45 protein-coding genes (2 of these 45 cut by a window edge) are annotated in these 57,671 nt (G+C 69.4%); 30 read left to right on the plus strand and 15 right to left on the minus strand.

From position 1 onward, the window contains the following. Positions 1–729 carry the 5' portion of a hypothetical protein gene (locus IHE47_RS07675; RefSeq protein ID WP_192105305.1) on the minus strand. The gene continues 762 nt to the left of window position 1, outside the view, so only the first 729 of its 1,491 coding nucleotides appear in the window; it begins with the start codon at positions 727–729; the stop codon falls past the left edge of the window. A gap of 188 nt (positions 730–917) precedes the next feature. Here IHE47_RS07675 and IHE47_RS07680 point away from each other — a divergent pair, with 188 nt between their 5' ends. The 3 genes from IHE47_RS07680 to IHE47_RS07690 all read left to right on the plus strand — a co-directional run bounded on the left by IHE47_RS07680 (position 918) and on the right by IHE47_RS07690 (position 4,280). Beyond that, a complete protein-coding gene (locus IHE47_RS07680) occupies positions 918–1,937 on the plus strand; it encodes a TraB/GumN family protein (RefSeq protein ID WP_192105306.1) in 1,020 nt (339 codons plus the stop codon). Between the two features lie 122 nt (positions 1,938–2,059). Then, complete coding sequence (locus IHE47_RS07685; RefSeq protein ID WP_192105307.1) at positions 2,060–3,154, plus strand: TraB/GumN family protein; 1,095 nt, start codon at positions 2,060–2,062, stop codon at positions 3,152–3,154. 112 nt (positions 3,155–3,266) lie between these two features. Beyond that, on the plus strand, positions 3,267–4,280 hold the full coding sequence (locus IHE47_RS07690; RefSeq protein ID WP_192105308.1) for a TraB/GumN family protein: 1,014 nt from the start codon (positions 3,267–3,269) through the stop codon (positions 4,278–4,280). A 400-nt stretch (positions 4,281–4,680) separates the two neighbouring features. Here IHE47_RS07690 and IHE47_RS07695 read toward each other — a convergent pair whose 3' ends face one another. Beyond that, a complete protein-coding gene (locus IHE47_RS07695; protein WP_192105309.1) occupies positions 4,681–5,628 on the minus strand; it encodes an aldo/keto reductase in 948 nt (315 codons plus the stop codon). Positions 5,629–5,776: 148 nt separating this feature from the next. Continuing rightward, on the minus strand, positions 5,777–5,986 hold the full coding sequence (locus IHE47_RS07700; RefSeq protein WP_192105310.1) for a hypothetical protein: 210 nt from the start codon (positions 5,984–5,986) through the stop codon (positions 5,777–5,779). Between the two features lie 103 nt (positions 5,987–6,089). Here IHE47_RS07700 and IHE47_RS07705 point away from each other — a divergent pair, with 103 nt between their 5' ends. From IHE47_RS07705 to IHE47_RS07720, 4 genes are all read left to right on the plus strand, one after another. Then, complete coding sequence (locus tag IHE47_RS07705) at positions 6,090–7,010, plus strand: LysR substrate-binding domain-containing protein (protein WP_192105311.1); 921 nt, start codon at positions 6,090–6,092, stop codon at positions 7,008–7,010. Between the two features lie 91 nt (positions 7,011–7,101). Beyond that, entirely contained in the window at positions 7,102–7,764 is a 663-nt protein-coding gene (locus tag IHE47_RS07710; protein ID WP_192105312.1) for an NYN domain-containing protein, read from the plus strand. A gap of 320 nt (positions 7,765–8,084) precedes the next feature. Next, positions 8,085–8,879, plus strand: a complete 795-nt coding sequence (locus IHE47_RS07715; protein WP_225561707.1) for a methyltransferase — start codon at positions 8,085–8,087, stop codon at positions 8,877–8,879. A 23-nt stretch (positions 8,880–8,902) separates the two neighbouring features. Beyond that, positions 8,903–9,436, plus strand: a complete 534-nt coding sequence (locus IHE47_RS07720) for a pseudouridine synthase (RefSeq protein WP_192105314.1) — start codon at positions 8,903–8,905, stop codon at positions 9,434–9,436. A 178-nt stretch (positions 9,437–9,614) separates the two neighbouring features. Here IHE47_RS07720 and IHE47_RS07725 read toward each other — a convergent pair whose 3' ends face one another. Further along, positions 9,615–10,307 (minus strand): helix-turn-helix transcriptional regulator, encoded by a 693-nt coding sequence (locus IHE47_RS07725; RefSeq protein WP_192105315.1) that lies wholly within the window; start codon positions 10,305–10,307, stop codon positions 9,615–9,617. 87 nt (positions 10,308–10,394) lie between these two features. Here IHE47_RS07725 and IHE47_RS07730 point away from each other — a divergent pair, with 87 nt between their 5' ends. Then, positions 10,395–11,021, plus strand: coding sequence for a flavin reductase family protein (locus IHE47_RS07730; RefSeq protein WP_192105316.1), 627 nt, complete (start codon positions 10,395–10,397; stop codon positions 11,019–11,021). 134 nt (positions 11,022–11,155) lie between these two features. On the opposite strand, the gene IHE47_RS07735 is transcribed toward IHE47_RS07730, so the two are convergent. Further along, complete coding sequence (locus tag IHE47_RS07735; protein ID WP_192105317.1) at positions 11,156–11,956, minus strand: TatD family hydrolase; 801 nt, start codon at positions 11,954–11,956, stop codon at positions 11,156–11,158. 197 nt (positions 11,957–12,153) lie between these two features. Here IHE47_RS07735 and gspE point away from each other — a divergent pair, with 197 nt between their 5' ends. From gspE to IHE47_RS07800, 13 genes are all read left to right on the plus strand, one after another. Next, on the plus strand, positions 12,154–13,887 hold the full coding sequence (gene gspE / locus IHE47_RS07740) for a type II secretion system ATPase GspE (RefSeq protein WP_192105318.1): 1,734 nt from the start codon (positions 12,154–12,156) through the stop codon (positions 13,885–13,887). Positions 13,888–14,019: 132 nt separating this feature from the next. Further along, positions 14,020–15,237, plus strand: a complete 1,218-nt coding sequence (gspF, locus tag IHE47_RS07745) for a type II secretion system inner membrane protein GspF (RefSeq protein ID WP_192105319.1) — start codon at positions 14,020–14,022, stop codon at positions 15,235–15,237. Positions 15,238–15,399: 162 nt separating this feature from the next. Continuing rightward, complete coding sequence (gspG, locus tag IHE47_RS07750) at positions 15,400–15,798, plus strand: type II secretion system major pseudopilin GspG (RefSeq protein ID WP_192105320.1); 399 nt, start codon at positions 15,400–15,402, stop codon at positions 15,796–15,798. Between the two features lie 83 nt (positions 15,799–15,881). Next, positions 15,882–16,331 (plus strand): GspH/FimT family pseudopilin, encoded by a 450-nt coding sequence (locus tag IHE47_RS07755; RefSeq protein WP_343227461.1) that lies wholly within the window; start codon positions 15,882–15,884, stop codon positions 16,329–16,331. A gap of 116 nt (positions 16,332–16,447) precedes the next feature. Continuing rightward, positions 16,448–16,825, plus strand: a complete 378-nt coding sequence (locus tag IHE47_RS07760) for a type II secretion system protein (RefSeq protein WP_343227462.1) — start codon at positions 16,448–16,450, stop codon at positions 16,823–16,825. Further along, positions 16,822–17,490: a prepilin-type N-terminal cleavage/methylation domain-containing protein gene (locus IHE47_RS07765; protein ID WP_192105323.1), complete on the plus strand. Its 669-nt coding sequence runs from the start codon at positions 16,822–16,824 to the stop codon at positions 17,488–17,490. The genes IHE47_RS07760 and IHE47_RS07765 overlap by 4 nt, the downstream gene beginning before the upstream one ends. After that, positions 17,487–18,347: a type II secretion system protein GspK gene (locus tag IHE47_RS07770; protein ID WP_192105324.1), complete on the plus strand. Its 861-nt coding sequence runs from the start codon at positions 17,487–17,489 to the stop codon at positions 18,345–18,347. Before IHE47_RS07765 ends, IHE47_RS07770 begins: the two co-directional genes overlap by 4 nt. A gap of 70 nt (positions 18,348–18,417) precedes the next feature. Next, positions 18,418–19,581 carry a PilN domain-containing protein gene (locus IHE47_RS07775; RefSeq protein ID WP_192105325.1) on the plus strand — a complete coding sequence of 388 codons (1,164 nt, stop codon included), beginning with the start codon at positions 18,418–18,420 and terminating at the stop codon, positions 19,579–19,581. After that, positions 19,578–20,231 carry a type II secretion system protein GspM gene (gspM, locus tag IHE47_RS07780; RefSeq protein WP_192105326.1) on the plus strand — a complete coding sequence of 218 codons (654 nt, stop codon included), beginning with the start codon at positions 19,578–19,580 and terminating at the stop codon, positions 20,229–20,231. The genes IHE47_RS07775 and gspM overlap by 4 nt, the downstream gene beginning before the upstream one ends. Next, positions 20,228–20,920: a general secretion pathway protein GspN gene (locus IHE47_RS07785; RefSeq protein ID WP_192105327.1), complete on the plus strand. Its 693-nt coding sequence runs from the start codon at positions 20,228–20,230 to the stop codon at positions 20,918–20,920. The genes gspM and IHE47_RS07785 overlap by 4 nt, the downstream gene beginning before the upstream one ends. After that, a complete protein-coding gene (gene gspD / locus IHE47_RS07790; RefSeq protein ID WP_225561694.1) occupies positions 20,920–23,352 on the plus strand; it encodes a type II secretion system secretin GspD in 2,433 nt (810 codons plus the stop codon). The genes IHE47_RS07785 and gspD overlap by 1 nt, the downstream gene beginning before the upstream one ends. Before the next feature lie 38 nt (positions 23,353–23,390). After that, the gene (hrpB, locus tag IHE47_RS07795) at positions 23,391–26,033 is read left to right on the plus strand and encodes an ATP-dependent helicase HrpB (RefSeq protein ID WP_192105328.1); all 2,643 of its coding nucleotides are present in this window, start codon (positions 23,391–23,393) and stop codon (positions 26,031–26,033) included. A 95-nt stretch (positions 26,034–26,128) separates the two neighbouring features. Then, positions 26,129–28,801, plus strand: coding sequence for an EAL domain-containing protein (locus tag IHE47_RS07800; protein ID WP_225561695.1), 2,673 nt, complete (start codon positions 26,129–26,131; stop codon positions 28,799–28,801). 103 nt (positions 28,802–28,904) lie between these two features. Here IHE47_RS07800 and IHE47_RS07805 read toward each other — a convergent pair whose 3' ends face one another. Next, the gene (locus tag IHE47_RS07805; RefSeq protein WP_192105329.1) at positions 28,905–29,840 is read right to left on the minus strand and encodes a DUF2167 domain-containing protein; all 936 of its coding nucleotides are present in this window, start codon (positions 29,838–29,840) and stop codon (positions 28,905–28,907) included. A 791-nt stretch (positions 29,841–30,631) separates the two neighbouring features. Here IHE47_RS07805 and IHE47_RS07810 point away from each other — a divergent pair. Next, complete coding sequence (locus IHE47_RS07810) at positions 30,632–33,019, plus strand: protease pro-enzyme activation domain-containing protein (protein WP_192105330.1); 2,388 nt, start codon at positions 30,632–30,634, stop codon at positions 33,017–33,019. A gap of 188 nt (positions 33,020–33,207) precedes the next feature. Next, positions 33,208–34,443: a TIGR03862 family flavoprotein gene (locus IHE47_RS07815; RefSeq protein ID WP_192105331.1), complete on the plus strand. Its 1,236-nt coding sequence runs from the start codon at positions 33,208–33,210 to the stop codon at positions 34,441–34,443. Between the two features lie 381 nt (positions 34,444–34,824). Here the strand turns inward: IHE47_RS07815 and IHE47_RS07820 are convergent, their stop codons facing one another. Genes IHE47_RS07820 through IHE47_RS07830 form a run of 3 tightly spaced genes read right to left on the minus strand, consistent with a single transcriptional unit; the run spans position 34,825 to position 38,483 of the window. Beyond that, positions 34,825–36,636, minus strand: coding sequence for a sulfotransferase (locus IHE47_RS07820; RefSeq protein ID WP_343227456.1), 1,812 nt, complete (start codon positions 36,634–36,636; stop codon positions 34,825–34,827). A gap of 24 nt (positions 36,637–36,660) precedes the next feature. After that, entirely contained in the window at positions 36,661–38,040 is a 1,380-nt protein-coding gene (gene dbpA / locus IHE47_RS07825; RefSeq protein WP_192105333.1) for an ATP-dependent RNA helicase DbpA, read from the minus strand. Between the two features lie 32 nt (positions 38,041–38,072). Further along, positions 38,073–38,483, minus strand: a complete 411-nt coding sequence (locus IHE47_RS07830; protein WP_192105334.1) for an OsmC family protein — start codon at positions 38,481–38,483, stop codon at positions 38,073–38,075. A 118-nt stretch (positions 38,484–38,601) separates the two neighbouring features. Here IHE47_RS07830 and folB point away from each other — a divergent pair, with 118 nt between their 5' ends. Both folB and folK read left to right on the plus strand, forming a co-directional pair. Continuing rightward, positions 38,602–38,961, plus strand: a complete 360-nt coding sequence (gene folB, locus IHE47_RS07835) for a dihydroneopterin aldolase (RefSeq protein WP_192105335.1) — start codon at positions 38,602–38,604, stop codon at positions 38,959–38,961. A gap of 2 nt (positions 38,962–38,963) precedes the next feature. Then, positions 38,964–39,452: a 2-amino-4-hydroxy-6-hydroxymethyldihydropteridine diphosphokinase gene (folK, locus tag IHE47_RS07840; RefSeq protein ID WP_192105336.1), complete on the plus strand. Its 489-nt coding sequence runs from the start codon at positions 38,964–38,966 to the stop codon at positions 39,450–39,452. Here the strand turns inward: folK and IHE47_RS07845 are convergent. Further along, a complete protein-coding gene (locus IHE47_RS07845) occupies positions 39,442–40,188 on the minus strand; it encodes a pteridine reductase (RefSeq protein WP_192105337.1) in 747 nt (248 codons plus the stop codon). The genes folK and IHE47_RS07845 overlap by 11 nt on opposite strands. A 62-nt stretch (positions 40,189–40,250) precedes the next feature. Continuing rightward, on the minus strand, positions 40,251–40,991 hold the full coding sequence (locus IHE47_RS07850) for a hypothetical protein (protein ID WP_192105338.1): 741 nt from the start codon (positions 40,989–40,991) through the stop codon (positions 40,251–40,253). Positions 40,992–41,195: 204 nt separating this feature from the next. On the opposite strand from IHE47_RS07850, the gene IHE47_RS07855 reads away from it, so the two are divergent. Together IHE47_RS07855 and IHE47_RS07860 are read left to right on the plus strand one after the other, a co-directional pair. After that, positions 41,196–43,403 (plus strand): TonB-dependent receptor, encoded by a 2,208-nt coding sequence (locus tag IHE47_RS07855; RefSeq protein ID WP_192105339.1) that lies wholly within the window; start codon positions 41,196–41,198, stop codon positions 43,401–43,403. 160 nt (positions 43,404–43,563) lie between these two features. Next, the gene (locus IHE47_RS07860) at positions 43,564–44,757 is read left to right on the plus strand and encodes an SAM-dependent methyltransferase (RefSeq protein ID WP_192105340.1); all 1,194 of its coding nucleotides are present in this window, start codon (positions 43,564–43,566) and stop codon (positions 44,755–44,757) included. A gap of 71 nt (positions 44,758–44,828) precedes the next feature. On the opposite strand, the gene IHE47_RS07865 is transcribed toward IHE47_RS07860, so the two are convergent. From IHE47_RS07865 to IHE47_RS07880, 4 genes are all read right to left on the minus strand, one after another. Beyond that, positions 44,829–46,199, minus strand: coding sequence for a S41 family peptidase (locus tag IHE47_RS07865; protein WP_192105341.1), 1,371 nt, complete (start codon positions 46,197–46,199; stop codon positions 44,829–44,831). A gap of 107 nt (positions 46,200–46,306) precedes the next feature. Beyond that, a complete protein-coding gene (locus tag IHE47_RS07870) occupies positions 46,307–47,512 on the minus strand; it encodes a peptidoglycan DD-metalloendopeptidase family protein (RefSeq protein ID WP_192105342.1) in 1,206 nt (401 codons plus the stop codon). A gap of 55 nt (positions 47,513–47,567) precedes the next feature. Further along, the gene (locus IHE47_RS07875) at positions 47,568–48,269 is read right to left on the minus strand and encodes a phosphatase PAP2 family protein (protein WP_192105343.1); all 702 of its coding nucleotides are present in this window, start codon (positions 48,267–48,269) and stop codon (positions 47,568–47,570) included. After that, positions 48,269–50,521 (minus strand): TonB-dependent receptor, encoded by a 2,253-nt coding sequence (locus IHE47_RS07880; RefSeq protein ID WP_192105344.1) that lies wholly within the window; start codon positions 50,519–50,521, stop codon positions 48,269–48,271. The genes IHE47_RS07875 and IHE47_RS07880 overlap by 1 nt, the downstream gene beginning before the upstream one ends. A 770-nt stretch (positions 50,522–51,291) precedes the next feature. Here IHE47_RS07880 and gltB point away from each other — a divergent pair. The 3 genes from gltB to IHE47_RS07895 form a co-directional block, all read left to right on the plus strand. Beyond that, positions 51,292–55,737 carry a glutamate synthase large subunit gene (gene gltB / locus IHE47_RS07885; protein ID WP_192105345.1) on the plus strand — a complete coding sequence of 1,482 codons (4,446 nt, stop codon included), beginning with the start codon at positions 51,292–51,294 and terminating at the stop codon, positions 55,735–55,737. Next, on the plus strand, positions 55,734–57,170 hold the full coding sequence (locus tag IHE47_RS07890) for an FAD-dependent oxidoreductase (protein ID WP_192105346.1): 1,437 nt from the start codon (positions 55,734–55,736) through the stop codon (positions 57,168–57,170). The genes gltB and IHE47_RS07890 overlap by 4 nt, the downstream gene beginning before the upstream one ends. Positions 57,171–57,364: 194 nt before the next feature. Next, positions 57,365–57,671 carry the 5' portion of a methylglyoxal synthase gene (locus tag IHE47_RS07895; protein WP_192105347.1) on the plus strand. 578 nt of this gene lie beyond the right edge of the window, so 307 of the gene's 885 nt are visible here — the first part of the coding sequence; its start codon is at positions 57,365–57,367; its stop codon lies off the right edge, out of view.

Below are 57,671 nucleotides of genomic sequence, written 5' to 3' on the forward strand. Positions count from 1 at the left end.
GGAAAGATCGTCGGGCCAGATTTGCAAGTAATCGGATGGACAAGAGCCACCATCTTCAATGGGAAAAACTTTCATCGCGTGGCCGTCAATCTTGATTCGCGCTAAGCCATCGATATTGCCATCGTCGCCATTGGCAGCTTGGGAAATCTTGTCTTGCATGCCATCGGGTGTTGCTGCCAAAGGTAGGTACGGCAAGTTGGAAAAACCGCTTCCATCACGATTGATGATGTTGGCTGCCGCTGCGCAAACCTGCGCCACCGTATCCGACGGACGTGCATGCGGCGCTCCCGTGGCATGAAGCCGTGCCTTTTCTACCCAACCCGCAGAAATCAGCTTGGAGCCTTGGTAGCGGACATAGGCGTAGTTATCGCATGTGGCAATCACCTCCACGGTGTTCCCCGTGAGCAAGTACATGTCGGGTGACGGCGGAGCCTCGAATCTCGGGTCGTAATAAGGATAGGCGTCGTACAGAGACAGGTGTTCGCCGGAAGAACCGGCCACTTGTGCAGAGGTGCTTGTGCTTGCTTGCAATAGTGTCGTATCGGTGGCGCATGAAGGTGCGTCTGCCTGACATGCCATCGAACACAAACTGCCGGTCAGCAGTAGCAGAAGCAAAAGCACGATCCGTTGCATGATGGTGGCTCCCGGTCCAGTTGCGACAGGTTCAAGTTGCAGTACAGCCAGAATGACACGCCCAATCAAGTACCGTTGCTGCGTTTCGACGAACATCGCGCACTTGGCGTGGTCACGACGCCGATGATGGAATCTGCGGTGTACTGTCTTCTACCGGGAACGGGCAATGAGGATGGACCAGACTCGCCCCTGGCCATGCCGTCGTACCTTGCGCCCGCCATGCAGGTACGGTGCTCGCAACACCCGTCAGGAGCCTTGGAGATTCCAGAGATGAAGTGGAGCGCATGATCAGGGCGTCCTGGCTGCCGTTGCTTTGTGCCCTTGCCGGGCCGGTGCATGCGCAGGCAGCCGCCACGCCAGCACATGCGTCCACGGCCGCCGTCACGCTGGACCCGGTCACGGTCACCGGCGTGCAGCCCGGTCCAGGCCTGTGGAAGGTGAGCAGGGGCGGGCACGTGCTGTGGGTGCTTGGCACGCTGACGCCGCTGCCCGGGCACATGCAGTGGCGCTCGGCGCAGGTGGAGCGCGTGCTGGCGCAATCGCAGGAACTGCTCGACGTGCCGACGGCCACCCTCAAGCTGGATACCAGCGCCGCAGGCAAGCTGCTGCTGTTGCCTTCCGCGTACGGTGCGCGCTGGAACCCCGACGATGCCACCTTGCAGCAGTTGCTGCCGCCGGAGGCCTATGCGCGCTGGCAGGCGCTGCGGAGCCGGTATGGCGTGGGCGGCTGGGGCAGCGCGCATTGGCGTCCGGTCGTGGCCGCGCTCGAGCTCTACAAGGCGCTGTTGGCGCGCGACGGACTGACCGATTCGGACGACGTGGCACATGCCGTCGAGAAGCTGGCCAGGCGGCACGGCGTGAAACGCATGCCGGTCGAATACCAGGTGGTGGTCGCGCATCCGCACGACGCGGACGAGACCATGCGCGAAACCCGATCGCAGGACATCGCCTGCCTGCGGCAGACCATGGACGCCGCGGCGCGCGACACGGACATGCTGGCGACGCGCGCCAACGCCTGGTCCGCCGGCGACGTCGCCACCCTGCGCAGCACCGCAAGGGAGGCTGGCGGCGAGGCCTGCGTGGTCGCGGCGATGAACGCCGACTTCGCGTGGCAACTGGGCATGCGCGACCTCCCCGCGCGGATCGACGCCGCCTGGCTCGATGCCGCACGGCAGGCGTTGATGCGCAATGCGGCCACCTTCGCCCTGCTGCCCATGGACAGACTGCTGTCGCCCGATGGCCCGCTGGCGCAACTCGAGGCGCTGGGTTACGCCGTGCAGCCGCCCGACGGAGCCGACCCGTAGGGCCCGTTCAAGCGACGTTGCCTCCTTTTGCAGGAACATCGCCGATTCGCTGCGGTCGCAGCACCGACGCCGGGCCCGGCAAAGCGCCCGGGAACCTGCTTTCGCCGATAAGGATGAACCCGATGCGCCCGTGGATCATGCTGCTTGGCTTTGCGTTGGCCGCGCCGGCCGCATTCGGTGCGCAGGCGCAGGTGCCGCCATCCGCAGGCACCACGGCCACGCCACCGGTGCCCGCCGAGGTGCCCTTGCTGGCGCCGGTGGTGGTCAGTGGCGTGGTGTCGGGGCCGGGCCTGTGGAAGGTGAGCAGGGACGGCCACGTGCTGTGGGTGCTGGGCACACTGTCGCCGCTGCCGGGCAACATGCAGTGGGAATCGCACGAGGTGGAGCAGGTGCTCGCACAGTCGAAGCAGGTGCTGCTGCAGCCCAAGATCGAGTTGAAGGCGGACGTCGGCTTCTTCGGCAAGCTGTTCCTGCTGCCCAGTGCCTACGGTGCGCGCAAGAACCCCGACGGCAAATCGCTGGACCAGGTGATGGACGCGTCCACCTACGCGCGCTGGCTGGTGCTGAAGCGGAAGTACATCGGCAACGACGGCGGCATCGAGCGCTGGCGCCCGCTGTTCGCGGCGGAGGAGCTGTACAACAAGGCGCTGAAGGGGAACGGCCTGAATCGCGATGGCGGCGTGCCGGGCAAGGTGGCCGCGCTGGCGAAGCAGGACGGCGTGGTGGAGACGCCGGTGCGCTACCGCGTGGAGATCCGGCACCCGCGCGACGCGATCAAGGCCTTCAAGGCCGCGGCGCCCAGCGACATGGAGTGTTTCGACCGCACGCTGGACGCCATCGAGCACGACCTGCCGGCGATGACCGCGCGCGCCAACGCCTGGGCCACCGGCGACCTGGAAGCCTTGCGCGCGCTGCCCGACAGCCACCGCCACGACACCTGCGTCGCCGCGGTCACCGGCGCCGGCTTCGCGCGGCAGTTCGGCATGGCCGACATTCCCGCGCAACTGGAGGCGGCATGGCTGGCCGCCGCGCGCGACGCGCTGGCGAAGAACGACACCAGTTTCGCCATGCTGCCGATGGACGAGCTGCTGTCGCCCGATGGTTACCTGGCCCGGCTCAAGGCGCAGGGCTACGCGGTGGAGGCGCCGCTGGGGCTGGATGATGCACCGGCGGCGGGCGGCAGTGTCGCGGCGCCCGTTTCGGCCGCTGCCCATTGAGGCGGCGGGATCGGCCGGGCATCCTGTCGCGACCGAACTTCGCCGGCACACGCCGGTCCGTGCGGAGTCCTGCCGCGATCGGCGCGGCCGGGATGGATCAAGGGAGTGAGCGATGCGCATCGGCTGCTGGATGATGGCTGTGCTGGGCCTGGCGACCCTGCCGGTGTTCGCGCAGGTGGCGCCCGCACCGGCCGCCACGACGGCGAAGGACCTGCCTGCCGTGGTAGTGAGCGGCGAGTTGCCGGGGCCGGGCCTGTGGAAGGTCAGCAAGGGCGACCACGTGCTGTGGATACTCGGCACGCTCGCGCCGCTGCCGAAGAAGATGCAGTGGCAGTCGCGCCAGGTGGGCGACACCGAACTGGAGGCGCAGGCGGTGCTGCTGCCGCCCGGCATCGAGGTGAACGCCAAAGTGGGTTTCTTCGGTTCCCTGCTGCTGTTGCCGCGGCTGGTCGGCATCCGCAACAACCCCGACGGCCGCAAGCTCGTGGACGTGCTGCCGCCGCCCGTGTATGCGCGCTGGCTGGGGCTGAAGGCGCGCTACCTCGGCCATGACGGCGGCGTGGAGAAATACCGCCCGATGTTCGCCGCGATCAAGCTCTACGAGGCGGCGGTGAAGGAGGCCGGCCTCAGCGACGACGACATCGCGGGGAAGCTGGTGCGCAAGCTGGCCAAGGCGCACGACATCCCGCTGGTCGACACCAGCTACAAGTTCACCCTGGCCGATCCGAAGGCGGCGCTCACCGAGTTCCGCCACGGCGGCATGGACGACACCGCCTGCTTCGAGCAGACGCTGGACCGTGTCGAACACGGCGTGCCGCAGATGCAGGCGCAGGCCAATGCCTGGGCCACCGGCGACATCGACGCGCTGGCGCGCATGCCGCGCGACCATGCCGACCGCAGCTGCGCCGATGCGTTCGACGGCGCCGACTTCGCCCGCCAGCAGGGCCTGCAGGACCTCCCGGAAAAGGTGGCGCAAAGCTGGATGGACGCCGCCGGCAAGGCGCTGGCGCAGCACGGCAGCAGCCTGGCCCTGCTGCCGATGGAGGACCTGCTGGCGGCGGACGGCTACCTGGCCAGGCTCAAGGCGCAGGGCTACACGGTGGAATCGCCCGACGAGCAGGACTAGGAGCCCGAACGGCTTCTGCCGCCCAGACTCCTCGCGACCCATGGCGGTGGGCGCCCCTCAGGGCGCCGCCGCGGCCGTCAGTTCCTGCCGCAGCAACGCCAGCGTCAGCACCGAGGGCAGCACCTTGCCGTGCCGACATTGGCGAACACCACGTGGAGCGGCACGCCGGGCGAGCGGACCTCCTGCCTGCGCACATGGGACTCGAGGCGGACGACGTGCCCCACGTCGTCCGCGTCCTGTGCGGTCACGCCACTGCGCAGGACGACGACGCGCAACATGGCCGATAGCCCATCCAGGGGTTGTTGCCTCGCACCCGGGGCGTTCAGCCCAGTAGACGTGCCAGCGGGCGAATCCGGACATTCCCGGATTTCCCTGCGCCTGCCAGCATCCGGCCGGCGCGTCAGGCCGCGCTGGCGCGATCCAGCGCGGCGATCTCGTCGGCAGCCAGGGTGAGCTGCAGCGCTCCCAGCAACTCCTGCAATTGCGGCACGCTGGTGGCGCTGGCGATCGGCGCCGTGACGGACGGACGGGCGACCAGCCAGGCCAGCGCCACCTGCGCCGGCGTGGCGCCGTGCGCGGCGGCCACCGCGTCCAGCGCGGCGAGCACGCCCAGGCCGTGCGGGTTGAGGAAGCGCTTCGCCGCACCGCCGCGCGCGATGCTCTTGGCGAGGTCGTCCGCGCTGCGGTACTTGCCGGAGAGGAAGCCGCTGGCCAGCGCGTAGTAGCAGACCACGCCCAGGCCCTCCTCGCGCACCAGCGGTTCGAGTTCCGCCTCGTAGCCGGCGCGCGCGACCAGGTTGTATTCCGGCTGCAGGCACTCGTAGCGCGGCAGGCCGTGCTGCTGCGCCAGCGCCAGCGCGTCGGCGACGCGGTCGGCCTTGAAGTTGGAGGCGCCGATCGCGCGCACCTTGCCCTGTTCGATCAGGCGGCCGAATTCGCCCAGCGTCTCGTGCATCGGCACGCTGGCGTCGTCCTCGTGCGCGAAGTAGAGGTCGATGCGGTCGGTCTGCAGGCGCTTGAGCGAGCCCTCCACCGCGGCATGGATGTTCATCGGCGACAGGCCGGGGTGCTCGGCCCATTTCGCCACCTTGGTGGCGATCAGCACCTTGTCGCGCTTGCCGCTCTTTTTCAGCCACTTGCCGATGATGGTTTCCGACTCGCCGCCGGCATTGCCCGGCACCCAGGCCGAATAGACGTCGGCGGTGTCGACCAGGTTGCCGCCACCGTCGACGAAGGCGTCGAGCAGTTCGAACGAGCGCGCCTCGTCGGCGCTCCAGCCGAACACGTTGCCGCCGAACACCAGCGGGGCGATGGAAAGCGGCGAGCGGCCGAGCGGACGGGTTTGCATGAGGGGCTCCGGTGGCGGGGAGCGCCGGGATGCCAGTGGCCACGCATGCACCCGCATGCGCGGCCCATCCCGACGGGGGGGCTCCGTCGATGATGGGCGCGCGCGGGCAGTCGATCAAGGCGGGGCGGTGCGCCTCACGGCGAGTTGATCAGGGCGAGTTGATCAGGAACAGGTAGCGTGCGCCGCCGACCACGCCGCGCCACGAGCTGCGCCGTGCGGCGGCCTCCGGTGCGGTCAGTTGCCTGGCCGCGTCGCGCAGGGGCAGCGTGCGCTGGTCGTCGCGGTCCAGCTGGCGGACGAGTTCGGGGGAATGCACATGGCCGTGCTGCAGCAGCAGGCCGAGGAAGGGCGAGCGCATGGTGAATTCCTTGCAAGTGGGGACGGGGACGGATGCAAGGTAAGCCGTGGCACGACGGCGAAAAAGCGATATCTTCGCAAGCCTGCCTTGAAGGAAATTCAAGATGACGCGACTCTCGCTGGACCTGCTGCAGCAGTTCGTGCTGGTCGCCCGCAGCGGCAAGCTGTCGCGTGCCGCCGAGCAGGCGCACCTCACGGTGAGCGCGCTCAGCCACCAGATGCGCCAGCTGGAGGAACGGCTGGACCGGCGCCTGCTCGAACGCGGCCCACGCGGCGTGACGCTGACCGCGGAAGGCTGCAGCCTGCTTGAAGCGGTGGGTGACCATTTCGACGGCATCGAGCACGCGCTGTCGCGCTATCGCGAGCGTCGCCACGACGCGCTCACGCTCAGCGCCAGCGCCGGCATCATCTCCAGCTGGCTGGTGCCGCGGCTGCCCCGCCTGGTGGCGGAGCATCCAGAGCTGGAACTCAACCTGCAATCGAGTTCGGCGCTGGTGCAGTTCGATCGCGAGCCGGTGGATGCCGCCGTGCGCTACGGCCGTGGCGACTGGCCGGGCCTGCAGAGTGAACGTCTGTTCGGCGAATGGGTCGCGCCGGTCGCGGCGCCTGCCCTGCTGGCGCGGATGGGCGATGCCGACCCGCACGACCTCGCGCAGTGGCCGCTGCTGGGCGAGCCCGATCCGCCGAATCGCTGGCGCAGCTGGTTCGCGCACTTCGGCGGCGCGCCGCCGCGCCGCTACGTGGCGCACTTCGACAACCTCGAAGCGTTGCGGCACGCGGCGCTGGAAGGGCTGGGCGTGGCGATGGGGCGCATGGTCATGTCCAAGTCGCTGATCGACGCCGGTCGGCTGGTCGTGCTGGGCGAGCGCTACCTGCCGGTGACCGATGCCTACTGGCTGGTATACCCGCCGCGCTCGCAGGAACACCGCGGTCTGCAGACCTTCCGCGCCTGGTTGTTGGCCGAGGCGGACGATTACTGCCGAAGGCTGCCGATGAAGGCGCCTGCGGGTGCCATGGAGGATTGACGCGCCCCGTATCGCGTAAAATCGCCGCCGCCGGCCGCTATGGGCCGGTGTGTCGCCATCCCGTCCAATGCAGCATCCATGAGGATTTCCTATGCAACGCACCGCCATCCTGGTCGACGGCGCCTACTTCCTTGCCCGCTACCGCAAGGTCTGGGGCGAGCGCGATGCCGGCGACGCCCGCACCGTGGCCAAGACCCTGTTCGGCATGGCGCTGGAACACCTGAAGGCGCTGGATCGCCCGCGCGAATCGCTGTACCGCATCTTCTTCTACGACTGCCCGCCGCTGGAAAAGAACTTCGTGCGCCCGGTGAGCGGCGACACCGTGGACTTCGGCCGCAGCGGCGCCGCCGCGTTCCGCCGCGAGCTGCATGACCAGTTGCGCCGCCAGCGCAAGATGGCGCTGCGGCTGGGCCGGCTCGCCGAGCGCGGCGAATGGAAGCTCAAGTACCAGGCCCTGCAGCAACTGCGCGACGGCGGCCTGCGCTGGGACGACGTCGGCGACGAGCACTTCGAGCCGGAGATGCGCCAGACCCAGGTGGACATGAAGATCGGCATCGACATCGCCGCGCTGGCCTACAAGCGGCTGGTGGACCAGATCGTGCTGGTGGCGGGCGACGCGGATTTCATCCCCGCCGCGAAACTCGCGCGCCGCGAAGGCATCGACTTCATCCTGGACCCGATGTGGCAGGGCATCGCGCCGGACCTGCACGAGCACATCGACGGCCTGCAGTCGGTGTGCCCGCGGCCGTTCTGAACCGGCAGGGCATCCCGAATAACCGCCTTTTGCTCGTCATTCCCGCGAGGCGCTTTTCAACAGCCGAAGGCTGGTCAAGCGGGAGTCCATTTCGACTTTGCGGAACATCCACCTGGATGACCAGCCTTCGGCTGTTGTGAAGCACCTCCCGCTTTTGCGGGAACGACGTCAGTGGGAGTTTTTGAGGCTCCCGACAAGGCCGTCGCTGATTCTGCGCGCGTCATCGCGCATACTCGATGGACCACTTCCATCATCAGGAGCCGTCCATGAAACACCCACTGATCTTCGGGGCCGGCGCAGCACTGCTGCTGACCGTGGGCATGGCGGCCAGCGCGATCGGCCAGGCGCAACAGGCAAAGCCCATGCCGTCGGGCAGCACCAGCCAGCTCGACACCGTCATCGCCGGCAGCTGGCGCGAGCCGGCCAACCGCGCGCGCGACGTCTATCGCCATCCCAAGGCCACCCTGCAATTCTTCGGCATCGAATCGGACCAGACGGTGGTCGAAATCAACCCGTCCGCCGGCTGGTACAGCGAGCTGCTTGCACCGCTGCTGCGCGACAACGGCCACTACATCGCCGCCGAGCCCGCACCATCGGGCGGCGGCGAGGCGAAGCGTGACGACAGCAAGCTGCACAAGAAATTCGCCGCCGACCCGATCGAGTACGGCAAGGCGAAAGTGATCGGCTACGACCCGAAGGCGCCGGTGTTCGGTGCGCCGGGTTCGGCCGATGCGGTGCTGACCTTCCGCAACGTGCACAACTGGGCGGAAGCCGGCACCGCGCCGGCCATGTTCAAGGCGTTCTTCGCCGTGCTCCGGTCGGGCGGCACGCTTGGCGTGGTCGACCATCGCGCCGCGCCGGGCGCCAAGCTGGACGCGGTGAAAGCCAGCGGCTACCTGCCCACCGACTACGTGATCAAGCTCGCCACCGACGCCGGCTTCAAGCTGGTCGGCCAGAGCGAGATCAATGCGAACCCGAAGGACGACAGGGATCATCCCAAGGGCGTGTGGACCCTGCCGCCCACGCTGGCGCTGGGCGACCAGGACCGGGCGAAGTACCTGGCCATCGGCGAGTCGGACCGCATGACGCTGCGCTTCGTGAAGCCTGCGCACTGAGCCGGGGCGCGCATGCAACCGCCATGCTGATCGCGCTCAACAAGCCGTACGGCGTGTTGTGCCAGTTCACCAGCGACGACGGCCGGCCCACGCTGGCCGACTACGTGCGGCAGAAGGGCGTCTACGCCGCGGGCCGGCTGGACCACGACAGCGAGGGCCTGCTGCTGCTCACCGACGACGGCCGGTTGCAACACCGGCTGGCCGATCCGCGCCACAAGCAGCCCAAGACCTACCTGGTGCAGGTGGACGGTGCGATCGACGACAAGGCCATCGCGGCCCTGCGTCGCGGCGTGGTGCTGAACGACGGCCCCACCTTGCCCGCGCCGGCCGAGCACGCCGACGAGCCGGAGTGGCTGTGGCCGCGCGATCCGCCGGTGCGCTTCCGCAAGGCCATCCCCACCAGCTGGCTCACCATCACCCTGCGCGAAGGACGCAACCGCCAGGTGCGCCGCATGACCGCGGCGGTGGGTTTCCCCACGTTGCGGCTGATCCGCGTGCGCATCGGCGGGCATGGCCTCGACGGCCTCCTGCCGGGCGAGTGGCGGCGACTCGACTGAGCGTCGCCGGCCTTGCCGCCCGCCATCTCTCCCGCAGTGGCGTGGGCCGGCAAGGACGTAGCGACCCGGGTGCCGGCAGGCAACCGGAATCGTCCTGTCGCCTGCGAAGCGCGGGACGTCCGCGCTGCAGGTTGAAAAGGGGCGGCGGAAATTCCGGGCAGGCCCAGTTAAAGCCCGCTCAATCGTCGAGGACGATGCCGAGCCGACGCAGCCCGCTGCGCCCGGGCGGTGTCAGCAGCAGCGCGCGCGAACCGTCATGGCGCCGCAGCCAGTCGCGTCGCACCAGTTGCTCGGTAACCGCCACACCCAGCGCGCCACCGAGGTGGAAGCGGCGCTCGGTCCAGTCCAGGCAGCCGCGGCCCGCCAGCACCTGCCCGGCGGTTCCGTGCGGCAGCAGGCCCGCCGCCTGCAGTGCCTCGGCACCGGTGGTGCTGAGCCGCACTGCCTGTTCGCCCAGTTCGATCCAGGCCTGCCGGCGCAACCCCTCGTAGAACGCCACGCCCAGCCGCCCGGCGAGATGGCGGTAGCAGGTGCGCGCGAAAGCCAGCGGCCGCGTGTCGACCGCCGGCTCCGGCGCGCACGCATGCGGCACGCGCAACAGGGGAAGCGCTTCGAGCACCTGCGCCACGTGGTCGCTGGCCACGCGGAAATAGCGATGCCGCCCCTGCTCCAGCACCTGCAGCAGGCCGCCTTCGAGCAAGCGGCCCAGGTGCGCACTGGCAGTGCTGGGCGCGATGCCGGCCATGCGCGCCAGTTCACCGGCGGGCCGCGCCCGTCCATCCACCAGGGCCAGCAGGATCGCCGCGCGCGACGGATCGGCGAGCAGGCTGCCGATCTCGGCAAGCTGGTAGCGGGTGGGGGCGGCGTGCATGATGGATGCATGCTAGCGCGCCATCGCCGGCGACACTTCGCCGGCCGCCGAAACATGGCAGGGGCCGCTGCCGCGACGATGGCAGCCATGCCGACGCCCATCCCCATCCGCGCCATCCAGCCGCGCATCCTCTATTTCGGCACGCCGGTGCTGCTGATCGCCACGCGCAACGAGGACGGCAGCGCCAACCTGACGCCGATGTCCTCGGCCTGGGCGTTGGCCGACCGCGTCGTGCTGGGCCTGGCCGAAGGCGGCCAGGGCCTGGCCAACCTGCGGCGCGAGCGCGAGTGCACGCTCAACGTGGCGGGGCCGGAACAATGGCGCGCGGTGGAGGCGCTGGCGCCGACCACCGGCCGCGACCCGGTGCCGGACTGGAAGGCCGGCTATCGCCACGTGGCCGACAAGTTCGCCTTGGCCGGGTTGACGCCCTTGCCTTCGGAACGGGTGGCGCCGCCGCGCGTGGCGGAATGCCCGTTGCAGATGGAAGCACGCGTGGTGGCGTGGCACGCGCGTTCCGTCGATGGCTGGAAAGCCGACGCCGGCGGCTTCGTCACGCTGGAGACGGAAGTGCTGCGGGTGCACGCGCACGAGGAGATGGTCCTCGATGGCGGCAACCACATCGACCCGCAGCGTTTCCGCCCCCTGCTGTACGTGTTCCGCCACTACGTCGGCGGCGGGCCGACGCTGGGGCGCACCTTCAAGGCCGAGGTGTAGCCCGGCCACGAACGGGCACGCGAGTCCACGCGGTGCCCGGAGCACACCCTGTGCGCGAATGCCCTGATGCCTCGATCAGAGCCAAGAGCATTCGCGCACAGGGTGCGCTCCGGCGGAAAATCTTGAACAGGCACTCAGGCCGCGGCGGCGTCCAGCCCGAAGAAGCGGCAGGCGGTGGCGGTGGTCAGCGCCGCGGTCTGCCCGGCGCTCTCGCCGCGGTCGCGCGCGACCTCCGCGCAGATGTGCTGCAGGTACATCGGTTCGTTGCGGCGGTGGCTGGGCTGCGGGCGCACGGTGCGCGGCAGCAGGTAGGGCGCGTCGGTTTCCAGCATGAGGCGGTCGGCGGGGATCTCGCGCACCAGTTCGCGCAGGTGGGTGCCGCGGCGTTCGTCGCAGATCCAGCCGGTGATGCCGATGTGGCAGTCCAGCGCGAGGTAGTCGCGCAACGCTTCGCGGGTGTCGGTGAAGCAGTGCACTACCGCGGCCGGTACCTTGTCGCGCCAGCGCCGGAGCAGGGCGACGAAATCCCCGTGCGCGTCGCGCTGGTGCAGGAACAGCGGCTTGCCGAGGTCCGCCGCGATCGCCAGCTGGCGTTCGAACGCGTGCAGTTGCACGTCGCGCGGCGAGTAGTTGCGGTTGTAGTCCAGGCCGGCCTCGCCCACCGCGCGCACCGCAGGATCTTGCGCGAGCTCGCGCAGCCGCGCGTCGCTGGCGTCGTCGTAGTCGACCGCGTGGTGCGGGTGCACGCCGGCCGTGGCCCACAGCACGCCGGGATGCGCGTGCGCAAGCGCCAGGGCGTGCTCGCTGCCTTCGCGCGAGGCGCCGGTGACGATCATTCTTGCCACGCCATGTTCTTGCGCGCGCCGCAGCACGGCATCGAAGTCGTGGCGGAAGGATTCGTGGCCGAGGTTGGCGCCGATGTCGACGAGCTGCATGGGGAACCCGGTGAAAAACCGCATTGTCACAGACTGGCGCGGGGCGGCAAACCGGCGTGCGTCGCGGACTTGCGGCGCCATGCTCGCCAGCCGCTCCGCCGATGTGTTACCTATGTGCGTTCGTCGTGCGGCTTCGGGGGAGGGGCACGGTCGAAGACATCTACTTGGCGGTCGCGATGCGCGGACGGGGTGACGTTATGTCGGCAGTAGTGCAGCCGGCGCGGGACGAGGGAGCGGCGACGGTGGACGAGCGCGAGGCGGCGGTGTGCGCCCTGCTGGTCGCGCGCGGCCGCCTGAAGGATGGCGACCTGGTGCGGGCCCGGCGGCTGCACGAGGAGGCCAGCGAAGGCACGCTCACCGCATTGCTGGCGCGGCTGGGCCTGGTCAACGAACGCGAGCTGGCCGAGGCATGGAGCGAGCTGCTCGCCGTGCCGCTGCTGTCCGCCCGCGATGCGCCCGAGCTGGCGCCGCCGGACCTCGAACTCTCGCTGCGCTTCCTCAAGCAGCAGCACGTGGTGCCGGTGGCCGACGGCGGGCACGGGCTGGCGCTGGTGGTGGCCGATCCCGCCGACCCGTATCCGCTGCAGGCGGTGACGCTGGCGGCCGGCCGGCCGGTGGCGCTGCGCATCGGCCTGCGCTCGGAAATCGACGACCTGATCGAGCGCTATTACGGCAGCGGCCGCTCCGCGATGGGCACCATCGTGGAGAACATCGACGGCGGCGCCGCGGAAGTGGACGACGTGGAACACCTGCGCGACCTCGCCAGCGAGGCGCCGGTGATCCGCCTGGTCAACCTGATCCTGCAGCGCGCCGTCGAGCAGCGCGCCTCCGACGTGCACATCGAGCCGTTCGAGAACCGGCTCAAGGTGCGCTACCGCATCGACGGCGTGCTGCACGAAGTGGAGGCGCCGCCGGCCAGTTCGACCGCGGCGGTGATCTCGCGCGTGAAGATCATGGCCAAGCTCAACATCGCCGAGCGCCGCCTGCCGCAGGACGGCCGCATCCAGCTGCGCGTGCAGGGCAAGGAGCTGGACCTGCGCGTGTCCACCGTGCCGACCAGCTTCGGCGAGTCGGTGGTGATGCGCATCCTCGACCGCGAGTCGGTGGTGTTCGACTTCTCCACGCTGGGTTTCACCGACAGCTTCCAGTCGCGCTTCGTCGAGGTGCTGGAACGGCCGCACGGCATCCTGCTGGTCACCGGCCCCACCGGCTCGGGCAAGACCACCACGCTGTACACCGCGCTGTCGAAGATCAACACGCCGGACGTGAAGATCATCACCGTGGAGGACCCGGTCGAATACCAGATCGAGGGCATCAACCAGATCCAGGCCAAGCCGCAGATCGGGCTGGACTTCGCCGCGGCGCTGCGCTCCATCGTGCGCCAGGACCCGGACGTGATCATGATCGGCGAGATGCGCGACCTGGAGACCTGCCGCATCGCGATCCAGTCCGCGCTCACCGGCCACCTGGTGCTGTCCACGCTGCACACCAACAGCGCGTCCGGCGGCATCACCCGGTTGCTCGACATGGGCGTGGAGGACTACCTGCTCGGCTCCACCGTCAACGGCATCCTCGCGCAGCGCCTGGTGCGCCGGCTCGATCCGGCGACCGCGGTGCCCTACGAACCGTCGCCGGAGGTGATCCGCCAGTTCGAGCTGGAGAAATACGCGGACGGCAAGCCGATCCGGCTGTGGCGGCCCGGCTCCAGTGCGGCCAATCCCAGCGGCTACCGTGGTCGCCAGGCGATCATGGAATTCCTGGTGATGAGCGAGCCGCTGCGCCGCCTGGTGATGCAGAAGGCCGACGCCGGCGAGATCGAGAAGCAGGCGCGGGCCGAAGGCATGCGCACCATGTACGAGGACGGCATCGCCAAGTCCCTCGCCGGCGTCACCACGCTGGAGGAGGTGCTGCGTGTCACGCAGGAGGGCTGAGATTCGGGATGCGGGATTCGGGATTCGGCAAAGCGCATTCTCGCGAGCCCCTGGCTTTTGCGTATCCCGAATCCCGTATCCCGGCTCTCAACAGACGAATGTCTGGTCATCCCGGCTTGCGGAGCAAGCCCCATGAGCCAGTTCAGTTACAAGGCCATCAGCGACACCGGCGAAATGCTGCAGGGGCAGATGGAAGCGTCCAGCCTCGACGAGGTGGTGGCGCGACTGCAGGACCAGGGCCACACGCCACTGGAGGCGCGGCCCGCCGACGCGATGGGCGGCGGCTCCGGTTTCGCGGCGCTGTTCAGGCGCGGTCCGTTCAACGGCGACCAGCTCGCGCAGTTCACCCACCAGCTGGCGACCCTGCTCGGCGCGGGCCAGCCGCTGGACCGCGCGCTGGGCATCCTGCTCGACCTGCCCGAGGGCGAGCGCGCGCAGAAGCTGATCGAGCGCGTGCGCGACCGCGTGCGCGGCGGCATGCCGCTGTCGCAGGCGCTGGACGAGGAACACGGCGTGTTCCCCAGGCTCTACATCGCGCTGGTGCGCGCGGGCGAGGCGGGCGGTTCGCTGGAAGAGACGCTGCGCCGCCTGGCCGATTACCTGGAACGCTCGCAGGCCCTGCGCGGCAGCATCGTCAACTCGCTGATCTACCCGGCCTTCCTGCTGGTTGGCGTCTTGGGTTCGCTGGTGCTGCTGCTGGCCTACGTGGTGCCGCAGTTCGTGCCGATCTTCGAGGACATGCAGGTGCCGCTGCCGTGGATCACCAAGGCGGTGCTGGCGCTGGGGCAGACCTTGCAGTCGTGGTGGTGGCTGATCGCGCTGCTGCTGGCCGGCGGCGTGTCATACCTGCGCGTGCGCCTGCGCGATCCGGCCGCGCGGCTGGCCTGGGATGCGCGCCTGCTGCGCATGCGCGTGGCCGGCCCGCTGCTGCTCAAGGTGCAGACCGCGCGCATCGCGCGCACGCTGGGCACGCTGCTGAAGAACGGCGTGCCGCTGCTGGGCGCGCTGGCCATCGCGCGCCAGGTCGCCGCCAACCGCGCGCTGGACGCGGCGCTGGCGCAGGCGCACGAGCAGGTGAAGGAAGGCTCCGGCCTGGGCTTCGCGCTGGGTCAGTCGAAGCTGTTCCCGCGGCTCGCGCTGCAGATGGTGCAGGTGGGCGAGGAGGCCGGCGAGCTGGACACCATGCTGCTCAAGGTGGCCGACACCTTCGAGCTGGAAAGCCGTCGTTCCATCGATCGCCTGCTCGCCGCCCTGGTGCCCGCGCTCACCGTGGTGATGACCGTACTGGTGGGCCTGATCATGGCGGCGATCCTGCTGCCGCTGCTCAGCCTCACCAGCAATATCCAATGAAACGTGGAGAGTGTGATGACGTTGATGCAGAGAAAGGAACGGGGAATGGGGAACGGGGAACGTGATGGCGGGTTGCGCCCCGTATCCGCACGCTTCGGCCTGTTGCCCATGAAGAAGGCGGTCAATGCATCGCCGCGAGTGCTTCCCCGTTCCCCGCGCGTCATGCGTGCCAGCGGCTTCACCCTGCTGGAAATGCTCGCGGTGATCGTGCTGATCGCCATCGTCGGAACGATGGTGGGGAGTCAAGTCATCAAGAACCTGGACAAGGGCAAGTACGGCGCGGGCAAGGCGCAGCTCACCACGCTCGGCCAGAAGGTGGAGAACTACGCGCTGGACAACGGCACGCCGCCGCAGCAACTGGAAGACCTGGTCAGCAAGCCCGCGAATGCGCCGAACTGGCAGGGGCCCTACGCGAAGGATTCCGAACTGAAGGATCCGTGGGGCCACGCCTTCGGCTACAAGTATCCCGGCGAACACGGCAATTTCGACCTGATCTTCTACGGCCGCGACGGCAAGCCCGGCGGCGACGGCTACGACAAGGACGTGGGCAATTGGCAGTGAAGCCGGGATTCGGGATACGGGATTCGGGATTTGGCAGAGCGCATTGTCGCGAGCTTGCGGCTTTTGCGAATCCCGTATCCCGAATCCCGAATCCCGGCCGGCGCCATGGCGCCGGCTTCACCCTGCTGGAAATGCTGGTGGTGATCCTGCTGGTCGGCATCGCCGCGGCGGCAGTGTCGGTGTCGGTGACGCAGGGCCTGAAGAGCGCGCGCATCAACGCGGCCAGCGGCGAGATCGCCGCCGCGCTGCGCGCCACCCGCGCGCAGGCCATCGTGCAGGGCAAGCAGCAATACTTCGACGTGGACATCCGCAACGACACCTACAGCGACGCGAAGCGCAAGGACGTGCGCCTGCCCGCGGGCCTCAAGCTCTCCATCACCAGCGCGCTGGAAGACCGTCCGAACGACTACACCGGGCGCATCCGCTTCTTCCCCGACGGCAGCTCCACCGGCGGCCACATCATCCTGACCAGCGGCAGCCGCCAGTGGCGCATCAACGTGTCGTGGCTCACCGGGCAGGTGGCGGTGCGATGAGGGCCGGGATTCGGGATTCGGGATTCGGGATTCGGCAGAGCGCGCCGCCGCGAGCTTGCGGCTCTTGCGAATCCCGTATCCCGAATCCCGAATCCCGGCAAAAAGGTTTCTCCCTGCTGGAAGTCATCGCCGCGATGCTGCTGCTGGCGATCGCCTTCGCGGCCCTGATGCAGGTGGCGGGCGGCGCGATCCGGCTTTCGCGCAACGCGGCGGCGCACGACGAGGCGGCGCTGCATGCGCGCAGCCTGCTGGACAGCGCCTTCATCACCGAGCCGCTGGCGCCGGGCAGCAGCAACGGTCGTTTCGACGACGGCTACCGCTGGACGCTGGACGTGACGCCATGGCAGGCGCCCGGCGCGTCGCCCGGCGGCCCCCTGCAGTTGTACCGGCTGGACCTGGCGGTGCAATGGGGCAGCACCACGCATCCGCAGGTCGCGCACTTCGCCACGCTGCGCCTCGGCCGGCCGCAGGCGCCGCCGGGCGGTGCGCCATGAGGCGGCAGGACGGTTTCACCCTGCTGGAGGTGCTGGGCGCGCTGGCCCTGCTGGCCCTGCTGCTGGTGGCGGTGTACGGCGGCGTGCGCAGCGCGATCCACGCCGTGCATTCGGGCGGCGCGGCGATCAACCGCATCGACGAGATCGCCTCGGCGCAGCGTTTCCTGCGCAGCGAACTGTCGCAGGCATTGGCGCAGCCCATCGAGCACAACGACCATGGCCAGCCGGTCTACTTCAGCGGCAGCGAACACGAGATGCGCTACGTCGCGCCGCTGCCCGGCTACCTCGGCAAGCTGGGGCCGCAGCTGCAGGTCCTGAAACTGGTGGATGGCGACCAGGGCGGGCAGCGGCTGGAACTGCAGCTGTCGCTGCTGCCGCCGGACGGCCAGCCGCCGAAGCCGCTGGGCGATCCGCAGGTGCTGCTGGACCACATCGTGAAGGGCGGCTTCGACTATCGCGGCCGCGACGCGCAGAACCAGCCGTTGCCGTGGAGCAGCGACTGGGCCGACGGCACGCGCATGCCGCAGCTGGTACGCATCCGCCTGCAGGCGCAGGGCGGTTACGACTGGCCCGAGTTGAGCGTGCCGCTGCGCGTCGATGCCGCCGCGGCCGGCGGGCACGTCGGCCTGTTGCCGGGCAGCATTCCCTACGGTGGCGCGCGATGAAGCGGCCTGCCGGCCAACGCGGGGTGGCCCTGTTGCTGGTGCTGTGGGCCTGCACCCTGCTGGCGATCCTGCTCGGCGGTTACGCCATGCTCGCGCGCACCGCGGCGTTGCAGACGCGCTACCAGTTCGCGCAGGCGCGCGCGCACTACGCCGCCGAGGCGGGCGTGATGCGCGCGCTGCTCGCCCTGCAGGACCCCGACCCCAGGCGGCGCTGGCTGGCCGACGGCCGCAGCTATCCGTTTCCGTTCGATGGCGCCACGGTGCAGGTGTCGGTGATCGACGAAGGCGGCAAGGTCGATCTCAATGCCGCCTCGCCCGAGGTGCTGCAGGCGCTGTTCGGCGCCGTGGGACTGGATGCGGTGGCCGCCGGCAAGCTTGCCGCCAACGTGGTGGAGTGGCGCAGCTTCGTCACCGATGCGGGGCAGGCGGACGCCGCGAACGCGGCCTACGCCGCCGCGGGGCGCGACTATGGCCCGCGCCACGGCCCGTTCGCCACCCTGCAGGAACTGCAGCTGGTGCTGGGCATGACGCCCGCGCTGTACCAGCAACTGGAACCGCTCGTCACGATCTGGTCCGGTCGCGCCATCCCCGACCCGAACACCGCGCCGCCACTGGTGCTGGCCGCGATTCCCGGGCTGCTCCCGCAGCAACTGCAGGCCCTGCTGGCCGCACGGCAGCAAAACGGCGGTGCCGGCACGTCGCCCATCGGCGGCGGGATCACGCATAGTATCCGTTCGCAGGCCGAGCTGGCCGACGGCACGCGCGCGGTGATCCGCGCCACGATCCGTCTGCAGCCGGGCTGGATGGGGTCGCAGCCGTACACCGTGCTGCGCTGGCAGGAGGGCGACGGGGAATGAGTGCTGCAACGACATCGCTGCGGTCATGGGAACCCTCTCATGGCCTCCCGGCACGGAGGGTCCGGAGGCCATGAGAAGGTTCCCCATGGAGCGCCTGCGCGACGCCTGGCGCGCTTCGCCGTTGCCGGGCTTTTTCGCGTGGTGGGGCGGCGAGCTCGTCCCGCTGCTGCCGGCGCGCTGGTGCGCCGCGCTGGCCGCTGGCGCTGGCTGGCACCTGCTGCAACAGGCCGATGGCGACTGGCAGCTGCGCCGGGCCGGCCAGGCCGAACCGCTGGCGCGCTGGAGCGACGGCCTCGACGCCGTGGCGCAACAGGCCGCCCTGGCCGCCGCATGGCGCGGCACCGATCCCGAGGATCGCCGGCTGGCCTTGCTGCTGCCGCCCGACACGGTGCTGCGCCGGGTGCTGCAATTGCCGCTGGCCGCGCGCGGCAAGCTGCACCAGGTCGCCGGCTACGAGATGGACCGGCAGACGCCGTTCCACGTCGCGCAGGTGCATTACGCGGTGCGCGAGCTCGCCCAGCCCGCCGTCGCCGGCCGCTGCGCGGTGGAACTGCTGGTGGTCCGCCGCGACACGCTCGACCCGCTGCTGGCCCGGCTCGGGGCGCTGGGCATCGCGGTGGATGCGGTGGACCTGCCACAGGATGCCGGCCGCCTGGGCATCGACCTGCTGCCGCCGGAACAGGCCGCGCGCCGCACGCGTCCGCGCCTGCGCCTGAACCTCGCGCTGGCCGCCGCCGTCGTCGTGCTGTCGCTGCTGGCGATGGGCAGCTGGCTGCACAACCGCGAGGATGCGCTGGCGCAGATGCAGGCGCAGGTCGATGCGATGCGCGGCGATGCGCAGCAGGTGGCCGCGCTGCGCAAGCAACTGCAGGACGATGCCGGCGCCGCGGGCTTCCTGGCGCAGCGCAAGGCGCAGCGCCCCACCGTGCTGGGCGTGCTGCTCGACCTCACCAACCGCCTGCCGGCCAGCGCATGGATGGAGCGCTTCAGCCTCGACGACGGCGGGCAGGTCGGCTTCCAGGGGCAGAGCCCGCAGGCGGCGAAACTGCTCGATGCGCTGAAGGGCTCGAACCTGCTCGACAACGCGAATTTCCAGGGCAGCATCCAGCCCGATCCGGCCAGCGGCAAGGAGCGTTTCTACATGGTGGCGCAGTTGCACAAGCCCGCGCCGGCGCGGACCGCCGCCGGCACGGGCGATGCGTCCCGGCCGGCCGACGGCGGGAGCGCGCCATGAGGGCGCTGAAGCTCACCCCGCGCGACAGCCGCATCGCGGCCGTCGGCCTGCTGCTGCTGGCCCTGCTGCTGGCCTACTTCCTGCTGCTGCACTGGTGGTTCGTGGCGCCGCTGCGCGACATCGATGCACAGATGGACGACCTGCGCGACACGCAGAGCCGCTACGCCGCCGCCATCGCCGAAAAGCCGCTGCTGGAGAAGCGCATCGCCGCGCTGGGTGCCGGCCAGGCCGCCAGCGACGCCTACCTGCCGGACGACGACCCGAACACCGCCGCCGCCGACCTGATGCAGCGCGTGGTGGACGCCGTGGCCGCGCATACCGAAGGCGGCAGCTGCAAGGTGACGCAGAAGATGCCGGTGGCCAATCCGCAAGCGGCCCCGGACGAGCCGTATCGCAAGGCCGCGGCCAGCATCAACCTCAGTTGCGACATCCAGCCCCTGGTGGCCGTGCTGCAGTCGCTGGAGCAGGGCACGCCCTACCTGTTCGTGGACAACCTCAACGTCTACCGCAGCCCGGTGCCGGTGCAGGGCAACGGGCTGCCGCTGGAAGTGCAGTTCACCCTGTCCGGCTACGTGCGCCCGGCCAACGGCGGCGCGGCCGCGCTGGCGACGCCCGCACCCGGCACGGGGCGAACCGGAGCGTCGCCATGAACGCCGCCAGCCAACGCCGGCTGACCATGGTGCTCGCGGCGCTGGTGCTGTCGCTGGGCGTGCTGTGGCTGGCGCTGCTGTTCGGCTTCGGCCGTGGCGTGCGCTGGGACGCGCCGCGTGCCACGGCGCTGCCTTCCGCCGCCGGTCCGCGCGCGGGCCTGCCGGCGCCGGTGCCGCTGGCGACGTTTGCGCCGGTGTGGCAGCAATCGCTGTTCAGCCCGGACCGCAAGCCCGAGGCGCATGCCGCCAGCGGCGGCAGCAGCCTCGGCGACCTCCAGCTCACCGGCGTCATCCTCACCCCGCAGCTGCGCATGGCGCTGCTGCACGACAACAGCGGCAACCGGGAACTGCGCGTGCGCGAAGGGCAGTCCCTGCCCGACGGCAGCGCGAGCGTGCTCGAGGTGCGGCAGCGCTCGGTGATCCTCGATTCCCCGCAGGGCCGCACCGAATTGAAACTGCCGGCGGGCGCGACGATCGATATCACGCAATCGGCTGCTGCCGGCGGCACGCCGCCGCCGCCCATGCCGCCGTCGCGCGACGGCGGCATGGCGCGGCCGGTGCCGCACCTGCCCGGCCAGCGGCCGCCCCAACCCGGCCCGCAACAGATCGAGCGCATGCAGAAGCTCAAGGCGGCCGTACTGCAGCGCCGCGCCGCCAGCCAGTCCGCGAATCCCGAAGGAGTCCACTGATGTCCCGCCAGCCTACCTCCATGCGTTCGCGGCAGCGTTTCCGCACGAAACTGCTGCATGCCGCCGTGCTGGCCGCACTCGCGGCGCTGTCCGGTTGCGCCGGCCAGTCGCCGCGGCCCGACGATGTTTCGCTGCAACGCGAGGCGATGGCGGGTACGCATGCGCCGGTGCCGGCGCCATTGCCGCTCGACAACGACCAGACCACCACCAGCAACGCCGGGGTGCTGCCGCAGGTCAGCCGCGGCAGCGGCCAGTTCGTGCATGCCACGGGCCTGGCCACGCCGCGCGCGCCGGCGGGCGGCGCCAACGGCGTCACCTTCAACTTCGAGAACCAGCCGGTGCAGGCGGTGGTGAAGGCGATCCTGGGCGACCTGCTCAAGAAGAACTACACCATCGTGCCCGGAGTGCAGGGCAACATCTCCTTCTCGACCTCCGAACCGGTGGACGCCAGCCAGGCGTTGCCGATACTGGAGACGCTGCTGTCGTGGACCAACAACGCCCTGGTCGTGCGCGGCGGCAGTTACGTGGTGCTGCCGGAGAAGGACGCGGTGGGCGGCAACCTGGTGCCCAGCCTGGGCGCCACGGCGCCGGCCGGCGGCCTGCAGGCGCGCCTGTTCCCGCTGCATTACATCGCCGCCGGCGAGATGCAGAAGCTGATCAAGCCGTTCGCGCGGCCCGACGCGGTGCTGCTGGTCGACACCGCGCGCAACCTGATCGTGATGTCGGGCACGCCGGACGACCTGGCCAACTACCAGCGCACCGTGAGCACCTTCGACGTGGACTGGCTGCGCGGCATGTCGGTGGGCGTGTTCAACCTGCAGAACGCCGACGTCGACCAGCTGATGCCCAAGCTGGACGAGATGTTCGGCGCCAAGGGCGACACGCCGCTGGCCGGCATGGTGCGCTTCATCCCGATCAAGCGCACCAACGCGCTGGTGGTGATCAGCACGCAGCCGAACTACGTGGACGAGGTGGGCGGCTGGATCGCCCGCATCGACCAGGGCGGCGGCAACCAGCCGCAGCTCTTCGTGTACAACGTGCGCAACATGAAGGCTTCGGACCTGGCCAAGTACCTGGGGCAGATCTACGGCAGCAGCTCGGGCGGCTCCGGCAGCGGTGGCGGCGAAGTAGGGCCGGGCCTCAGCGCCGGCACGCTGGGCAGCAGCGACAACGCGCGCGGTTCGGTCAGCGGCATGGGCAGCACCGCGGGCAGCTTCGGCAGCAGCAACACCGCGGGCGGCGGGCTGGGCGGCCTGAACGGCGGCGGCCTCGGCGGCACCAGTGGCGGCCTCGGCAGCACGGGGGGGCTGGGCAGCAGCCTGGGCAACGGCACGACGGGCGGCGCCGCTGCTTCCGGCAGTTTCGGCAATCCCAACGCCGCCAGCCAGGACCAGCAATACACCTCGCAGGACGGCAGCATCCACATCGGTTCGGTGGATTCCAACAACCAGTTGCTGGTGCGCGCGCGGCCGTCGCAGTGGAACGAGATCGAGGCGGCGATCAAGCGGCTGGACAACGTGCCGCTGCAGGTGCAGATCGAGACGAAGATCCTCGAGGTCGACCTCACCGGCCAGTTCCAGTTCGGCGTGCAGTGGTACCTGCAGGGCCTGGCCGACAGCACGCCCACCGGTACCGGCTTCAACGGCAACGGCGCCACCAGCAACTACCCGGGCGCGCATCGGGAGATCGCGCTGGGCCAGGGCACCAATGCCTATGGCGGCCAGCCTTTCTACTATTCCTTCCTCAGCAGCAACGGCAAGTTCCAGGTGGCGGTCAACGCGCTGGAGCAGAACGGCAACACCAAGACGCTGTCGGCGCCGTCGCTGGTGGTGCTCAACAACCAGGTGGCGCACATCCAGGTGGGCAGCAATATCCCGATCAACCAGACCTCGTTCGTCGCCGGCGTGACCACCACCTCGGGCAGCAGCGCCACCGCGACCAGCGTCCAGTACATGACCACCGGCGTGCTCCTCAACGTGCAGCCCCGGGTCAATCCCGGCGGCCTGGTCTATCTCGACATCGACCAGCAGGTCAGCTCGCCTCAGGGCAGCGCGAATTCGCAAGGCAACTACACCATCCAGAACCGCGAGATCGGCACCCAGGTGGCCGTGCAGAGCGGCCAGACCGTGCTGCTCGGCGGCCTGATCCAGGACGAGCAGGACAACACCGACACCGGCATCCCCGGGCTCAACCGCATCCCGATACTGGGACGCCTGTTCGGCAGCACCAGCCACACCCGCAACCGCACCGAGCTGATCGTGCTGATCACCCCGCGCGTGATCCGCAACAGCGAGGAGGCGCGCCAGATCACCGACGACTACCAGCAGGGCTTCGAATCGCTGAAGCCGCTGTATGCCACGCCGGCGACTAGGGCGACGACGACTCCGGCGGTGCCGGCAGGTTCGACGCAGACGGTGCCGTTGCAGCATTGAGCGCGGCAGACTCGTGCCGGCCGCTATCATCGCCGCGCATGAATCCCGCGCCATCCAGCTTCCCGATCACCCCGCTGCTTCCCGACATCCGCGCGTCGCTCGCCGCGACGCCGCGGCTGGTGCTGGAGGCGCCGCCCGGCGCGGGCAAGACTACCCAGGTGCCGCTGGCGCTGCTTGACGCGCGATGGCTGGCTGGCCGGAAGATCGTGATGCTGGAGCCGCGCCGCATCGCCGCGCGCGCCGCCGCGCAATTCATGGCGCGGCAACTGGGCGAGGAGGTGGGGCAGACCGTCGGCTACCGCATCCGCTTCGAGTCGAGGACGAGTGCGGCCACGCGCGTCGAGGTGGTCACCGAAGGCATCCTCACCCGGCTGATCCAGGACGATCCGGAGCTGGCGGGCATCGGCGCGATCCTGTTCGACGAATTCCACGAGCGCCATCTCGCCGGCGATCTCGGCGCCGCGCTGGCGCTGGACGTGCAGGCCACGCTGCGGCCCGATCTTCGCTTGGTGGTGATGTCCGCCACGCTGGATGGCGAACGCATCGCACGCTGGCTGGATGCGCCGCGGCTCGCCAGTCCGGGCCGCAGCTACCCGGTACGCATCGAATATCCGCCGGCGCGCACGCAGGAAAGCCTGGAGCATCACCTCGCGCGCGTGGCGAAGCAGGCGCTGTCGGAGAACGACGGCGACTTGCTGGCTTTCCTGCCGGGGCGGCGCGAGATCGCGCGGGCGCAGGCGGTGCTTGAAGAAACCGTCGCACGCGATGCCCCGCTTTCCCTCCCCGCTCCCGCTCGCGGGAGCGGGGCCGGGGGAGAGGGTTCGGCCAGCGCGCGAGGCCATGCTTCGCCCGTGCCCTCTCCCGCCCCTGTCGGGGCACCCTCTCCCGCAAGCGGGAGAGGGGAAGATGCGCACATCGAGATCGTGCCGCTGCACGGTGAGCTGTCCCTCGCGGAGCAGCAGTGGGCGCTGGCTCCTGCGGAGGCAGGCACGCGCCGCATCGTGCTGGCCACCAACGTGGCCGAGTCCAGCGTCACCTTGCCCGGCATCCGCGCGGTGATCGACAGCGGCCTGGCGCGCGAGCCGCGCTTCGATCCGAATTCGGGCTTCACGCGGCTGGAGACGGTGGGCATCTCGCAGGCCTCCGCCGACCAGCGCGCGGGCCGCGCGGGGCGCGTGGCGGAAGGCGTCGCGTATCGCCTGTGGCCGCAAAGCAAAAGGCTGGATCCCGCGCGCACCGCGGAGATCGCGCAGGCGGAGCTCTCCGGCCTTGCGCTGGAGCTGGCGGCATGGGGCAGCGACAGCTTGCCCTGGCTGGATGCGCCGCCGCCCGGCGCGCTGGCGCAGGCGCGCGAACTGCTGGCGAACCTCGGTGCGCTGGACGGCGACGGCCGCATCGCCGCGCTGGGCCGGCGCATGCTGGCCCTGGGCGCCACACCGCGCCTGGGCGCGGCCGCGTTGCGCGCGCCGGACGCGTTGCGCACATTGGCCGCCGACCTGCTTGCGTTGATGGAGGCGCGCTCGCCGCTGCGTGGCGAACAGTCGCGCAGCGACGACTTCCGCCTGCGCGTGGCGGCGCTGCATGCGTGGCGCGACCGCCGCGGCCATGGCGCGGACGCCGGCGCGCTGGCCGCCATCGAACAGGCCGCCAAGGGCTGGCGCAGGCGCCTGGACGTCCGCACGCCCGCCAGCGGCACGCCCGACAGCCATGCCGTGGGCGACCTGTTGCTGCATGCCTTCCCCGACCGCATCGCGCGCCGCGACGAGGGCAATCCGCTGCGCTACACGCTGGCCAACGGCCGCGGCGCGCGCCTGCACGACAACACAGCCTTGCTGGGCGAGCCGTGGCTGGTGGCGCTGGACCTGCGCCACGAGGCGCGCGACAGCCTGATCCTCGCCGCCGCGCCGTTCGATCCGCGCGTGCTGGAGCGCGACTACCCGCAACGCTTCGTGCGCGAACGCGCGCTGCGCTGGAACGAGGCGCGCGGCGCGGCGGAGGCGTTCGAGGAACACCGCTACGCCGCCATCGTGCTGGAGCGCCGCAGCGTGCCGGTGCAGCCGGAGGATGCCTTGCCCGCCCTGCTCGCCGCGATCCGCGGCAAGGGACTGGATGCGCTGCCGTGGAGCGAGCACGCGCGCCGCCTGCGCCTGCGCGTGCAGGCCTTGCGCGAGTGGATGCCGGAACTGGGCCTGCCCGACGTCTCCGATGCGCACCTGCTCGCCACGCTGGACGACTGGCTGGCGCCCTGCCTCGGCGACAAGCACCGGCTGGATGCGCTGGATGCGGAAGAACTTTCGCAGGCGCTGTCCGCCCTGCTCGACCACGCGCAGCGGCAGGCATTGGACACCCACGCCCCGGATGCGCTGCGGGTGCCCAGCGGCCAGACGCGCCGGCTGGAATACGCGCCCGATGCGCCGCCGGTGCTGGCGGTGAAGCTGCAGGAGTTGTTCGGCCTGGCCGACACCCCGCGCGTGGGCGGCGGCCGCGTGGCGGTGACCCTGCACCTACAGTCCCCCGCCGGCCGACCGATACAGGTCACGCAGGATTTGCGCAGCTTCTGGGAGCGCACCTACCCGGAAGTGAGGAAAGAGCTGAAGGGCCGTTACCCGAGGCATCCGTGGCCGGACGATCCCTGGACCGCCACGCCGACGCACCGGGCCAAGCCGCGCGAGCGGCGCTAGCGGCCTGCAGCGCGGAACGAGGCCAGGATGGCCATGCATTCCCGCCGTTTGCGACGTAGCGGCCGGGCGGCGCAGGCATCGGCAGGAAACCGGATTTGTCCACGCAGGGGAAAGGCGACAACGCGGACGCGACGCCTGCCGACGAGGCCGGCAACGCCGGGCCGGAGCGGCGACCGTCGCCGCACTGGCGGACGCCGGCTTGCCTGTGGAGCCTGCTGGCCCTGTTGCTGGGCCTGGCGCTCTCCCTGCTGGTGCAGAACCAGCAATGGCGGCGCGAGCAGGTGGAGCAGAGGTCGGCGCGCACCGAACTCGCCAACAAGGTCTATGCGGGCCTGCAGGGCCGCCTGCAGTTGCTCGAAACCCTGATGCGCGCCACGCAGTCGCTGTACCTCGCCTCCGACTCGGTGGAACCCGGCGAATTCGAGGACTTCTACCGCAACATGCGGCCGGGCGAACGCTTCCCCGATCTGCTGGCGTTGTCCTATGCGTCGCGCACGCAGGATGCGGATGGCGTGCACTACGTCGTCCGGCTCACCGAGCCGCGCAAGGCGAATGCGATCCTGATCGGGCTGGACGAAGCCGGCCAGAAGGAGAATCTCGCCGGCCTGCTGCGCGCGCGCGACAGCGACGAAGTGACCATGTCGGCACCGATGCACCTGGTGCAGCCGGGCAATGGCGCCGGCAGCGAGCGGGGCGTCATCCTCAGCCTGCCGGTGTTCAGCCCCGGCGCCATCCCGCAGGACATCGTGGAACGGCGCGCACGCGAGCTGGGCACGGTATCCGCCTCGTTCCGCCTGAACAGCCTGATCGGCGACAGCGTGCCGGACGGCATGGCCCGCGTGCTGCGCCTGCGCGTGAGTGACGTCACCGACCCGGTGCCGCGGTTGTTGTACGACTCCGCGCCGGGCAGCGCGCTGCCGTCCGCCGCCGGCTATCGCTACGGGCGCACGCTGGTGCACGGCGGCCGCAAATGGGACGTGGCGATGTATCCGCTGGCGATCCGCGCCGACGCGTGGCACTGGGCCATCCTGCTGGCCGGCGCACTGGCCAGCGTGCTGCTGGCCATGCTGGTGTACGCCATCGTCGGCACGCGCCACCGCGCGCTGGAACTGGGCTGGCGCATGAGCCGCCGCTACCGCGAAAGCGAGGAGCGCTTCCGCACGCTCAACGAGCACCTTCCCGCGCTGGTGCTGCTGGCGAGCACCGACGGCGGCCGTATCGTCTACGCCAACCAGGCTGCGCGCGCCCGGTTCGGTGCAGGCGTCACCGGGCACCGGCTCGCCGAATTGTTCGAGGACGCGCAGCCGGCGGCGCTGGCCGGCGCCGCCGCCGGGGAGCAGGTCGAGGCCGGCTTGATCGACGAAAGCGGCATGCGCTTCTGGGCCAACGTGGCGATCGCGCACGTCGCGACGCACGGCAGCGACAAGCTGCTGATGGTGGCCGGCGACATCAGCGAACAGCGCCGGCTCACCGAGCGCCTGAGCTACCAGGCCAGCCACGACGCGCTGACCGAGCTGTACAACCGCCATGAATTCGAGCGGCGCCTGTGCGCCGCGCTGGCCGCGGCCGGGCCGGACATGCAGGCCGCGCTGCTGTACGTGGACCTGGACCAGTTCAAGCTCATCAACGACACCTCCGGCCATCTCGCCGGCGACCAGTTGCTGGTGCAGTTGTCCGCGGTGATGCGCCGCCAGTTGCGCGACATCGACGTGCTGGCGCGCCTGGGTGGCGACGAGTTCGGCATCCTTGCCTTCGGCATGACCAGCCTGGCGGTCGCCGAGCAGATGGCAGAGCGCCTGCGCCGCAGCATCGACGGCTACGTGTTCACCTGGGAGCAGCGCAGCTACCTGGTCAGCGCCAGCATCGGCGGCGTGCTGGTCGATGGGCACGGCACGCAGGCCAAGGACCTGCTGTCGCAGGCCGATGCCGCCTGCTACCTCGCCAAGGAACGTGGCCGCAACCGCGTGCACTTCCACTCCGAGCGCGACGGCGAGACACAGCGCCGGCGCGGCGAGATGGAATGGGCGCAACGCCTGCAGTGGGCAGTGGACGAGGGCCTGTTGCTGCTCGCCTACCAGGAGATCAGGCCGGTGCAGCCGGCGGCGGGCGACGGGATCTGCGCGGAACTGCTGCTGCGCTACCGTGATGAAAACGGCGCGTTGCTGCCGCCCGGCGTGTTCCTGCCCGCGGCCGAGCGCTACGGCCTGATGCCCACCATCGATCGCTGGGTGGTGCAGACCGCGCTGGCCCATTTCGACCAGTTGCACCCGGCGGGCGCGGCATTGTGCATGGTCTCGATCAACCTCTCCGGCGCCAGCATCGAGGACGCCGCGCTGGCCGACCAGATCGTCGACTGGCTGGGCTTCTACCGGGTGGATCCGCGGCGGGTGTGCTTCGAGATCACCGAGACCGTGGCGGTGCGCAACCTCGCCGCGGTGGTGCGCTGCATGGGGCGCCTGCGCGCCGTCGGCTGCCGCATCGCGCTGGACGACTTCGGCGCGGGCATGTCCTCGTTCACCTACTTGAAGAACCTGCCGGTGGATGCGATCAAGATCGACGGCAGCTTCGTGCGCGACATGCTCACCGATCCGGTCAGCCGCCTGATGGTGCGCGCCGTCACCGACATCGCCCACCAGCTCGGCCTGAAGGTGGTGGCCGAATGGGTGGCCGACGATGCCACGGTGCAGGCGCTGGCCGAGCTCGGCGTCAATGCGTTGCAGGGCTACTTCGTGCACCAGCCCGAGCTGGCGCCGTTCCATCGCGCTTGATGGCGGACGCCCATGCGGCGCAGTCGCCTGGCCAGCGGACACTGCGTGTATGGTTCGCGCGCGGCGGCATGGGTGCCACCGCGCGACCCGCCCCTTGCATCGGCTACTGCTTGCGCTTGAACAGCTTGCGGATCGCGGCGGCCACGGCGGCCACGCCGATGATGATGAACTTCTTCAGCGCCAGCAGCATCAGGCCGAGCTTGGCGAACAGGCCGGCCTTGGCGGCGATGCCGCCGGCGACCAGCGCGGCGATGCCGTAGGCGGCGAGCTTGTCGGTCCTGGCGTCGTAGTCGGCGTAGCGCTGGCCGGCGTCGAAGTCGGTCATCGCCAGCACGGCCGGCATGTCGGCGCGCACCTTGCCGAGTTCCTCGATCGGCGCCACTGCGTTGAGCGACAGGTAGCCGCGACGGCCCAGCACGCGGATCGCGTAGTTCAGCGTGTGGCCGTCCGCGCTGCCGTCGGGGCTCTTGAAGGCCAGGCTGCGCGCCCAGTACAGCTTGTGGCTGGCGGCGTCGTAGTGCGGCGGCTCGGCCCAGCCCAGCAGTTCGATCGTGGGATAGCCCCGCTTGGTGCGCTCCTCGTTCTCCGCCTGCGTGGCCTTCTGCATGTTCTTGAGCAGGTCGTCGTAGTCGATCTTGCCGGCGTCCTCGTCGGACACGTAGCCGTCGTCGACATAGGTGACCACCACGGCCCAGGAATGCTCGTCCAGCACGACGGCGGGATCGGTGGAGGGCAGGATCATGCCCAGCACCTTGTCGTCCGGCGGGTTGTTCCACAGCTGGGTGAGCACGCGCCGGGCGTCGGCCGCCTGCAAATAGCCGTAGCCCGGCTTCAGTTGCAGGGTGGCCTGCGCCTCGGGGATGGCGACCTGGCCGGACACCGGGTGCAGGCTGTGCAGCACTTCCTCGACCCTGGCATGGGCGTCGGCGGCGGGAGCGGCGGGCGCCGACGAAGACGCGGATGGCGCCTCGCCGGTGGCGTATGCGGGCGCCAGGCACACGGATGCGGCCAGCAGGACCAGCAGCAGTTTGCATTTCATCGGTTGTATTCCCCCAGGTGTCGTCCATGGCGGCACAGCCGTCCGGTTGTGCCGTGGCGCCCTCGTCCGGTGCGCCGTACGGCTTTTTACAGGGTAGGTCGGCGCCGTGCCAGCGTGGTCGCGCGGAGCCGGGTGCAGGTGCGTGCCGTCATTGCTGTGCGATGGCCGATCCCGGGACTGCCATGGGAATGGCCGGATCGGCTGGATGGTTTGAAACGACTGGATCGAGATAAATCGCCAGGGTGGTAATTCGTCAGATCGAAAAGCAATAACTTTCGATAATCGTGAATTATTGCATGGCGCTATGCGTCATCCTGTTGTGTGCCGCTGCCCTGCAATGTCCTGCGAAAGCGCAATCGCAAGGCGCTGCAGGCAATCTGCGGAGCCCGCGCGGATTGGCTGGCGTCGCATTTGTTTGCGAATGATGCAGGTCAATCCATTGAACGAACGTTTCAATATGAAATGGAAATGAACGACTAATGTGCGGGCGGTAAGGATTTGCAGTTCCTGATATTGACGGGTGCAAATTCCGTTGCGTAGTTTCGACGGGTTCGCTGCGGGGAGCGCAGCGAACGGTTCCGAGCGGCAACCGCGGGGGCGGTGGCTGTCAGGCAAAGCCTAGGGTCGGCCGTGAGAGGGAATCTGCACGGGGGAACGGCCACCGCAGAAGGGCGCCTGGGAACCGTCTGGCAAGCAGCAATTCCGGAGTCGCACGCATGCGACATGTTCTTTGCCACGGGGTCATGCGGCCGCGTAGGGTCCGCTCGCCCCGAAAACTTGGGGAGTCATCCATGCATCACGTTCGTTTGAAAGCACTGGCCGCCGCCATCGCCCTGGCTGCTGCCTCTTCTTCCGTCTGCGCCACCGGTGCGGTCGGCACAGCGCAGTTCGCTTCCATCCGCCATGCCACCACCCTGCAGACGGGGGACCGGGTCGTCGGTGCGCTGGACATTGCGCATCCGATGCGCGTCGCGGTATCGCTGAAGCTGCGCAACAAGGCGCAGCTGGATGCGTTCGTCGCCAATCCGCACCATCCCAACCTGACCCCGGCGCAGTTCAATGAGCTGTATGCGCCGACGCAGGAGCAGGCGCAGCAGGTGGCCGATTACCTGCGGCAGTCCGGTTTCAGCAACGTCACCGTCGAGCCGAACCGCCTGCTGGTGACCGGCGAAGGCCGCGCCGACACCGCTGCCGCCGCGTTCCGCACCTCGCTGGTCAGCGTGCACACGCATGACGGCCGCAATGCCTACGGCACCTCCAGCGACGTGCAGATCCCGGCATCGCTGCAGGGCATCGTGAACGAAGTGCTGGGTCTGCAGACCGTGCATACCTTCCACGTGCTGACGCCGGTGCATCCCAACGCGACCAGCGGCACCGCCAGCGCGCATGCGCCGACCGACTTCCCCACGATCTACAACGCGGGCAGCACGGCGACCGGTTCGACGATCAACGTCGGCGTGATCACCTCCGGCAGCATGACCAACATCAAGACCGACTTCAGCTCGTTCCTCAGCCAGCATCCCAGCCTCGGCAGCATCCCGCTGAACGTGGTGACGGTGGACGGCGGCGGCACCAGCACCAGCGGCGACGGCGAGTGGGACCTGGACACCCAGGACATCGCCGGCATGGCGGGTGGCGTGAAGGCGTTCTACCTGTACGACACCTCCAGCCTGGACACCCAGCCGCTGGTGGACGACTTCAACGCGGCAGTCACCGCCAACGTGGTGCGCATCATCAACGTCTCGATCGGCGGCTGCGAGACCGGCATGGAGACCAGCGGCGCGGCCACCGGCGACAGCATCTTCGAGCAGGCCGACGCGCAGGGCCAGACCTTCTCGATCTCCTCCGGCGACAGCGGCGCGGACGAGTGCGGCACCGGTGGCATCGTGCCGAGCTGGCCGGCCGATTCGCAGTACGTGGTGGCGGTGGGCGGCACCGAGCTGTACACCTCGGGCACCACCTGGACCAACGAGACGGTGTGGAACAACCTCAGCGAGAACGAGGGCGCGACCGGCGGCAGCCCCAGCACCTTCGAGCCGCAGCCGAGCTGGCAGAGCGGCGTGGGCCAGAACGCGGGCAGCAAGTACCGCGGCCTGCCCGACGTGGCCTTCGACGCCAGCCCGGACAGCGGCGCCAACGTGATCGTGGATGGATCCAGCGAACAGATCGGTGGCACCAGCCTCGCCTCGCCGCTGTTCGTGGGTACCTGGGCGCGCGTGCTGGCGACCAAGTCCTCGCTGGGCTTCGCTGCGCCGCTGATCTATGCCGACGCCGCGTCGCATTACTCGACCGACTTCCATGACGTGACCTCCGGCAACAACAGCGGCGAGACCGCCGCGGTGGGCTGGGATTACACCACCGGCTTCGGCTCGATCAACATCGCCAACTTCGTGGCCAATGTGGCCGGTAGCGGCGGCGGTACCACCGGTGGTACGCCGGTGGCCAGCTTCACCGACACAACGAGCGGCCTGACGGCGACGTTCACCAACACGTCCACCGACACCGGCGGCACGATCAGCACCTACTCGTGGACCTTCGGCGACGGCGGCACCTCGACCGCGGCCAGCCCGAGCCACACCTATACCGCAGCAGGCACCTACACGGTCAGCCTGACGGTGACCGACAACACCGGTGCCACCAGCACCAAGTCGGGCTCGGTGACGGTCACGTCGAGTGGCGGCGGCACGCCGACCCAGGTGCTCGGCAACACCGGCTTCGAAACCGGCACGGCTTCGCCGTGGACGATGAGCTCGGGCACGCTGTGCACCACCACCACCTCGTCGTCCAGCTACTGCGGCAGCGGCGAGAGCGCACATGCCGGTTCGTGGTTCGCCTGGCTGGATGGCTACGGCACCTCGCATACCGACACGGTGTCGCAGAAGGTGGCCATTCCCAGCGGCCACACCACGGCCACGCTGCAGTACTACCTGCACATCGACACCACCAAGAGCTCGGCGGTCGATACCTTCACGGTGCAGGTGCTGAACAGCTCGGGCTCGGTGCTGGCGACGGTGGGTTCGTTCACCAACGCCAACAAGAACACCGGCTATGCGCTGGAATCCGCCAACCTGTCCGCCTACATCGGCCAGACGGTGACCATCAAGTTCACCGGCAAGGAGACCTCGTCTTCCGGCAACACCGACTTCACGCTCGACGACGTCACGTTGAACGTGCAGTAAGCGCAGCACGCGAGCTGCAAACCCGGAGCCCGGTCGCAAGGCCGGGCTCTTTTGATTCTCGCGACCAGGGACGATTGCAAAGGTGCTCGAGAGTGTGGCCAAGGATGGCCACCTGTCTGATGCTCGCGATCGTGGATGATCGCAACGATGCCGATGGAATATCCCGGCGCGCATGCGACCATGGGCGCATGACGCAAGACTCTTCCCCGCGACTGGCCATCGTCGGCGGCGGTCCGGCCGGCCTGATGGCGGCCGAAGCCGCCTGCGCCGACGGCATCCAGGTCGATCTGTACGACGCCATGGGCTCGGTGGGGCGGAAATTCCTGCTCGCCGGCAAGGGCGGACTCAACCTCACCCACGGCGAACCGTTCGCACGCTTCGTCGAACGCTACGGCGAGCGCCGCGGGGAAGTCGCCCGCTGGCTGCGTGCCTTCGATGCCGATGCCTTGCGCGACTGGGCGCGCGGGCTGGGGGTGGAAACCTTCGTCGGCAGCTCGGGCCGCGTGTTCCCCGCCGACATGAAGGCCGCGCCGCTGCTGCGCCGCTGGCTGCATCGCCTGCGCGCGGCAGGCGTCACCTTCCACATGCACCATCGCTGGCTGGGCTGGACGGGCGGTGGCGCGCTGCGATTCGCCGCGGCGGAAGGCGAACGCATCGTCGCGGCCGATGCCGTGGTGCTGGCGCTGGGCGGCGCGAGTTGGCCGAAGCTGGGTTCCGATGGTGCGTGGGTGGCTCCCTTGTGCGACGCCGGCGTCGACATCGCACCCCTGCAAAGCGCCAACTGCGGCTTCGAGATCGCATGGAGCGAACACCTGCGTACGCGCTTCGCCGGTGCGCCGCTGAAGTCGGTGGTGGCGCATTGGCTGGATCGCCACGGCATCGCGCAGGCGCGGCAGGGCGAATGCGTGCTCAGCGAATACGGCATCGAGGGCAGCCTGGTCTACGCGATCGGCGCGGACTTGCGCGAACGCGTCGCGCGGGATGGCGGGGCGATGCTGCACCTCGACCTTGCACCGGGCATCCCCCGGGTCGCCCTGGCCGAGCGCCTCGCCGCGCCGCGCGGCAAGCACAGCCTTGGCGACTGGTTGCGTCGCCGCGCGCATCTGGATGCCGCGAAATGCGCGCTGGTGTTCGAGGTTGCCGACAAGGTTGCGCTTGCCGATCCGGTTGCGCTTGCCGCACGCATCAAGGCACTGCCGTTGACCTTGCGTGCGCCGCGTCCGCTGGGCGAGGCCATCAGCACGGCAGGTGGCGTCCGCCTTGAAGCGCTCGATGAACATCTGATGCTGCGCGCGCGTCCGGGCACGTTCTGCGCGGGCGAGATGCTGGATTGGGAGGCGCCGACGGGCGGCTACCTGCTGACTGCTTGCTTCGCCAGCGGTTTGCTCGCGGGGCGTGGCGCGGCACGTTGGCTCCAGCAGTAATCCCCTCGCCCGCTTGCGGGAGAGGGGTAGGGGAGCGGGGCTTTTGTTCATTGCGTCTTATCGCAAGTGACAAAGCGTTTCGAGCCGCTGCCGCGGCCCGAGTCACTTTTCTCTGTGTGGCCAGAGAAAAGTAACCAAAAGAGAGGCCACCCCGATGCGGCGCTCTCCGGGCATCCGGCCCTGCGAGTACGTGAGGCGTGGCCGGGCTTTTCGGCCGGACTCCTGTCCGGTCGAAAAGGCGAGTCCATCCATGGACTCGCCCGCTGCGCGGCCTGATCGTCCCCGCCTCACCGCCGCATAGGAGCCCCGGGAAAGCAGCGCGCTCCTGCGCGCAGAAGCAACGGCCAGAGCAAAGCCAAGCCAAACCAAGCAAATCGCCAGTCAGCGGTAATCCCGCACGATCTCCAGCAAAGGCGCGAGGTGCGCCTCGAAATGCTTCCAGCGGGCCACCGAGGATCGATAGATCGGTTTGCGCACCTGGGCGATGCTGGCGGTTCGCACGATGCGCCCGTTGCGGTGGAAATCGAGGCAGCGCGCATCCCAGGGAAGTCCGAGGTAGTCGAGCAGGCGGCGTGCCTGGCCCTCGGTATCGGCGACCATGTCCTCGTAGCGCAGGTCCAGCACGGTGCCGGGCGGCAGCACGCGGTGCCAGTGCCGCATCAGTTCGATGTAGCGCACGTAGTAGCGGCCCAGGCTGCCCAGCTCGTAGCTGAAGTCGAGATTGCCACCTTCGAACAGGCGCGCGTAACAGGAGAAGCACGAATCCATCGGATCGCGCATCGCATGGATGATCTTCGCGTGCGGCAGCATGCGGTGGATCATGCCCACGTGCAGGAAATTGGCCGGCAGCTTGTCGGTGATGTGGGTCGCATGCGGGGCATGCCGCCACGCGCGTTCCACGTAGGCTTCGCCCAATTGCCGGCAGGCCTCGGCGGAGAGCGTGGCGGCGATTTCCGGATAGGCGGACGCAGGTGTGTCGAAGGAGTGCACCACGTCATGCAGGTCGGTCAGCTCGCCGGCACCGTGGATGCCCGGATGGCTGGCCAGGATCTGCTCGATCAGCGACGTGCCAGAGCGCGGCATGCCGACGATGAAGATCGGCGTCCTGCCGGCCTGGGACGATGGTGGAGGGTTTGCGAAAAAGTCGGCATGGAAGATCGACCGCAGGCGCGCGGCCAGCGCCGCTTCGCGCGCCTCGTCGTGCGGGAAGCGCGTGCGCTGCAGGCGATTGCCTTCCGCATAGGCCGCGAAGGCGTCGTCGTGCCGGCCGGCATCCTCGCGCATCTTGCCGAGCGCGAACCAGTAGTTGACGCGCCCTGCCGGCGGCAGGCCGGGGAGCTGGTGCTGCTGCTCCTCGAGGATGCGCAGGTGCGGGTCGTCCGCGGCATGCGTGCGGAAGGGCGCGAGGTTGCAATGCGCCTGCAGGAAGTCCGGCTTGAGCGCGATCGCGGCTTCGAAGCAGGCGCAGGCTTCCTCCACGCGGCCCTGCTTCTTCAGGCACAGGCCCAGGTTGTTGAGCGCCATCAGGTAGTCGGGCTTGATCGCCAGCGCGTGCCGGTAACTCTGTTCGGCCTCGTCCAGCCGCAGCTGGTCGCGCAGGATGTTGCCGAGGTTGAAGTGCGGCTCGGCGAAGCGGTCGTGGATGGCCAGCGCCTGCCGGTAGCTGGACTCGGCTTCGTCGCGGCGGCCCTGGTCGCGCAGGGCATTGCCCAGGTTGTTGTGCGCTTCGGCGTAGTCCGGCCTGATCGCCAGCGCGCGGCGGTAGCAGGCTTCGGCCTCGGCCAGCCGCGACTGTTCGCGGTACACGATGCCCAGGCTGTTGTGCGTGCCCGCGTCGCCCGGGCGTGCGGCCAGCACCTGCAGGAAGTGTGCTTCGGCTTCGGCGGGCCGATGGATCGCCAGCAGGGTATGGCCAAGCCTGGCATGCGCCTCGATGAAATCGGGCCTGATCGCCAGCGCCTGCCGGAAGCTGTCCGCGGCTTCGTCCAGCTGCCCCTGGGCTCCATGGGCATTGCCCAGCAGGTAGTGCGCTTCAAGGTGGTCGGGCTTGAGCGCGATGGCCTGCCGGTAACTGCGCGCGGCATCGGCCAAGGCACCCCGTGTCATCTGCGACTTGCCCCGGGCGACGAGGGCGTCCGCATCATGCAGCGGCGGCGATGCGCTTTCTCCGGGAGGCATGTCGTCGTGGGGCATGGCGGCGCGGGGGCGGTTCGTGCGTCAGCCCAGCGGCCGCACGCGGAAATTGCGGCCCTTGATGCGGCCGGCACGCAACCTTTCCAGTGCCTTGTTGGCCAGCGCGCGCGTGATCGCCACGTAGGCGCGCGTGGCGAACACGTCGATCTTGCCGATGTCCTTGGCGTCGAGCCCGGCGTCGCCGGTCAGTGCGCCGAGGATGTCGCCGGGGCGCAGCTTGTCCTGCCTGCCGGCGTCGATCACCAGGGTTTTCATCGGCGCCAGGTGCAGCGTCTTGCCGCGTGGCGGCGCTGGCTTCAGCGTGCGCCACGGCAACGCCGTGCCCAGCGCTTCCTCGATGTTGGCCGCCTTGGGGCGCTCGCGCGGCGTGCACAGCGTGATCGCCAGACCCGATTCGCCCGCGCGGCCGGTGCGGCCGATGCGGTGGGTATGCGTGTCCGGGTCGTGCGCGATGTCGTGGCTGATCACCAGCGGCAACGCAGTGATGTCGAGGCCGCGCGCCGCCACGTCGGTGGCCACCAGTACCGAGCAGCTGCGGTTGGCGAAGCGCACCAGCACCTCGTCGCGGTCGCGCTGTTCCATGTCGCCGTGCAGGGCCAGTGCCGAGAAGCCGCGCCGGTCCAGCTCCTGCGCCACCGCGTCCACGTCCTTGCGCATGTTGCAGAACACCAGCGCATGCTGCCCGCGCTCGCCGGCCAGCAGTTGCGCCAGCGCGTCGAGCTTGTGTGCCGGCTCCACCTCGATGAACTGCTGCTCGATGGCCGGCCGGGCCTCGACTGGCGCGTCGACGGTGACTTCCACTGGGTCGTGCTGCACGCGCCCGCTCACCGCGCGGATCTCGTCGGCATAGGTGGCCGAGAACAGCAGGGTCTGGTGGTGCTTCGCGATGCGCCCCACGATGTCGTCGATCGCTTCGCTGAAGCCCATGTCCAGCATGCGGTCGGCCTCGTCCAGCACCAGCACCTGGATGCCGCCGCCGTGCAGGCTGCCGCGCTTCAGGTGTTCCTGCACGCGGCCGGGCGTGCCGACCACGATGTGCGGGTCGTGCGCGAGCGAGGCCAGCTGCGGCCCCAGCGGCATGCCGCCGCACAGGGTCAGCAGCTTCACGTTGGGGATGTTGGCGGCGAGCTTGCGGATCGCCTTGCTGACCTGGTCGGCCAGTTCGCGCGTGGGGCACAGCACCAGCGCCTGCAGGCGGATCGTCTCCACCTGCAGGGCCTGCAGCAGGGCCAGGCCGAACGCGGCGGTCTTGCCACTGCCGGTCTGCGCCTGCGCGATCACGTCGCGGCCCTCCAGCATCGGCGGCAGGCTTTGCTCCTGCACCGGCGTCATGGCGGTGTAGCCCAGCGTTTCGAGGCTGGCGAGCAGGGCGGGTTTGAGCGGCAGGGTGGCGAAGGCGGTCATGCGCCATGATCGCATGCCGTCGCCGCAAGCCCCTATTCCAGTGCGGAATCGATGTGGATCTCGCCGCTCAGCACCTTGTGGATCGGGCAGGCGTTGGCGATCTGCAGCAGGCGTTCGCGCTGTTCCCCGCTCAGCTCGCCGCGCAGGGCGATGCGGCGGCCGATCCGGTTGCTGCCGGGCGGCGGCGCGCCGTCGGGATTGAAGTCCAGCGCCACCTCGACGCCTTCCAGCGGCCAGCCCTTGCGCTCGGCGTACATTTTCAGCGTGATCGTGGTGCAGGCACCCAGGCTGGACAGCAGCAGCCGGTGCGGGTCGGGGCCGGTGTCGCCGCCGTGCAGGGTGGGCGGTTCGTCGCCCGCCCAGGCATGGCCGCGGTCGTCGGTCAGGCGTACGGCGTAAGGCGTGCCGGCGATGGTGGCGGTGACGGCGGGAGTCGTGCTCATCGGTGTGCTCCGGTTGCGGTGGATGTGGTGTATCACGATTGCCCGCGGCCGGTGCGACTTGCATCCGCGGGCGCGGTCGCGGATCGTGTACGGCCCAAGGTTTCCGCCACGCCTCGCCATGGACATCGTTTTCATCGAAGACCTGCGCATCGACGCCGTGATCGGCATCTACGACTGGGAGCGCCGCGTGCGCCAGACCCTGGCGTTCGACATCGAGATGGCGTTCGACAACCGCGTACCCGCTGCCAGCGACGACATCGCGCACACGCTGAACTACAAGGACGTGTCCAAGCGGCTGATCGACTACGTGGGCGCATCGAGTTTCGGCCTGGTGGAAACGCTGGCCGAGCGCTGCGCCGCGATCATCCGCGAGGAGTTCGGCGTGGCCTGGGTGCGGCTGAAACTCTCCAAGCCCGGCGCGGTGCGCGGCGCCAAGGCGGTGGGCGTGCGCATCGAGCGCGGCACGCGGCCGGATTGAGCATGGAGCGCGTCTACCTCAGCCTCGGTTCCAACCTCGAACCGCGGCGCTACCTCAACGCGGCATTGGACGAGCTGCGCGCGCGCTTCGGTGCCATCGCCGTGTCGCCGGCCTACCGCAGCAAGTCGGTGGGTTTCGACGGCGCGGATTTCGTGAACCTCGCCGTGGCGCTGGACACCGAGCTCGAGCCCGAGGCACTCAACGACTGGCTGCATGCGCTGGAAGACCGCCACGGCCGTCGCCGCGACGTGCCGCGCTATTCCGACCGCACGCTGGACGTGGACATCGTGCTGTACGGCGAGCGCGTGATCGATGGCGCCGGCCACCTGCAGGTGCCGCGCAAGGAACTCCGGCACGCCTTCGTGCTGAAGCCGCTGGCCGACATCGCGCCGCAAGCGCGCCATCCGGTGAGCGGGCGGACGCTGGCCGAGCTGTGGGCGGCGTTTCCGCAGGAGAGCGAGCCGCTGCGGCTGGAGCCGCTCACACCGTAAGCGTGCGCCCGCCGTCCACGCGGATGATCTGGCCGGTCACGTAGGGCGCGTCGCGCAGCAGCCACAGCACGGCGCCGGCCACGTCCTGCGGCGAGCCGGCGCGCTGCAGGGGCGTACGGGCGAGCATCGCCTGCTGGTCGTCGTAGGGCTTGCCGTCGCTGGGCCACAGCACGGCGCCGGGCGCCACGCCGTTGACGCGGATGGCGGGGGCGAGGTCCAGCGCCAGCGCGCGCGTCATCGCCGCCAGCGCGGCCTTGGCCATGCAGTAGACCGGATGGTCCGCCAGCGCGCGCTCGGCATAGATGTCCACCAGGTTGACGATGGCGCCGCGCGCCGCGCGCAACGCCGGCGTGGCGGCTTGCGCGAGGAAGAACGGCGCCTGCGCGTTCGAGGCGAACAGCTCGTTCCATTGCGCGATGCCGGTCGCGCCGACCGGGGTGGGGAAGAACGCCGAGGCGTTGTTGACCAGGGCGTCGAGCCGGCCGAAGCGGGCGAGCGTGCCGTCCACCAGCCTGTCCGGCGCCTGCGGGTCGCCCAGTTCGGCTTGCAGCACGAGGGTGCTGCCGGCGCGGGCGTGCTCGAGTTCGGCCGCCAGTGCCATGGTTTCCGCCACCGAACGGCGACAGTGCAGGGCGAGGTCGTGGCCGGCGGCGTGCAGGGTGCGCGCGATCACCGCGCCCACGCGCTTGCCGGCACCGGTGACCAGGGCGACGGGGCGTTCATGGCGGGGCGGCATGCGGTGGTTCCTGCGCAGTTCGTGATGGCGAGAGCTTGCCGGATCGGCGCAAGCGCGTCATCTCACGCCTTGTCCGATGGCGGGCGCCGCTTGCGCGTGACCGCCTTGCGCGCCGCACCGGCCAGCTTGCGCACGCGCGAGGCCGGGCGCGCTGCGGGCGCGTCATCCATTGCGTCGCCGCCTTCGTGCTCGATGCCGTGGCTGAACAGTTCGATGGTGGTGGCGGCCACTTGCCCGGTGTCGTAGTAGGCATAGGCGCCCACGCCCAGTGCGCCGATCACCGGCAGCCAGCGCGACAGGCCTTCGCCCACGGCGCGCTGGCTGAATTTCACGCCGAGCTGCTTGGCGATGCGTTCCACCACGGCGAACGACATGCGGCGGAACAGCAGGCGGTCGCCCATGCGCACCACCAGGTCGCGGAAGGCCTGCGCCGCGGTATGGCGGAACAGGCAGTACAGCATTTGCTCGCGGCCCAGTTCGGCATGGCGGCCGTAGGCGGCGGCGATGTCGCTGACCATCTGCGCCTGGATCTTCCAGATCGCCATCAGCTCCGGCAGCACGGTGAGCCAGCCCAGCGGCCCCGGTGGCAGCGCCAGCGTGCCGGAGGTGAGCGCGGCGCGCTGGGCGGCGCGGCTGGCGATCTGGCGCGCCTTCGCCTGCGGATCGTCGGCGCCCTCCACCTTGCTGGCGGGGATACGGCTGATGAAGTCGAGGATCGCCTGGGTGACGCGGTTCGCCTCCTCCTGCCCACTGATCACGGCGGGAACCTGGCGGCTGCCGTCGGCCTTGCCGTTCTGGCTCATGGCGCAACTCCGTGCGATGCGGAGTGGCCAGTCTAGGGCGGCGGCATGAAGCCCGGATCAATGGCCGGAAAGCGAAACGAGCGCATGACACATGACTTGTGGCCCGCGCCTGGTGGGTCCGGTGTAGGTAATGTTATAACATTACAGTTCATGACCCGGCCGATGTGCCGGATCGCCGTCTCCCCGGAATCGGAATCCCGACCCATGAAGCTTTCTCCACTTGCCCTGAGCCTCGTCACCGCATTGTGCGTGGCCTCCGTCCATGCGCGTGCCGATGACGTCACGCCCGTTCCCGCGCCTGTCACGACCGGTGCGGCGACCGGCAACGGGACGACGGATGGCGACGACAGCCAGCAGGCCACGCGCAACAAGCGTGCGCCGAAAGTGCAGGATCTCAACGGCATCAGTGTCTCGGCCGCGTTGGACCAGGCACGCAATGCGTTGTCGCCCGACACCGGCTCCAGCCAGTACGTGATCGACGCGAAGGACATCCAGGCGCTGCCGCTGGGCGCTTCCACGCCACTGAACCAGGTGGTGCTGCAGGCGCCGGGCGTGGTGCAGGATTCCTACGGCGGCCTGCACGTGCGCGGCGACCACGCGAACCTGCAGTACCGCATCAACGGCGTGATCATCCCGGAATCCATCTCCGGCTTCGGCCAGACGCTGGACGCGCGCGCGATCCAGAGCGTGAGCCTGCTCGACGGCGCGCTGCCCGCGGAATACGGCCTGCGCACCGCCGCCGTGGTGGACATCACCACCAGGAGCGGCGCCGACCTCGGCAACGGCGGCAGCATCGGCGTCACCGGCGGTTCGTTCGGCACCTTCAATCCGAACGTTTCGCTGTGGGGCAACAGCGGCAACTGGAGCGCCTACTTCACCGCCAACTACCTGCAGAACGACGTCGGCATCGAGAATCCCACCGCCAGCCGCACGCCGATCCACGACCACACCAACCAGGTCAAGGGCTTCGGCGACATCACCTACCTGATCGACAACGACACGCGGCTGAGCTTCATGTTCGGCTTCGCCAACAACCGCTTCCAGATCCCTGACAATCCCGACCAGACCCCGCAGTTCGGCTACCTCGACGTCACCAACTTCGATTCCGCCAACCTGAACGAGCAGCAGGACGAGCAGACCCGCTTCGGCGTGCTCTCGCTGCAGGGCAAGCTGGGCGGCACCGACTACCAGGTCTCGCTGGGCCAGCGCTACAGCGGCCTGCAATACCTGCCCGACGACATCGGCGACCTGATGTTCAACGGCGTGGCCGGTGCCATCGACCAGACCGATCGCGCCAGCACGCTGCAGGCGGATTTCTCCACGCCGCTCGACGACAGCCACACCCTGCGCTACGGCGTGTACGGCAGCTACGACCGCGCCGGCACCAACACCGACTCGCTGGTGTTCCCCGCCGACGCCGACGACAACCAGGCCAGCACCACGCCGTTCGGCATCTTCACCAGCGACCGGATCGTCGCCAGGACCTGGTCCGCCTACGTGCAGGACGAATGGAGCATCGGCGGGAACTGGACGGTGAACTACGGCCTGCGCGGCGACGAGTACAAAGCCTTCGGAGCCACCCAGAGCCAGCTCAGCCCGCGCGTCGGCGTGGTCTGGCAGGCCGGCGAGAACACCACCGTGCATGCCGGCTACTCGCGCTACTTCACGCCGCCGGCGACCGAGATGATCACCGCCGCGAACATCACGGCCTTCGCCGGCACCACCAATGCGGTGAAGAACTACGGCGACAACGAGCCACTGGCGGAGCGCTCCAACTACTTCGACGCCGGCATCTCGCAGGACATCGGCAGCCACTGGACGCTGGGCCTGGACAGCTATTACCGCCAGGTGGACCGCCTGCAGGACGAAGGCCAGTTCGGCACCGCGCTGGTCTATTCCACCTTCAACTACCGCCTCGGCCGCGTGGCCGGCACGGAGTTCACCGCCAACTACAGCGACGGCCCGTGGACGGGCTACTTCAACTTCGCCTGGAGCAAGGCGATGGGCAAGGACGTGATCACCAGCCAGTACAACTTCAGCCCGGTCGACCTGGCCTATATCGCCAACAACTACATCTACCTCGACCACGACCAGAAATACACTTCCTCCGGCGGCCTCAGCTACGCGCTGGACGGCAACACCAAACTCGGCCTCGACTACCTGTTCGGCACCGGCCTGCGCCGCGACGGCGCGGTGCCGAACGGCGCCAGCATGCCGGCCTATTTCCAGCTCAACCTCAACGTCTCGCACGATTTCGACTTCGACACCGTCGGCAAGCTGCACACCCAGCTCGCGCTGATCAACGCGCTGGACCGCACCTACGAGCTGCGCGACGGTACCGGCGTGGGCGTGGGCGCGCCGCAGTACGGCCCGCGCCGCGGCTTGTACCTCAGCCTGCAGAAGGACTTCTGATCGAAATGCGGTCGCGGTAGGCGCACCCTGTGCGCGATGGCTTTGGTGCCTGATCGAAGCCAAGAGCCATCGCGTACAGGGTGCGCTACGCGTATGCGGCGTGGCATGCGACGCTCGTCGCATCCGCTATGCTTGCCGCGCTTTCACTGCCGGCATGCCCATGGCCCCCCGACTCCCCGAACCCGGCGCCGACGAGCGCGCGCATTCCGACCGCCTGCTGCAGCACCTGCGCGAGCAGATCGCCGCACACGGGCCGATGCCGTTCTCGCAGTTCATGGAGCGCTGCCTGTATGCGCCGGGGCTGGGCTACTACAGCGCGGGCAAGACCAAGTTCGGCGAGGCGGGCGATTTCGTCACCGCGCCGGAGCTGGGCGGACTGTTCGCACGCTGCGTGGTGAACGTGGTGGCGCCGGTGCTGGACACGCCGGGCGACCAGGCGACCTTCCTCGAGCTCGGCGGCGGCAGCGGCGCGTTCGCCGAGGCGGCGCTCAAGGCCTTCGCCGAGGCCGGCAGCCTGCCGCATCGCTACCTGATCCTGGAGCCCAGCGCCGATCTGCGCGAACGCCAGCGCGAACGCCTCGCCGCCGCGCTGCCGGCCGAGCTCAACGCGCGCGTGCGCTGGCTGGATGGCCCGCCCGAGCACGGCTGGCGCGGTGTGCTGTTCGCCAACGAGGTGATCGACGCGCTGCCCACCACGCGCATCGCGATGAAGGGCGGCGAGGTCTACGAGGAATACGTGGCGCTGGACGGCGAAGGCCGGCTGATGCGGGTGGACCGCCCGGCCGATGCGCTGGTGGCCGGCGCGGTGCGCCACGTCGAGCGCGACCTCGGCGAGGAGTTCGCCGACGGCTACCGCAGCGAGATCCTGCCGCAACTGCCGTACTGGCTGCAGGCCGTGGCCGGTTCGCTGGAAGCCGGCGTGATGCTGTTCGTCGACTACGGCTACGTGCGCGGCGAGTTCTACCAGCCCGGGCGCCGCGATGGCACCCTGATGGCGCATTACCGCCACCACGCGCACGGCGATCCGTTGTGGCTGCCCGGCTTGAACGACCTCACCGCCTCGGTGGATTTCACCGCGCTGGCCGAGGCCGGCAACAGCGCCGGCTTCGGCGTGGCCGCCTACCTGCCGCAGGCGCAGTTCCTGGTCGCCAGCGGGCTGCAGGAAGCTTTCGAGACGGCGCACGGGCAAGCCGCCGATGAGGCGGCGCGCTATCGCCTGGCGCAGGAAGTGAAGCGGCTCACCCTGCCCGAGCGCATGGGCGAAAGCTTCCAGGCGATGCTGTTCGCGCGCGGGCTGGACATGCTGCCGCTGCCGGCGGAATTGCTGGAAGCGGACCAGGGCGGACGGCTGTAGGAGCGCGCCCTGTGCGCGAATGCTTTCCGCTCTGATCGAACATCGGAGCATTCGCGCACAGGGTGCGCTCCTTACTTCGCCACCGGCGCGCCGCGTCCCAGCGCCATGCCTTTCAGCACGTTGAGCGCCTGCGCCAGCGCGTAGTCGCTGGTGGCGAGCTTGGCCTCGGCGGCGCTACCGTCGTTGTCGATGTTGCCGCCGGGCTTGGCGCTTTCGTTGGCGAGATGGTTGGGCAGGTCGGCCTCCGAGCTGATCAGCTCCGGCGCGGTGTCGGCCTTCTGCACGCTGAGGTCGGCCAGCGGGATGTCGGGCTTGATGCCTTCGGCCTGGATCGAGGTGCCGTTGGGCGTGTAGTAGCGCGCGGTGGTGATCTTCACCGCGTGGTCGGCGTCCAGCGGCAGCACGGTCTGCACCACGCCCTTGCCGAAGGTGCGCTGGCCCATCAGCAACGCGCGGTGGTTGTCCTTGAGCGCGCCGGAGACGATCTCGGCGGCGGAGGCGGTGCCGTGGTTCACCAGCACCACCAGCGGCGCGCCGTTGAGCAGGTCGCCGTGGTGCGCGCTGAAGCTCATGTTGGAGTCGGGCAGGCGTCCGCGCGTGGTGACGATGGTGCCGGAGTCGAGGAAATCGTCACTGACGCCCACCGCGGCGGTGAGCAGGCCGCCGGGGTTGTTGCGCAGGTCGAGCACGGCGCCGCGGGGTGCGCCGCCCTTGGCGATCAGCTCGCCCAGCTTGTGCTCGAGGTCGGGCGCGGTGTCGCTCTGGAACTGGGTGATGCGGATGTAGTCGTAGCCGGGCTCGAGCTGGCGCACCTTGACGCTGGTGACGTTGATGTTCTCGCGCACCAGGTGCATGTCCACCGGCTTGTCGCTGTCCTTGTGCACGATGGTCAGGGTGATCTTGCTGCCGGGCTTGCCGCGCAGCTTGTCGAACATGTCGTCCACGTTCTGCCCGTCGATCAGCGTGCCGTCGATCTTCACGATGACGTCGCCGGGCCGGATGCCGGCGCGCGAGGCGGGCGTGTCGTCGATCGGCGTGACGATCAGCAGGCTGCCGTCCTGTTCCTCCACCTGGATGCCGAGGCCGCTGTACTGGCCGGTGGTGTCCTCGTCGAGCTGGGCCAGGCCGTTCTTGTCGAGGTATTCGCTGTGCGGATCGAGGCCGGCGAGCATGCCGGTGATCGCGTCGTTCATCAGGTCCTTGTTGCTCACCGGCTCCACGTAGGCCTGGCGCACGATGTCGTAGACGCGGCTGAAGCGGCGGATGTCGTCGAGGCTGGGCTGGTTGTCGGCGGCCTGGGCGGGCGCGTCCGCACGCACGTGGGTGGGCGGCAGGTCGACGGGCGGTTCGGGCGCGCTCGTGGCGGGTGCAGGCGCGTCCTGCGCATGCAGGAACGGCGCCGCCAGCAGCAGGGCGCACAGGCTGTAGGTGGGAAACCGCATGGAACGACTCCGGGGAAGGGGGTGGAACCGCTGTGCAACCGGCAGGCTCCGACACTACCAGCCTGCGACGACAAGGCGTTGCGCGTCAACGCCGGCGGGCCGGGCGATCAGTGTGACTTCAGCCAGCTGCGCGGATCGACCGGCTGGATGCCGTGGCGCAGTTCGAAGTACGCGCCGGTATTGATGCCGGTTGGGGCGCTGGCGGTGCCCACGGCCTCGCCGGCCTTCACCGCGTCGCCCACGGCGTGCAGCAGGGTTTCGTTGTTGCCGTACATGCTCATCCAGCCGTTGCCGTGGTTGAGGATCAGCAGCATGCCGTAGCCGCGCAGGAAGCCGGCGTAGACCACGCGGCCGTTCGCCACCGCACGCACCTCGCTGCCGCCGGGCGCGCGGATCAGCACGCCGTTGCCGTAGCTGTGCACCTCACCGGAGGCCGGCCAGGGCAGGTTGCCGCGGATGTCGGCGCCGGCGCTGCCCACTTCCAGTGGCGGCGGTGCCTTGCCGCCATGCTTGCGGGCGGCCGCCTGCTGGGCGGCGGCGCGGGCGGCGGCCTCGCGCATCGCCTCGTCGATCTGCTGCTGCAGGCGGGCGACCAGCGAGTTCAGCGATTGCTCGTCCTGCTTCAGCGCGGCCAGCCGTTGCGACTGGTCCTGGTAGGTGGCGTCGGCTTCGGCGGCCAGCTTCTGCTGCGCGGCGCGCTGCTGCGCCAGCTGCCTGCTTTGCGTCTCGCGCTGGTCGCGCTGCGCCTGCAGCGCCTGCTGTTCGGCGGTGATCTGCTGCTCCAGCGCCTGCAGCTGGGCGAGGCCGGCCATCAGCTGCTGCACCTTCTGCAGGCGGTCCTGCTGGAAGTACTTCGAGTAGACCAGTGCGCGCGCGATGCGGTCCATGTCGTCGTTGTCCAGCAGCAGGCGCAGGTCCGAGCCGTGGCCCAGCGCGTAGCTGGCGCGCAGCAGGTCGGCGATGGCGGCGCGCTGGCTGGCGAGCTTCTGCTGCAGGTCGGCCCGCTGCTGCCGCAGTTGCCCGAGCTGCTGCTGCCTGGCGGCGATCTCGGCGTCGGCCTGGCGCAGGGCGCGGGCGGCGGCGGCCAGCGCGGTGGTCTGCTTCGCCAGTTCCGCGTTCAGCTCGTCGCGGTGCGCGGCGGTGGCGGCCTGCTGCTTGCCCAGCGCCTGCACCTCCTGGTGCACGTTGCTCAGCTTCTGCTTCGCCGCGGCCTGCTCGGCCTGGCTCTTGTCCTGCGCATGGAGGGGGGCGATGGCGAGCGCGGCGGCAAGCGCGGCGACAGGCAGGACGGGGACGCGGACGAGGCTGGGCATCGACCGATTATCGCCGAGCCGGCGAACCGGGGCGAGCCGGCCGCCCCGGTGCCGTTCACAGGGGCGGCTGGCCCGGCAACGCGAGCGCCTGGCGCAGTTCCGCGCGTGCCGCCGCGTAATCGGCCCGCCACGAGGGATCGTCCAGCAAGCGCCCGCCGAGCACCGTGCCGGCGAGCCGGCCGGCCTCCACGTCGCTGGGGAAATGCGCGCCCATCACGATGCGGTGCTCGGCATAGAGATCCGCGCGCGCGAAGATCGCGGCGCGCTTCTCCGGCAGCATGTTGGCCAGCAGCACCGCCGAGGTATAGCCGAACGTGGCATGCCCGCTGGGGTAACTCCAGTCGCCGGGCTTCTCCGCCGCGAGCGGTTGCACCTGCGCGGACACCACCGCCGGACGCGGGTGCTGCCAGTAATCCTTGGCCTGCTTCACCTCGGCCTTGTCCAGCGCGGCCACCCGCTTGAAGAAGGCGGCGGTCCTTGGCAGCCGGCTGGCCTGCAGGTCCGATCCCAGCACATCCACGAGGCGGAACACGGACCGCTCCGCGTCCGCCTTGGCCGCCGCCGATTCGGCGGCGGTCCGGGCGTGTTGCGTGGCCAGCACCACATCCAGGTCGTGCCGCGCCCCGGTCGAACCTGCCGCCGGTGGCGGCGGCAGCAGGTCCACCAGTGCGACGGGTGTCGGCACGGTGTTGCCGTCGGCGGCCAGGGCGCCCTGGCCGGCCAGCAGCAGCGACAGCAGCAGCAACGTGCGCTTCATCAGAACAGGTCCGCCGAGAAGGTGATGTTGTAGTTGCGCCCAGGGATGGTCCAGAACAACGGCGTGCCATCGGCCACGGTGGTGCCGGCCAGCGCGTTGATGTGCGTGTTGTTGAACAGGTTGTTGATCTGGAAGGCGACCTTGATGTCCTTCACGTCCGTCCGCTGCAGGTCGAAGCGGTAGCTGGCGGAGAAGTTGGTCACCGCATAGCCGCCGATCGGCGTGTCGTCGTTGGTGTTGGCGGTGTAGTAGGTCTTGCCGACGAACTTGTCCATCAGCGACGCGTACATCGGACCGTTGCGGTAGATCAGGCCCAGTGCGGCGGTCTTGTGCGGCGTGTTCGGGTTCCAGGTGTTGCTCTCGGTCTGGATCGCGCGGTTGAGCGAGCCGTTGGCGTAGATGCTGAAGCCGCCACCGACCATGTAGGTGCCTTCCAGTTCGAGGCCGGTGTAGTGCACGCCGCCGCCGTTGTAGAAGTAGGTGAGGCTGCCGATCTTCTGCTTCTGGATGAAATTGTTGAAGTCGATCTTGTAGACATCGCCGGACAGCGTCAGGTCGTCGCTGTTCCAGGTGGTGCCCAGCTGCCAGTTGGTGGTCTTCTCCGGCTGCAGGCCGCTGTCGGAGACGGCCGGGTCGGCCACGTAGAGCAGGTTGAGGTTGGGCGCCAGGAAGCCCTTGGCCCACTGCGCGTAGGCCGTCCAGTCCGAGGTGAACGAGTAGTGGAAGGCCAGCGAGGGCAGCGTGGCGTTCCATTTCGTCGAGTAGTCCAGCGGCGTGCCGGTCTTCTGGTTGTACTCGGCGTCGAGGTTGCGCTTGAAGTCGTCGTACTTCAGGCCGCCCACCAGCCAGGCGTTGTCGGTGATGTTCCACTGGTATTCGAGGAACGGCTGGAAGGTGGTCAGCGAGTCGGTCATCACGCGGTCGACCGGGCTGGCGCTGCCCTTGGTCGGCGCGCCGGTGGTATTGATCGCGGGCACGTCCAGCGTGTCGTCGAACTCGTATTCCCAGCGCAGGTTGTCCTGGTGGTCGAACCACGCGCCGGTGCGGATCTCGCCCGGGCCCAGTTCCTTGCTCACGCGGAGGATGTCGCCGAACGAGCGGTACCAGTTGCGCATGTGCTGGCCGGGAACGTCGTCCGGATCCTGGCAGTTGTTGCCATTCTTGTCGCAGAACGTGCCGTTCGGCGTTTCGCCGTTGATGTCCAGGCCGTTGAAGCCGAAGTGGTTGTAGGCGTAGGTATAGGCCTTGTTGTCGATGGTCCAGCCGTCGAACTCGGAGTGCACGCCGGCGTAGGCCATGTACGTGGTGATCTTGTCGGTGCTGTACTGGTAGTACGACTGGCTGTTCGGGTCGTTGTTCAGGCCGTAGTTCGGGCCGTATTCGGCGATCTGCGCCTTGCTGGCGCCCCACGGCACGTGCTGGTTGATCTTGTTCCACATGCCGCCGAAGGTCAGCGTGGTGTTGTCGCCCAGCGGCTGCACCAGCTTGGCGAAGATGTTCTGGCGGCGCTGGCCGGAGTAGGTGAGGCGGCCATCCGAGTCGCTGTTCTGCACGTTGATCACGGCGGCGGTGCCGCTGTCGTCGAGCTTGCCGGTGTCGATGCGCGCGCCTTCCACCGCGGTCGCCCAGCTGCCGTAGCTGAGGTAGGGGTGGAGGTTGAATTCGTCCTTCGGATCGATCGACTCCACCGTCACCGTGCCGCCGAAGGTGGCGTCGCCCAGCGTGCTGGCGGTACCCGGGCCGCGGTCCACGGTGACGCTGCTGGTGTCCTGGTTGGTGAAGTACGAGGTGGAGTGGTGGGTGAAGTCGTTCGAGTCGCCCCACGGGATGCCGTCGAAGGTGACGTTGTATTGGCCATCCTGGAAGCCGCGGATGCTGGCCACCGAGGTTTCCATCAGGCCCGAGCCGTTCGGCGCGATGGTGTAGGTGCTGGGCGAGATCGCGATGGCGTCGGTGTAGTCGCCGGTGGGCGCGATGTTTTCCTGCAGGTACAGGCTGCCGATGATCGATTGCGGCTCGACCGCCACCAGGGAGCCCTGCGTCGGCGCCGTCGTGGTCGCGTTGACGGTGCTGGCGTTCACCTGCACCTTGGCCAGCGTCTTGGGGTTGCTTTCCGTGGCCCCGGCGGCGCTCGCATCGGCGGTCGGTGCGGCGGACGGGGTGTTCGTGTCATCGGCACGAACCGGCGAGGCGAGGGCAGCGGCGATGGCAAGCGCGAGTACCGCGCGCAGGACGGGCATGGACTGGGTCATGGGTGGGCACCGGAAGGGAAGAGGGCGTGGTACAGCGGCGCGGATGCTCGCCCTTGCGCGTGACATTTGTGCTGCAAAAGGAAGATGCGATTTGCGCGAAAAAATGCGGTTCCGCGGCGCAATTTGCTTCTCTTAGCGTTCTCTTAGGGGCTTCTTAGGTTTCTCTTAGTCCTTTGCACGAGAGAGTGGATTCCTGTCGGCGACAAAACGGTTTCACCCATCTTCCGGTGCGATGACCGGGCTGTTGCGCTTCTGCGCGCACAGGAGAAAGCGGCTGGCAGTAAAGGCATCCGACGCGGCGCCCGTCGACCTTCCCGGGCGATCCTTCCCTCCGGGCGTCCCCCGATCGAATCCTGGGTCGGCACTGCCCTTTGCCTTCGGGCCGGCTCCGTTGTTCGCCATTGCCCGCCGCGATGGCGTGGGCCGGCAGGGATGAGAAGTGACTCGGGCGCCGGCAGGCGGCCGGAACGACCCGGTTCCCTGCGGGTTCCAGAAGCCCTTGCAGGCGAGCCGGAAACCCCGGGGCGAAGGCCCGCCCACAAGTCCCCGGCCCCGCCTCGCCGTCGAAGGTGAAACAGCCCTTCCGAACCGGGTTCCGCTCGATGCCTGCGTTGCTCCAGAGCCTGCGGCCGGCAAATTTCATTTGGACGTATAGAAGTCTTTGACGCGACGCAGCAAGTGTGGTGTAGTCGAACCGTAATCCACGAAATCCAGCACGGCGCCTTGGCGCCGCTGGGCTTCCGTGCCCTGCCGTCCAGCGAGTGAGCAAGATGAAGCAGTCCGGTGGAACAAGCCTGTACGACGCAGCGTTCGAGCACGACAGCTGCGGTTTCGGCCTGGTGGCGCAGATCGACGGCCGCGCCAGCGCGTGGGTGGTCGATACCGCGTTCGCGGCGCTGGCGAAGCTCTCGCATCGCGGCGCGGTGAATGCGGACGGGGTGAGCGGCGACGGCTGCGGCGTGCTGATCCGCCGTCCGCAGGCCTGGCTGCGCGCACTGGCGGAAGAGTCGGGCATCGCCGTCGGCGAGCGCTTCGCGGCGGGCCTGGTGTTCCTCGATCCGGCCGGTGACGCGGCGGCGAAGCTGCTGGAGAAGCATCTTGCCGAAGAAGGCGTACGTGTGGCGGGCTGGCGCGACGTGCCGGTGAACGAGGATGCCTGCGGCCCGCTGGCGGCGGCGGCGCGTCCGCGCGTGCGGCAGGTGTTCGTCGAGGTCGGCGCGGGCGTGGACGACGAGGCGTTCGAGCTGGCGCTGTTCCGCGCACGCCGCCGCGCCGAGACGGCGCTGGCGGACGATCCGGCGTTCTACGTGGTGACGCTGTCGGCGGGACTGATCGGCTACAAGGCGATGGCGGCGCCCGGCCGGCTGCGCGAAGTGTTCGCCGACCTCGCGCATCCCGCGCTGGTTGCCGACGCGGTGGTGTTCCACCAGCGCTTCTCCACCAACACCACGCCACAGTGGCGGCTGGCGCAGCCGTTCCGTCTGCTGGCGCACAACGGCGAGATCAACACCATCCGCGCGAACCGCCGCTGGATGCAGGCGCGCGAGGCGATCTGGCGTTCGCCGCGCGTGGAACTGGGCGACCTCGGCCCGCTGGTGCGGCAACAGGGTTCGGATTCGGAAAGCCTGGACAACGCACTGGAAGTGCTGCTCGCCGGCGGCATCGACCTGCTCGCCGCGATGCGCGTGCTGGTGCCGCCGGCGTTCGCCGCGCGCGAGAACATCGACGAGGATCTCGCGGCCTTCTACGAGTACTACGCGCTGCACAGCGAGCCGTGGGACGGCCCCGCCGGCCTGGTGATGTGCGACGGCCGCTACGCTGCCTGCACGCTGGACCGCAACGGCCTGCGCCCCGCGCGCTGGGCGCTGTCGGACGACAACCACTTCATCATCGCCTCCGAGGCGGGGCTGTGGGACATGCCGTCGGCGCGCGTGGTCGCCAAGGGCCGCCTCGCGCCGGGTGAGATGGTCGCGGTGGATTTCCGCGAACACCGCCTGCTGCGCGACGCCGACATCGACGAGATCAATCGCCAGCGTGCGCCGTACCGCGACTGGCTGCGCGCCGGCGTGAGTTACCTGGAATCCGACCTGATCGATCCATCGCTGGCCGCCGAGCCGCTGCCGCCCGATCAGTTGCGCTGTTACCAGAAGCTCTATGGCCTCTCGCGCGAGGAGCGCGAGACGGTGTTGAAGGTGATCGCCGAACTCGAAGCCGAGGCCACCGGCTCGATGGGCGACGACACGCCGGTCGCCGCGCTGTCGCGGCAGGTGCGCCCGCTGTTCGACCGCTTCCGCCAGGCCTTCGCCCAGGTCACCAACCCGCCGATCGACCCGCTGCGCGAGAAGCTGGTGATGTCGCTGGTCACCCAGGTCGGGCCGGAAGGCAACGTGTTCGAACTGAAGCCGGAGAACGCGAAGCAGATCCTGATCAACTCGCCGATTCTTTCCCAGCGGAAATTGCGACAGCTGCTGGCACTGCCGCAGTACACGGATACGCCGCGCTTCGACCTGATGTACGACCCCGCGGCGACCAACCTCGAAGCGGCGCTGCGCCAGCTGTGCGAGGACGTGGCGAAGTCGGTGCGCGAAGGCAATGCGTTGGTGTTCCTCAGCGACCGCTACCCCGAGCGCGACAAGCTGCCGGTGCATTCCCTGCTTGCCACCGGCGCGGTGCACGCGCACCTGGTCGAGCAGGGCCTGCGCTGTCAATGCAACCTCATCGTGGAAACCGCCACGCCACGCGACGCGCACCAGTTCGCCTGCCTGCTCGGCTTCGGCGCCAGCGCGATCTATCCGTGGCTGGCCTACCAGAGCCTGTTCGAGCTGGGGCGCGAGGGGCACATCGACGGTGACCGGCTGGAGATCGGCCGCAGCTACCGCCGCGGGATCCGCAAGGGCCTGCTGAAGATCCTGTCGAAGATGGGCATCTCCACCATCGCCGGCTACCGCGCCGCGCAGCTGTTCGAGATCGTGGGCCTCGCGCCGGAAGTGGTGGCGCTGTGCTTCCCCGGCACGCCGTCGCGCATCGGCGGCGCCGGCTTCGCGGAGCTGGAACGCGAGCAGCAGCTGCTCGCCGCCGAGGCGTGGAACGCCGCGCAGCCCCTGCGCGCCGGTGGCATCTACAAGTACATGCACGGCGGCGAGTACCACATGTACAACCCCGAGGTGATCGCCTCGCTGCAGCTGGCGGTGCGCTCGGGCGATACCGCCGACTACCGCGCCTATGCCGACCACGTCGACCGTCGCCCGGCGTCGGCGCTGCGCGACCTGCTCGCGGTGCGGCCGCTGGGCGCGCCGGTGCCGCTGGACGAGGTGGAGCCGGTGGAGGCGATCCTGCGCCGCTTCGATTCCGCCGGCATGTCGCTGGGCGCGCTGTCGCCCGAGGCGCACGAGGCGCTGGCCACCGCGATGAACCGCCTCGGCGCGCGCAGCAATTCCGGCGAAGGCGGCGAGGATCCCGCGCGCTACGGCACCGAGAGGATGTCGAAGATCAAGCAGGTCGCTTCCGGCCGCTTCGGCGTCACGCCGCAGTACCTGGTCAATGCCGAGGTGCTGCAGATCAAGATCGCGCAGGGCGCCAAGCCCGGCGAGGGCGGCCAGCTGCCCGGCCACAAGGTGGACGCCACCATCGCGCGGCTGCGCTACGCCAAGCCCGGCATCGGCCTGATCTCGCCGCCGCCGCACCACGACATCTATTCCATCGAGGATCTCGCCGAGCTGATCCACGACCTCAAGGAAGTGAATCCCGAAGCCTTGGTCTCGGTGAAGCTGGTCTCGCACGCCGGCGTGGGCACGGTGGCAGCGGGCGTGGTGAAGGCGGGCGCCGACCTGATCACCGTCAGCGGCCACGACGGCGGCACCGGCGCCAGCCCGCTCACTTCGATCAAGTACGCCGGCACGCCCTGGGAGCTTGGCCTCGCCGAGACGCAGCAGACCCTGCGTCGCAGCGAGCTGCGCGGCCGCGTGCGCCTGCAGACCGACGGCGGCCTGAAGACCGGCCTCGACGTGGTCAAGGCCGCGCTGCTGGGGGCGGAGAGCTTCGGCTTCGGCACCGGCCCGATGGTGGCGCTGGGTTGCAAGTACCTGCGCATCTGCCACCTCAACAACTGCGCCACCGGCGTGGCCACCCAGCATCCGGTGCTGCGCAAGGACCATTTCACCGGCCTGCCGGAAATGGTGATGAACTACTTCCGGTTCATCGCCAACGACGTGCGCGAACACCTGGCGCGGCTGGGCGTGCGTTCGCTGGCCGAACTGGTCGGCCGCAGCGAACTGCTGGCGCAGCGCGATGACGCCACGCCGGTGCGCCACGCGCTGGACCTCGCGCCGTTGCTCGACGGCGCGAGCCTCGGCGCCGCCAGCGACAGCGCCTGCGCGATGGCGCGCAACCCGATGCGTGATCCCGCCGCGCTGGCCGTGCGCATCGCGGCCGACACCGCGCCGCTGGTGGAACTGGGCGAAGGTGGCCGCTTCAGCTATGCCATCGTCAACACCGATCGCGCGGTCGGCGCGCGCCTCTCCGGCGCCATCGCGCGCAGGCACGGCGACCATGGCATGGATGACACGCCCATCGTGCTGCAGCTCGAGGGCGCGGCGGGCCAGAGCCTGGGCGCGTGGAACGCCGGCGGCGTGCACATCGAACTCACCGGCGAGGCCAACGACGGCGTGGGCAAGGGCATGGCCGGCGGCCGCATCGTGGTGCGCCCGCCCGCGGATTCGCCGTTCGCCACGCAGGATGCCTCCATCATCGGCAACACCTGCCTCTACGGCGCGACGGGCGGCGAACTGTTCGCCGCGGGCCGTGCGGGCGAACGCTTCGCGGTGCGCAATTCCGGCGCGGTGGCAGTGGTGGAAGGTGCGGGCGACCACTGCTGTGAATACATGACCGGCGGCGCGGTGGCGGTACTCGGCAAGGTCGGCCTCAACTTCGGCGCGGGCATGACCGGCGGCTTCGCCTACGTGCTCGACCTCGAGCGCGATTTCGTCGACTGCTACAACCACGAGCTGGTGGACATCCTGCGCATCTCGCCCGAGGGCATGGAGCACTACATGCAACACCTGCGCAAACTGGTGACGCGCCACGTGGAATACACCAACAGTGACTGGGGCCGGCAGGTGCTGCGCGATTTCCGCGGCCTGCAATACAAGTTCTGGCTGGTGAAGCCGAAGGCGGCGAGCCTGGCCGTGCTGGCGGAAGAGTTGAGGAGCGCGGCATGAGCGAGCACAAGCTGTTCCAGTTCCTCGACCTGCCGCGACAGACGCCGCGCACGGTGCCGGTGTCGATCCGCGTGCTGGGCTACGGCGAGATCGCCGGCGATTTCGGCGAGGCGAATGCGGGCGCGCAGTCGGGGCGTTGCCTGGATTGCGGCAATCCGTATTGCGAGCATGCCTGTCCGGTGCACAACTACATCCCGAACTGGCTGAAGCTGGTGGAGCAGGGGCGCATCGTCGAAGCGGCGACGCTGATGTACGAAACGAATCCCCTGCCGGAAATCTGCGGCCGTGTCTGCCCGCAGGACCGCCTGTGCGAAGGCGCCTGCACACTGGAGCAGACCGCGTTCGGCGCGGTGACCATCGGCAGCGTGGAGCGCTGGGTCACCGACGAGGCCCTGCGCCAGGGCTGGCGGCCGGATCTTTCCGCCGTGAAGGAAACCGGCAGGCGCGTCGCCATCGTCGGCGCAGGCCCGGCGGGCCTGGCCTGCGCGGATCGTTTGCGCCACGCGGGCATCGCCGCCGATGTCTACGATCGCCAGCAGGAAATCGGCGGCCTGCTCACCTTCGGCATCCCGCCGTTCAAGCTGGACAAGGCCGTGGTGCGCACGCGCCGCGCCTTCCTCGAACAGCTGGGCGTGCGTTTCCTGCTCGGCCGCGAAGTGGGTCGCGACATCGAGTTCGGCCAGCTGCTGGACGACTACGACGCGGTGTTCGTGGGCACCGGCGCCTACACCTACGTGGACGGCAAGCTGCCGGGCCGCGAGCTGCATGGCGTGCACGACGCGCTGCCGTTCCTGATCGCCAACACCGAGCGCCTGCTGCGCGACGAGCCGCCCGCGCCGGCGTTCGACCTGCGCGGCAAGCACGTGGTGGTGCTGGGCGGCGGCGACACCGGCATGGACTGCAACCGCACCGCGATCCGCCTCGGTGCGGCCAGCGTCACCTGCGTGTACCGCCGCGACGAAGCCAGCATGCCCGGCTCCGCGCGCGAAGTGGGCTACAGCCGCGAGGAAGGCGTGGAGTTCCTGTTCCATCGACAGCCGCTGGAAATTCTCGGCGACGAACATGGCCGCACGCGTGCCGTGCGCGTGGTGCGCACCGAGCTGGTCGCCGACGGCCACGGCCGCCCGCGCCCGCGCAACGTCGAAGGCAGCGAGAGCGAGCTGCGCGCCGACGTGGTGATCCAGGCCTTCGGCTTCCTGCCCAGCCCGCCGGACTGGCTGGTGTCGCATGGCGTGAAACTGGCGCACTCCGGCCGCATCGTCACCGGCGCCGACGGCGCGCTGCCGCAGCAGACCAGTCATCCGCGCATCTTCGCCGGCGGCGACGGCGTGCGCGGCGCCGACCTGGTGGTGCGCGCGGTGCACGACGGCCGCGAAGCGGCGGCTTCGATCGCACGGATGCTGGCCACGCAGGCGGAAGCGGTGGCGGCCTGACGCCATCCCGTAGGAGCGCACCCTGTGCGTGAATGCTTTTGGCTTCGATCAGGCGCCAGAGCCATCGCGCACAGGGTGCGCTCCTGCGGGGAATCCAGGCCTGGCATGGCGGATCCCTTCCTGCCCCGAAGGCGAGCGCATGACGGGTATGCTTTTCGCGTTGTCCTGGTCGAAACCTGCGAGAGGATCACCCCATGCGCCTCGGCCTAGCCGCCAACCAGTTGCACCACAGCCACGACGATGCGGCGCTGTTCCGCTGGCTGTCCGCCTGCGAGCAGGGCATCCGCGAACTCGGCATCGAACTGCACGCGGTGGGCCGCACCCACGACGCCATCATGCGCGCCGGCCTGCTGGCGAACTACGCGACCCTGCGCCGCTACCCCTACGGCCGCGCCGGCGGCCTGATGAAGCTGGTGGCCGAAGTGGTGGGCATGGACGGCGATGCGCGCACGCTGGACGGCGCGATCTATTTCATCGACCCGGTCGACCCATCCTCGGTGT

The sequence above is a fragment of the Rhodanobacter sp. DHB23 genome (assembly GCF_014842975.1).
Taxonomy (GTDB): Bacteria; Pseudomonadota; Gammaproteobacteria; order Xanthomonadales; family Rhodanobacteraceae; genus Rhodanobacter_A.

Excerpts from the sequence above, each read along its gene's own strand:
- IHE47_RS07680 (WP_192105306.1), top strand. The coding sequence starts at position 918 with ATGATCAGGGCGTCCTGGCTGCCGTTGCTTTGTGCCCTTGCCGGGCCG.
- IHE47_RS07685 (WP_192105307.1), top strand. The coding sequence starts at position 2,060 with ATGCGCCCGTGGATCATGCTGCTTGGCTTTGCGTTGGCCGCGCCGGCC.
- IHE47_RS07690 (WP_192105308.1), top strand. The coding sequence starts at position 3,267 with ATGCGCATCGGCTGCTGGATGATGGCTGTGCTGGGCCTGGCGACCCTG.
- IHE47_RS07695 (WP_192105309.1), bottom strand. The coding sequence starts at position 5,628 with ATGCAAACCCGTCCGCTCGGCCGCTCGCCGCTTTCCATCGCCCCGCTG.
- IHE47_RS07700 (WP_192105310.1), bottom strand. The coding sequence starts at position 5,986 with ATGCGCTCGCCCTTCCTCGGCCTGCTGCTGCAGCACGGCCATGTGCAT.
- IHE47_RS07705 (WP_192105311.1), top strand. The coding sequence starts at position 6,090 with ATGACGCGACTCTCGCTGGACCTGCTGCAGCAGTTCGTGCTGGTCGCC.
- IHE47_RS07710 (WP_192105312.1), top strand. The coding sequence starts at position 7,102 with ATGCAACGCACCGCCATCCTGGTCGACGGCGCCTACTTCCTTGCCCGC.
- IHE47_RS07715 (WP_225561707.1), top strand. The coding sequence starts at position 8,085 with ATGGCGGCCAGCGCGATCGGCCAGGCGCAACAGGCAAAGCCCATGCCG.
- IHE47_RS07720 (WP_192105314.1), top strand. The coding sequence starts at position 8,903 with ATGCTGATCGCGCTCAACAAGCCGTACGGCGTGTTGTGCCAGTTCACC.
- IHE47_RS07725 (WP_192105315.1), bottom strand. The coding sequence starts at position 10,307 with ATGCACGCCGCCCCCACCCGCTACCAGCTTGCCGAGATCGGCAGCCTG.
- IHE47_RS07730 (WP_192105316.1), top strand. The coding sequence starts at position 10,395 with ATGCCGACGCCCATCCCCATCCGCGCCATCCAGCCGCGCATCCTCTAT.
- IHE47_RS07735 (WP_192105317.1), bottom strand. The coding sequence starts at position 11,956 with ATGCAGCTCGTCGACATCGGCGCCAACCTCGGCCACGAATCCTTCCGC.
- gspE (WP_192105318.1), top strand. The coding sequence starts at position 12,154 with ATGTCGGCAGTAGTGCAGCCGGCGCGGGACGAGGGAGCGGCGACGGTG.
- gspF (WP_192105319.1), top strand. The coding sequence starts at position 14,020 with ATGAGCCAGTTCAGTTACAAGGCCATCAGCGACACCGGCGAAATGCTG.
- gspG (WP_192105320.1), top strand. The coding sequence starts at position 15,400 with ATGCGTGCCAGCGGCTTCACCCTGCTGGAAATGCTCGCGGTGATCGTG.
- IHE47_RS07765 (WP_192105323.1), top strand. The coding sequence starts at position 16,822 with ATGAGGCGGCAGGACGGTTTCACCCTGCTGGAGGTGCTGGGCGCGCTG.
- IHE47_RS07770 (WP_192105324.1), top strand. The coding sequence starts at position 17,487 with ATGAAGCGGCCTGCCGGCCAACGCGGGGTGGCCCTGTTGCTGGTGCTG.
- IHE47_RS07775 (WP_192105325.1), top strand. The coding sequence starts at position 18,418 with ATGAGAAGGTTCCCCATGGAGCGCCTGCGCGACGCCTGGCGCGCTTCG.
- gspM (WP_192105326.1), top strand. The coding sequence starts at position 19,578 with ATGAGGGCGCTGAAGCTCACCCCGCGCGACAGCCGCATCGCGGCCGTC.
- IHE47_RS07785 (WP_192105327.1), top strand. The coding sequence starts at position 20,228 with ATGAACGCCGCCAGCCAACGCCGGCTGACCATGGTGCTCGCGGCGCTG.
- gspD (WP_225561694.1), top strand. The coding sequence starts at position 20,920 with ATGTCCCGCCAGCCTACCTCCATGCGTTCGCGGCAGCGTTTCCGCACG.
- hrpB (WP_192105328.1), top strand. The coding sequence starts at position 23,391 with ATGAATCCCGCGCCATCCAGCTTCCCGATCACCCCGCTGCTTCCCGAC.
- IHE47_RS07805 (WP_192105329.1), bottom strand. The coding sequence starts at position 29,840 with ATGAAATGCAAACTGCTGCTGGTCCTGCTGGCCGCATCCGTGTGCCTG.
- IHE47_RS07810 (WP_192105330.1), top strand. The coding sequence starts at position 30,632 with ATGCATCACGTTCGTTTGAAAGCACTGGCCGCCGCCATCGCCCTGGCT.
- IHE47_RS07815 (WP_192105331.1), top strand. The coding sequence starts at position 33,208 with ATGACGCAAGACTCTTCCCCGCGACTGGCCATCGTCGGCGGCGGTCCG.
- IHE47_RS07820 (WP_343227456.1), bottom strand. The coding sequence starts at position 36,636 with ATGCCCCACGACGACATGCCTCCCGGAGAAAGCGCATCGCCGCCGCTG.
- dbpA (WP_192105333.1), bottom strand. The coding sequence starts at position 38,040 with ATGACCGCCTTCGCCACCCTGCCGCTCAAACCCGCCCTGCTCGCCAGC.
- IHE47_RS07830 (WP_192105334.1), bottom strand. The coding sequence starts at position 38,483 with ATGAGCACGACTCCCGCCGTCACCGCCACCATCGCCGGCACGCCTTAC.
- folB (WP_192105335.1), top strand. The coding sequence starts at position 38,602 with ATGGACATCGTTTTCATCGAAGACCTGCGCATCGACGCCGTGATCGGC.
- folK (WP_192105336.1), top strand. The coding sequence starts at position 38,964 with ATGGAGCGCGTCTACCTCAGCCTCGGTTCCAACCTCGAACCGCGGCGC.
- IHE47_RS07845 (WP_192105337.1), bottom strand. The coding sequence starts at position 40,188 with ATGCCGCCCCGCCATGAACGCCCCGTCGCCCTGGTCACCGGTGCCGGC.
- IHE47_RS07850 (WP_192105338.1), bottom strand. The coding sequence starts at position 40,991 with ATGAGCCAGAACGGCAAGGCCGACGGCAGCCGCCAGGTTCCCGCCGTG.
- IHE47_RS07855 (WP_192105339.1), top strand. The coding sequence starts at position 41,196 with ATGAAGCTTTCTCCACTTGCCCTGAGCCTCGTCACCGCATTGTGCGTG.
- IHE47_RS07860 (WP_192105340.1), top strand. The coding sequence starts at position 43,564 with ATGGCCCCCCGACTCCCCGAACCCGGCGCCGACGAGCGCGCGCATTCC.
- IHE47_RS07865 (WP_192105341.1), bottom strand. The coding sequence starts at position 46,199 with ATGCGGTTTCCCACCTACAGCCTGTGCGCCCTGCTGCTGGCGGCGCCG.
- IHE47_RS07870 (WP_192105342.1), bottom strand. The coding sequence starts at position 47,512 with ATGCCCAGCCTCGTCCGCGTCCCCGTCCTGCCTGTCGCCGCGCTTGCC.
- IHE47_RS07875 (WP_192105343.1), bottom strand. The coding sequence starts at position 48,269 with ATGAAGCGCACGTTGCTGCTGCTGTCGCTGCTGCTGGCCGGCCAGGGC.
- IHE47_RS07880 (WP_192105344.1), bottom strand. The coding sequence starts at position 50,521 with ATGACCCAGTCCATGCCCGTCCTGCGCGCGGTACTCGCGCTTGCCATC.
- gltB (WP_192105345.1), top strand. The coding sequence starts at position 51,292 with ATGAAGCAGTCCGGTGGAACAAGCCTGTACGACGCAGCGTTCGAGCAC.
- IHE47_RS07890 (WP_192105346.1), top strand. The coding sequence starts at position 55,734 with ATGAGCGAGCACAAGCTGTTCCAGTTCCTCGACCTGCCGCGACAGACG.